The organism is Imperialibacter sp. (assembly GCF_040222385.1).
GTDB lineage: Bacteria > Bacteroidota > Bacteroidia > Cytophagales > Cyclobacteriaceae > Imperialibacter.
Genome location: NZ_JAVKDF010000017.1, coordinates 458,608 through 504,116 on the forward strand (window position 1 = coordinate 458,608; position 45,509 = coordinate 504,116).

Annotated in this window: 38 protein-coding genes and 2 tRNA genes (1 of these 40 running past the window's edge); 24 read left to right on the forward strand and 16 right to left on the reverse strand. The window is 47.3% G+C overall.

Annotation, left to right across the window (positions count from 1 at the left end; translation table 11 throughout):
* The 6 genes from RIG68_RS05690 to RIG68_RS05715 all read left to right on the forward strand — a co-directional run.
* Nucleotides 1–698 carry the 3' portion of an ABC transporter ATP-binding protein gene (locus tag RIG68_RS05690; protein ID WP_350119676.1) on the forward strand. 28 nt of this gene lie to the left of the window's left edge, so 698 of the gene's 726 nt are visible here — the last part of the coding sequence; its start codon lies beyond the left edge, outside the window; the stop codon is at nucleotides 696–698.
* Nucleotides 699–708: 10 nt separating this feature from the next.
* A complete protein-coding gene (locus tag RIG68_RS05695) occupies nucleotides 709–1,491 on the forward strand; it encodes an ABC transporter permease (protein ID WP_350119679.1) in 783 nt (260 codons plus the stop codon).
* A gap of 1 nt (nucleotide 1,492) precedes the next feature.
* Nucleotides 1,493–2,554: a DUF8744 domain-containing protein gene (locus RIG68_RS05700; RefSeq protein WP_350119682.1), complete on the forward strand. Its 1,062-nt coding sequence runs from the start codon at nucleotides 1,493–1,495 to the stop codon at nucleotides 2,552–2,554.
* Nucleotides 2,541–3,752: a hypothetical protein gene (locus tag RIG68_RS05705; RefSeq protein WP_350119684.1), complete on the forward strand. Its 1,212-nt coding sequence runs from the start codon at nucleotides 2,541–2,543 to the stop codon at nucleotides 3,750–3,752. Before RIG68_RS05700 ends, RIG68_RS05705 begins: the two co-directional genes overlap by 14 nt.
* 125 nt (nucleotides 3,753–3,877) lie before the next feature.
* Nucleotides 3,878–3,953, forward strand: a tRNA-Gly gene (locus RIG68_RS05710).
* Between the two features lie 49 nt (nucleotides 3,954–4,002).
* Nucleotides 4,003–4,088, forward strand: a tRNA-Leu gene (locus RIG68_RS05715).
* Nucleotides 4,089–4,156: 68 nt separating this feature from the next.
* On the opposite strand, the gene RIG68_RS05720 is transcribed toward RIG68_RS05715, so the two are convergent.
* Nucleotides 4,157–4,309: a hypothetical protein gene (locus tag RIG68_RS05720; protein WP_350119687.1), complete on the reverse strand. Its 153-nt coding sequence runs from the start codon at nucleotides 4,307–4,309 to the stop codon at nucleotides 4,157–4,159.
* Between the two features lie 45 nt (nucleotides 4,310–4,354).
* Between RIG68_RS05720 and RIG68_RS05725 the strand changes: the two genes are divergently transcribed.
* From RIG68_RS05725 to RIG68_RS05735, 3 genes are read left to right on the forward strand one after another with little or no spacing between them, the layout of a single operon-like run.
* Nucleotides 4,355–4,750: a type II toxin-antitoxin system RelE/ParE family toxin gene (locus RIG68_RS05725; protein WP_350119690.1), complete on the forward strand. Its 396-nt coding sequence runs from the start codon at nucleotides 4,355–4,357 to the stop codon at nucleotides 4,748–4,750.
* Entirely contained in the window at nucleotides 4,734–5,078 is a 345-nt protein-coding gene (locus RIG68_RS05730; RefSeq protein ID WP_350119692.1) for a helix-turn-helix domain-containing protein, read from the forward strand. Before RIG68_RS05725 ends, RIG68_RS05730 begins: the two co-directional genes overlap by 17 nt.
* A 14-nt stretch (nucleotides 5,079–5,092) precedes the next feature.
* The gene (locus RIG68_RS05735; protein ID WP_350119695.1) at nucleotides 5,093–5,272 is read left to right on the forward strand and encodes a hypothetical protein; all 180 of its coding nucleotides are present in this window, start codon (nucleotides 5,093–5,095) and stop codon (nucleotides 5,270–5,272) included.
* 110 nt (nucleotides 5,273–5,382) lie between these two features.
* Here the strand turns inward: RIG68_RS05735 and mutS are convergent, their stop codons facing one another.
* Nucleotides 5,383–8,001, reverse strand: coding sequence for a DNA mismatch repair protein MutS (gene mutS / locus RIG68_RS05740; protein WP_350119698.1), 2,619 nt, complete (start codon nucleotides 7,999–8,001; stop codon nucleotides 5,383–5,385).
* Nucleotides 8,002–8,073: 72 nt separating this feature from the next.
* Here mutS and RIG68_RS05745 point away from each other — a divergent pair, with 72 nt between their 5' ends.
* A complete protein-coding gene (locus tag RIG68_RS05745; RefSeq protein WP_350119701.1) occupies nucleotides 8,074–8,607 on the forward strand; it encodes an RNA methyltransferase in 534 nt (177 codons plus the stop codon).
* On the opposite strand, the gene RIG68_RS05750 is transcribed toward RIG68_RS05745, so the two are convergent.
* The 5 genes from RIG68_RS05750 to RIG68_RS05770 all read right to left on the reverse strand — a co-directional run bounded on the left by RIG68_RS05750 (nucleotide 8,597) and on the right by RIG68_RS05770 (nucleotide 15,828).
* Entirely contained in the window at nucleotides 8,597–11,041 is a 2,445-nt protein-coding gene (locus RIG68_RS05750) for a TonB-dependent receptor domain-containing protein (protein WP_350119704.1), read from the reverse strand. The genes RIG68_RS05745 and RIG68_RS05750 overlap by 11 nt on opposite strands.
* Nucleotides 11,038–12,384 carry an HTTM domain-containing protein gene (locus RIG68_RS05755; RefSeq protein WP_350119707.1) on the reverse strand — a complete coding sequence of 449 codons (1,347 nt, stop codon included), beginning with the start codon at nucleotides 12,382–12,384 and terminating at the stop codon, nucleotides 11,038–11,040. Before RIG68_RS05755 ends, RIG68_RS05750 begins: the two co-directional genes overlap by 4 nt.
* Before the next feature lie 3 nt (nucleotides 12,385–12,387).
* A complete protein-coding gene (locus tag RIG68_RS05760; protein ID WP_350119710.1) occupies nucleotides 12,388–13,524 on the reverse strand; it encodes an imelysin family protein in 1,137 nt (378 codons plus the stop codon).
* Between the two features lie 6 nt (nucleotides 13,525–13,530).
* Nucleotides 13,531–14,688 (reverse strand): DUF4856 domain-containing protein, encoded by a 1,158-nt coding sequence (locus tag RIG68_RS05765; RefSeq protein ID WP_350119713.1) that lies wholly within the window; start codon nucleotides 14,686–14,688, stop codon nucleotides 13,531–13,533.
* Nucleotides 14,689–14,802: 114 nt separating this feature from the next.
* Entirely contained in the window at nucleotides 14,803–15,828 is a 1,026-nt protein-coding gene (locus RIG68_RS05770; RefSeq protein ID WP_350119716.1) for an imelysin family protein, read from the reverse strand.
* Between the two features lie 300 nt (nucleotides 15,829–16,128).
* Between RIG68_RS05770 and fumC the strand changes: the two genes are divergently transcribed.
* The 3 genes from fumC (at nucleotide 16,129) to map (ending at nucleotide 19,164) form a co-directional block, all read left to right on the forward strand.
* The gene (gene fumC, locus RIG68_RS05775) at nucleotides 16,129–17,529 is read left to right on the forward strand and encodes a class II fumarate hydratase (protein ID WP_350119719.1); all 1,401 of its coding nucleotides are present in this window, start codon (nucleotides 16,129–16,131) and stop codon (nucleotides 17,527–17,529) included.
* Nucleotides 17,530–17,604: 75 nt separating this feature from the next.
* A complete protein-coding gene (locus RIG68_RS05780) occupies nucleotides 17,605–18,210 on the forward strand; it encodes an Ezrin/radixin/moesin family protein (protein ID WP_350119722.1) in 606 nt (201 codons plus the stop codon).
* A 168-nt stretch (nucleotides 18,211–18,378) separates the two neighbouring features.
* The gene (gene map, locus RIG68_RS05785; RefSeq protein WP_350119725.1) at nucleotides 18,379–19,164 is read left to right on the forward strand and encodes a type I methionyl aminopeptidase; all 786 of its coding nucleotides are present in this window, start codon (nucleotides 18,379–18,381) and stop codon (nucleotides 19,162–19,164) included.
* Between the two features lie 5 nt (nucleotides 19,165–19,169).
* Here the strand turns inward: map and RIG68_RS05790 are convergent, their stop codons facing one another.
* Complete coding sequence (locus RIG68_RS05790) at nucleotides 19,170–19,556, reverse strand: VOC family protein (RefSeq protein WP_350119728.1); 387 nt, start codon at nucleotides 19,554–19,556, stop codon at nucleotides 19,170–19,172.
* 569 nt (nucleotides 19,557–20,125) lie between these two features.
* Here RIG68_RS05790 and RIG68_RS05795 point away from each other — a divergent pair.
* From RIG68_RS05795 to RIG68_RS05810, 4 genes are all read left to right on the forward strand, one after another.
* Nucleotides 20,126–21,685: a hypothetical protein gene (locus tag RIG68_RS05795; protein WP_152001595.1), complete on the forward strand. Its 1,560-nt coding sequence runs from the start codon at nucleotides 20,126–20,128 to the stop codon at nucleotides 21,683–21,685.
* A gap of 49 nt (nucleotides 21,686–21,734) precedes the next feature.
* Nucleotides 21,735–23,516, forward strand: coding sequence for a chloride channel protein (locus RIG68_RS05800; protein ID WP_350119731.1), 1,782 nt, complete (start codon nucleotides 21,735–21,737; stop codon nucleotides 23,514–23,516).
* 201 nt (nucleotides 23,517–23,717) lie between these two features.
* Entirely contained in the window at nucleotides 23,718–24,200 is a 483-nt protein-coding gene (locus RIG68_RS05805) for a TlpA disulfide reductase family protein (protein ID WP_350119733.1), read from the forward strand.
* 12 nt (nucleotides 24,201–24,212) lie between these two features.
* Nucleotides 24,213–24,824, forward strand: a complete 612-nt coding sequence (locus RIG68_RS05810) for a thioredoxin family protein (RefSeq protein ID WP_350119736.1) — start codon at nucleotides 24,213–24,215, stop codon at nucleotides 24,822–24,824.
* 43 nt (nucleotides 24,825–24,867) lie between these two features.
* Here the strand turns inward: RIG68_RS05810 and RIG68_RS05815 are convergent, their stop codons facing one another.
* The 4 genes from RIG68_RS05815 to RIG68_RS05830 all read right to left on the reverse strand — a co-directional run bounded on the left by RIG68_RS05815 (nucleotide 24,868) and on the right by RIG68_RS05830 (nucleotide 27,421).
* Nucleotides 24,868–25,533 carry an energy transducer TonB gene (locus RIG68_RS05815; protein WP_350119739.1) on the reverse strand — a complete coding sequence of 222 codons (666 nt, stop codon included), beginning with the start codon at nucleotides 25,531–25,533 and terminating at the stop codon, nucleotides 24,868–24,870.
* Nucleotides 25,534–25,557: 24 nt separating this feature from the next.
* Complete coding sequence (locus tag RIG68_RS05820; RefSeq protein ID WP_317488765.1) at nucleotides 25,558–25,743, reverse strand: hypothetical protein; 186 nt, start codon at nucleotides 25,741–25,743, stop codon at nucleotides 25,558–25,560.
* Nucleotides 25,740–26,300 (reverse strand): RNA polymerase sigma factor, encoded by a 561-nt coding sequence (locus tag RIG68_RS05825; RefSeq protein WP_350119742.1) that lies wholly within the window; start codon nucleotides 26,298–26,300, stop codon nucleotides 25,740–25,742. The genes RIG68_RS05820 and RIG68_RS05825 overlap by 4 nt, the downstream gene beginning before the upstream one ends.
* Nucleotides 26,301–26,377: 77 nt before the next feature.
* Nucleotides 26,378–27,421, reverse strand: coding sequence for an RluA family pseudouridine synthase (locus RIG68_RS05830; protein ID WP_350119745.1), 1,044 nt, complete (start codon nucleotides 27,419–27,421; stop codon nucleotides 26,378–26,380).
* Nucleotides 27,422–27,460: 39 nt separating this feature from the next.
* Here RIG68_RS05830 and RIG68_RS05835 point away from each other — a divergent pair, with 39 nt between their 5' ends.
* The 3 genes from RIG68_RS05835 to RIG68_RS05845 all read left to right on the forward strand — a co-directional run bounded on the left by RIG68_RS05835 (nucleotide 27,461) and on the right by RIG68_RS05845 (nucleotide 31,565).
* A complete protein-coding gene (locus tag RIG68_RS05835) occupies nucleotides 27,461–28,366 on the forward strand; it encodes a 1-aminocyclopropane-1-carboxylate deaminase/D-cysteine desulfhydrase (protein WP_350119747.1) in 906 nt (301 codons plus the stop codon).
* Nucleotides 28,367–28,434: 68 nt separating this feature from the next.
* Nucleotides 28,435–30,063 (forward strand): hypothetical protein, encoded by a 1,629-nt coding sequence (locus RIG68_RS05840; RefSeq protein ID WP_350119750.1) that lies wholly within the window; start codon nucleotides 28,435–28,437, stop codon nucleotides 30,061–30,063.
* Nucleotides 30,060–31,565, forward strand: coding sequence for a DUF5723 family protein (locus RIG68_RS05845; RefSeq protein ID WP_350119753.1), 1,506 nt, complete (start codon nucleotides 30,060–30,062; stop codon nucleotides 31,563–31,565). Before RIG68_RS05840 ends, RIG68_RS05845 begins: the two co-directional genes overlap by 4 nt.
* A gap of 3 nt (nucleotides 31,566–31,568) precedes the next feature.
* On the opposite strand, the gene RIG68_RS05850 is transcribed toward RIG68_RS05845, so the two are convergent.
* From RIG68_RS05850 to RIG68_RS05860, 3 genes are read right to left on the reverse strand one after another with little or no spacing between them, the layout of a single operon-like run.
* Nucleotides 31,569–32,174 carry a DUF2179 domain-containing protein gene (locus RIG68_RS05850; RefSeq protein WP_152001585.1) on the reverse strand — a complete coding sequence of 202 codons (606 nt, stop codon included), beginning with the start codon at nucleotides 32,172–32,174 and terminating at the stop codon, nucleotides 31,569–31,571.
* A 12-nt stretch (nucleotides 32,175–32,186) separates the two neighbouring features.
* On the reverse strand, nucleotides 32,187–33,560 hold the full coding sequence (gene radA / locus RIG68_RS05855; RefSeq protein ID WP_350119756.1) for a DNA repair protein RadA: 1,374 nt from the start codon (nucleotides 33,558–33,560) through the stop codon (nucleotides 32,187–32,189).
* A 35-nt stretch (nucleotides 33,561–33,595) separates the two neighbouring features.
* On the reverse strand, nucleotides 33,596–34,036 hold the full coding sequence (locus RIG68_RS05860) for an SRPBCC family protein (protein WP_350119759.1): 441 nt from the start codon (nucleotides 34,034–34,036) through the stop codon (nucleotides 33,596–33,598).
* A gap of 138 nt (nucleotides 34,037–34,174) precedes the next feature.
* Here RIG68_RS05860 and RIG68_RS05865 point away from each other — a divergent pair, with 138 nt between their 5' ends.
* From RIG68_RS05865 to RIG68_RS05875, 3 genes are all read left to right on the forward strand, one after another.
* Nucleotides 34,175–34,558, forward strand: a complete 384-nt coding sequence (locus tag RIG68_RS05865) for a hypothetical protein (protein ID WP_350119762.1) — start codon at nucleotides 34,175–34,177, stop codon at nucleotides 34,556–34,558.
* 60 nt (nucleotides 34,559–34,618) lie between these two features.
* Complete coding sequence (locus RIG68_RS05870; protein ID WP_350119765.1) at nucleotides 34,619–38,971, forward strand: CusA/CzcA family heavy metal efflux RND transporter; 4,353 nt, start codon at nucleotides 34,619–34,621, stop codon at nucleotides 38,969–38,971.
* Between the two features lie 144 nt (nucleotides 38,972–39,115).
* Complete coding sequence (locus RIG68_RS05875; RefSeq protein ID WP_350119768.1) at nucleotides 39,116–40,267, forward strand: efflux RND transporter periplasmic adaptor subunit; 1,152 nt, start codon at nucleotides 39,116–39,118, stop codon at nucleotides 40,265–40,267.
* A gap of 73 nt (nucleotides 40,268–40,340) precedes the next feature.
* On the opposite strand, the gene RIG68_RS05880 is transcribed toward RIG68_RS05875, so the two are convergent.
* On the reverse strand, nucleotides 40,341–41,957 hold the full coding sequence (locus RIG68_RS05880; RefSeq protein ID WP_350119771.1) for an aminopeptidase P family protein: 1,617 nt from the start codon (nucleotides 41,955–41,957) through the stop codon (nucleotides 40,341–40,343).
* Between the two features lie 227 nt (nucleotides 41,958–42,184).
* Here RIG68_RS05880 and RIG68_RS05885 point away from each other — a divergent pair.
* The coding region (locus RIG68_RS05885; RefSeq protein WP_350119773.1) for a hypothetical protein at nucleotides 42,185–45,509 on the forward strand (3,325 nt) is incomplete at its 3' end.

The following is a 45,509-nucleotide window of genomic DNA, read 5'->3' on the forward strand; positions in this document are numbered from 1 at the left end:
CCTTTGGCAAACTGGAAGTGCTGAAGGACATCCAACTGGAAATTCTTCCCGGAAAGGTAACGGCTGTTTTAGGGCCCAATGGCTCCGGAAAAACCACCCTGATGAAAAGCATTCTGGGCATGACCCTACCTGATAAAGGAACTATCGAGGTAAGAGGTGAACCTACCCGCCATGCATGGAACTACAGGAAACACTTGAGCTATGTGCCACAAATTGCACAGTTTCCCTCCAACCTCACAGTGCAGGAGCTGCTACAGATGATCAAAGAAGTGCGGCAGGAGCCAGCAAACGAGGATCCGTTGGTCGACCGGCTTTCTCTTCAGCCGTTTCTCGACAAAAAGCTCGGGACGCTCAGTGGTGGCACCCGGCAAAAAGTGAACCTGGTACTGGCCCTCATGTTCGATGCGCCCATCGTGCTGATGGACGAGCCCACCGCCGGGCTCGACCCCGTGGCCTTGCTCGAACTGAAGAGGCTGATCCAGGACATGCGCAAGGCAGGAAAGTGCATCGTGGTCACCACGCATATCATGCCACTCGTGGAGGAACTGGCCGACGAAATCGTGTTCCTGCTAGATGGCAAGGTATACTTCCAGGGAAGCCTGAGCGAACTATTTTCACTTACTGAAAAGAACACACTGGAAGAAGCCATCGCTCATTTTCTCATTCAACGGAAGGACAAAACGTCCGTCAACGCCTAACAAAAACGCCATGTGGAAAATATTCAAATACAGCTTTTTTGACCTCCTCCGCAGCCGGTGGACCTATTTCTATTTCCTGTTTTTCATGATTGCTACTGCCGGTCTTCTGCATTTGAGCGGGCAGGTGGCAGCAGCCATCACGAGCTTGCTCAATATTGTGGTGGTGCTTATCCCACTCATCAGCACGCTTTACGGCATTGTGTACTTCTACAACTCCTCAGAGTTTACAGAGCTACTACTGGCCCAACCTGTGAGGCGGCGCTCGATTTTCCTGGGACAATACCTGGGCCTCTTCACGTCGCTCGCCGCCAGCTTCCTGCTTGGTATACTAATTCCAGCCATCTTTCTGGGCCACTTTGAGGTCAGGCTCTGGCTTGATTTGATCTACCTGCTTGGCATCGGCACGCTGCTCACAGCCATATTTACAGCCATCGCCTTTCTCATTGCCCTCAGGCAAACCAACCGCATGAAAGGATTTGCCATAGCCATCCTTACCTGGTTGTTCCTGGCTGTTTTGTACGACGGTCTGTTTATCATCTTTCTGCTCTTTTTTGAAGACTACCCACTGGAAAAATTCTCCCTGATCGCTACCGTGCTCAATCCTATCGATCTGTCACGCACATCCCTGCTGCTGAAATTGGATATGGCAGCGCTGATGGGGTACACTGGCGCAGTATTTAACAAATTCTTTGGAACCTCTTTAGGGATGTTTGTGTCCATCTCAGCGTTGGTTCTTTGGGTGGTAGGCCCCCTGCTTAGCTTTCTGAGGGTGGCTGCCCGCAAAGATTTTTAACATGAAATCAAAGCTCCCCTTCTTTGCGTTGGCGCTTGTCGGCCTGCTGTCGGGAATTTGGGCTGGCCTGATCAGAATTGGCTTCGACCTGCCTCCTGTTGACCTGGCCACACTACACGGGCCACTCATGGTGGGTGGTTTTGTGGGAACCTTAATTGGAGTAGAAAGAAGCATACTTTCAGGCAATGGTAAATGGTGGTTCATTCCAGCGCTCTCAGGTGCAGCCATCATAGCCTGGATCGCAGGTTTCCAACAGGTGGCTCCCTACTTTCTGATTGCCGCCTCAGCTCTGCTGGTTTTACTGCAGGCTATTCTCCTCCTGTCGTCCAGCCCCACATGGGTCACTTTTGTCCAGTTCTGCGGTGCCATGTGTTTTGTCGGCGGCAACATTCGCCTGTTGTTCAATCCGCTTATGCCGGCCATTGTCCCCTTCTGGATGGGCTTTGTACTTTGCTTTATTTTAGCAACCCGGCTCTCAGAAAATCCCGCCAAAAACGTCCTCATGGGGAGCCTGATAAAGGTGGGGCTGGTCGTTTTTCTTGTCAGCCTGATCGTTCCATTTCATCTGGGTGGCTACTACCTCACAGGCGGCGGCCTGGTGGCCATAGCGCTTGGCATGATTTACATAGAGGTGCAAACCGATCAGGGCATTGAGTGGAGCTACAAAAAGTATTCTTTCACCGCCATCATACTAGGCTGGTTTTGGCTACTCACGTCAGGCATTGGCATTATGCTGTGGAAAGAGCACATTTACGGCTACGACGCCACTACGCATTCGTTCTTTGTTGGCTTCCTTTTTTCCATGGTGTTCATTCACGCTTTAGCCAAGGCCTCCTACCTTGCAGGTCTCAGCAAGCCTCCTTTTCATCCTGTTCTTTTTACCTGGCTCATTCTTCTGTCTGTCTCATTGTTGCTACGGGTCTTCGCTGCCGACATTTTGCACATCATTTCACTAAAAAAGTGGAGCGGCCTCCTCAACGGCATCAGCATATTGGGTTTTATACTGAGCCTTATTAGCATTACATTGCTCAGCAAACATCGTTCTAATCATGAGTCGGTTTGATCCTGGCAAGCGGGCCCGTTTGCCTTTGTTGTATCTTGTGATCCTCTCTGCCCTGGGGCTGCTACTTCGCTGGCAAATGGTAAGTCCGCTGCCCATCACCTATAGGTATTTTGTGCATGCCCACTCCCACACTGCCTTCATGGGGTGGGTATACAATGCACTGTTCCTTCTCATTCTCCTACATTTTGTGGGCAAAGAAAATAATGGCAAGCTCTTCCGGGGCTACTTTATCGCCCTGCAAATTGGCGTGGTAGGCATGCTTTTCAGCTTCCCTTTTGAAGGCTATGGCCCCGTGGCAATTGCCTTCAGCACGCTGCACATGGCAGTGACCATCGCCATTGCCGTATCAATATTCAAACTCATCAAAGACGACAGCACTTTAGCGGCCACCTTCTTACACTGGGCCCTCATTTATCAACTCATTTCCGGTATCGGGCCACTGATGCTGGGCCCACTTTCGGCCATGGGGCTAAAAGACAGCCCTTTGTATTCGCTATCCATCTACTTTTTCATGCATTTCCAGTTCAATGGCTGGTTTGTGCTCGCCTGCCTGGCCATTCTCTTCAGGCTGCTGGAAAGAAGCGGCTGGAGCCTCGCTGACACTGAGAGGAAATGGCTGAAATACACCTTACTGTACTCTGTTGGGCCAGCTTATGTGATGAGTGCCTTGTGGACTGACATGGGCCAGTGGAAATATGTGCTGGCGATAGCTACGGGCGTCTTACAAATAGTCGGCGTCCTGCTTTTGCTAAGGTTTGTTTGGAAGCACATGAAGCAAAATTTACTATTGTCCTGGGCCAGGCAGTGCCTTCAGTTCGGCATTACACTACTAACCGTGAAATACTTTCTGCAACTGGCAGGCAGCGTTCCCGGCATCGATAGCTGGGTGATGGCAAACAATGGGATCATCATTGCCTTCATCCATTTAATTTTTATTGGCGTGGTTAGCTTTATGCTGCTGGGTTTCTACATTTTAGGGGGCTGGATGCGCCTCACTGCCATGTCAAAAACCGGAATATTGGTCTTCTTTAGTGGTTTTGCCATCACCGAGCTAGTACTTGTAGCGCTACCCTCTTTTTCTTTGTTGGGGCTTTCTTTTCAATTTCCCTATTTTGAAACACTGGTGGTGGCAGCAGCCATTCTGTTAATTGGCAGTGTGTTAATGGCATTGGAAGTCAAGCGGTTACAGGATCAGTAGGCAATATTTTAAAAGTCGCCTGATAGTAGCTGAATAAAATGTGTGAAAAATTTCACTCAGAATATTGCAGAATCATTCCCGCTCATTATTTTTGCAATCCGTTTCCGAAAGGAGCCGGGTTAAAAGCGAAAGTAGCTCAGTTGGTAGAGCACGACCTTGCCAAGGTCGGGGTCGCGGGTTCGAATCCCGTCTTTCGCTCCAAGTCTAAAGAGTGTGAGTGTCAACATAACGCTCACACTTTTTTGTTTACGCCGGGATGGTGGAACTGGTAGACACGCAGGACTTAAAATCCTGTGACCCTTAAAGGTCGTGCGGGTTCGATCCCCGCTCCTGGTACTTGACGCCGAGCTGCAAAGTTCGGCGTTTTTTTTTGTCTCCAAATCTTGATCCCTTAGGTTGAATGTTTAGCGTATGGCTAAATAAAAAAGCAAAACTGGTTCAATAAAATCAGCTTCTAGGTTGCTCTCTCTTAGATCATTCAGTCTTTCAATAACCACTCCCACCGGAGAGTTGATCACGGTAAACATCAATTTTTCCAGCGAATCATACTTTTTCATCAAAAATGATGTTTACTTTTGTAACATTACAATGTTACGGTATAGATGCCCGAAAAAGAATACATCGCCTATAAGGGACTGGAATTTCAGATTGAATGGTACTATTCCCCAAAAGGCGAAAGTCAGGCATTGGATTACTATTTGAAGCTGGCAGCGGATGATCGCCAGAATGTTTTGAAGCTGTTTCGAATGATGGGCGAAATTGGAGCAATCAGGGACAAAACAAAGTTCCGGTTCGAGGGCGATAAGGTCTATGCTTTTAAGCCGCAGCCACACCGGTTTTTGAGTTTCTTTGTGGAGGGCAGGAAAATCATTGTTACGAATGCCTTCTGGAAGAAGCAGCAAAAGTTACCGCCGGGCGAAAAGGACAGAGCATTAAGATGCATGAACTCTTACAAAACACGAGTCAAGGAAGGCACCTACTATGAAAAAGAAAAATGAGCCAATGAGTACCTATGAGCGGGAAATGCAGAGCCCTGAATTCAAGCAAGCCTTTGATCGGGAGTATCGGGAATTTGCCCTGCAGGAACTTCTACTGAGCATGTCTGAGGGCGATGAAAAATCTGTACGCAGTCTGGCCAGGGAAGCAGGCCTGCACCCTAATGCTATTCAAAACCTGAGATCGGGCAAAACAAACGATATAAAGCTGACTACCTTTTTAAAAATTGCAGAGGCTTACGGCTACTCCCTGGAGCTGGTTAAGGGCGAGGTACATATCCCTGTTGGGTCTAAATCCCCTGGCTCCGAAGAATACCAGCTAGCGCATTAAGTGTTCGGCTGCTAGTGGATGGCAACAAATGGACAGGCTTTATTACAGCTGTCGCTTTTCTTCTTTTGAACGGGTTTTACATCAATGCGTCAGAAGCCGATGTTGTGCTGGTGATTATGCAACTGGCTGACGGGAGCCTGGCAGCAGAAGCCCTGGCATTATGGTTTGAGAAGGTAGTTATTCGGCACGCCTAGTGCTGGCAGCTACGCAGGAAATAAAAGTCGTGTGGGTTCGATCCCCGCTTCTGGTACTTGACGCCGAGCTGCAAAGTTCGGCGTTTTGGTTTTAGGGAATCTAAAAACTCTCACTTCCCCTTCAGCGTCGTAATCACCTCATTCAATTTCAGCAAAGCCTCCACCGGCGAAATGGTGTTGATGTCGATCTTGCCAAGCAGCTCCCGTACTTTCTCAAACTTAGGGTCGGCTTCAAACAAGGCAAGTTGAAAATTGGACTTCGGCATCGACTCCAATATGTCGGCCGTTTCGTCTCTGATCTTGTCTTTCTCCAGGTTGTGCATGATCTCGTTGGAGCGGATCACCACGTTGTTGGGCATGCCGGCCATTTGCGCCACATGGATACCAAAGCTGTGGTGGCTACCGCCCTCCTGTAGCTTCCTCAGAAAGATCACCCGGTTGTCCAGCTCTTTAACGGACACATTGAAGTTCTTCACCCTGGGCAGGTCATTGGCTAGCTGGTTGAGCTCGTGGTAGTGCGTGGCAAACAGCGTTTTGGCCTTGAACTTGGGGTGGTTGTGCAAATACTCCACTATCGACCAGGCAATGGAAATACCGTCGTAAGTACTGGTGCCCCGGCCAATTTCGTCCATCAGTATCAGGCTGTCACCACTCAGGTTGTTCAGAATGCTGGCTGTTTCAGTCATCTCCACCATAAAGGTCGATTCGCCCCGGCTCAGGTTGTCAGAAGCACCCACCCTTGTAAAGACTTTGTCGACGAGGCCGACATGAGCGTAAGTTGCCGGCACAAAGCAGCCCATTTGCGCCATGAGCACCACCAGCGCTGTTTGCCTGAGCAGGGCCGACTTACCAGCCATGTTCGGCCCGGTAATCACCATCACCTGCTGCGACTGGTCGTCAAGGTACACGTCGTTCGGCACGTAGATTTCGCCGACAGGTAGCTGGCTCTCAATCACCGGGTGTCGGCCCTCTTTGATGTCGATGATCCGGTCGTCGCTGATGACCGGTTTGGCGTAGCGGTTCTTTTTTGAAATGGTGGCGAACGAAGCCAGGCAGTCGATGCGGGCAAGCACCCGTGCATTCTGCTGAATGGCCTCCACATAATCGCAGGCAAACTGCACCAGCTCCAGGTACAGCCGCTGCTCTATCACCGACATTTTTTCCTCGGCCGTCAGGATTTTGTCCTCGTATTCTTTGAGCTCTGGTGTGATGTACCGCTCAGCATTTACCAGCGTCTGCTTCCGAATCCATTCGGTAGGTACCTTGTCTTTATGCGCATGTGTCACCTCCAGGTAGTAACCAAACACCTTATTAAAGGCAATTTTCAGGGAGCTGATTCCGGTGTTTTCAATCTCCCGCTGCTGTATTTTAAGCAACACATCCTTTCCGTGAAAGGCTATGTTTCGCAGCTCGTCCAGTTCCTCGTGCACACCTTCCTTTATCACGTGCCCCTGAGTGATGGAAAGTGGCGGCTCGTCTTTTAACTCCTTTTCTATTTTTTCAAGCAGAAGTTCGCAGGGGTTAAGCACGTCGCCCAACCTTTTGAGTGAAGGCGATTCCGACTCCAGCAGCAGTTCCTTTAGCGGTGCAATATGATTCAGCGCTCTCTTGAGCTGCATAAACTCCCGTGGGTTCACCCGGCCAACGGCCACTTTGGAAATCAGCCTTTCCAGGTCTCCGATGTTCTTCAGTATGTCTCTCGTCTTCTGCTGTAGTTCCTCGTTTTCATACAACTCCTCCACCACCTGTAGCCTTGCCTCTATTTCGCTCTTGTCTTTCAATGGCAGCACGAGCCACTTTCGCAAAAGCCTGGCTCCCATGGGCGTCAGCGTTTGATCCATTACATGAAACAGCGCCACACCATCGGGCTGCTGTGGGTTGATCAGCTCCAGGTTGCGAATGGTGAACTTATCGAGCCACACAAACTTCTCATCTTCAATCCTACTGATAGAGGAAATATGACTGACTTCTCTGTGCTCGGTGTCCTCCAGATATTGCAGCACTGCTCCCGCAGCGGAAACAGCCAGCGCCAGGCCATCGATACCAAAGCCTTTCAGGTTTTTGGTTTTAAAGTGTTTGGTGAGCTTCTCGAAAGAATAGTCAGGCCCATACACCCATTCGTCGAGCGCAAAGGTGGTATTATAGTCTCTGTACTTTTCCTTGAAAACCGCTTTTTGGTTTTTGGGGTAAATCACCTCAGAGGGGTCGAATCCCTGCATCAGTTTCTCCACCTGCAGGTGCGTGCCCTCAGAGGCCATAAACTCACCAGTCGACAGGTCGAGAAACGCTACTCCCGCTTTCTCTTTATCAAAGTACAGTGAAGCCAGAAAGTTATTGCTGCGTCTGTCAAGCACATTGTCGTTAAAGGAAAGTCCGGGCGTTACCAGCTCAGTCACGCCCCGCTTCACGATGCCCTTCACCATTTTCGGGTCTTCCAGCTGGTCGCAAATGGCCACTCTGTGTCCTGCTCTTACCAGCTTGGGCAAATAGTTATCGAGGGAATGGTGAGGGAACCCGGCGAGCTCAATATGAGAGGCCGAGCCATTGGCCCGTTTGGTAAGCACAATGTCGAGAATTTGGCTGGCTGTTACGGCGTCTTCACGAAAGGTCTCGTAGAAATCGCCTACTCTGAAAAGTAAAAGTGCACCGGGGTATTTCGCTTTGATGGCATTGTATTGCTTCATCAGCGGAGTTTCCGCTACCTCATTTGTACTCGCTTTTTTGGCCATGCGCTCTTTCCTGAAAAAGTTTACTTTTGCCGATACGCCGGGGACATCTTTTCCCTGAAAAAATATTTCTTCATGAGAAAAATCAGTAACGACGAACTCAATCGGCTGTCAGTAGATGACTTCAAAACTACTAAAAAATTTCCGATAGCTGTGGTGCTCGACAACGTTAGAAGCATGCACAATGTAGGTGCTGCTTTCAGAACGGGAGATGCTTTCGCAGTCGAAAAAATACTGCTTTGTGGCATTACGGCAACACCCCCTCACAGAGAGATTCACAAGACGGCCCTGGGGTCGACTGATACCGTTGAATGGAAGTATTTCCCAACAACAACCGAAGCTATCCAATCGCTGAAAAAAGAGAAATATAAAGTTTTTGTGGTTGAGCAAACTGACGAAAAAATCTTTCTGCACGACTTCCAACCAGCCACTGACGAAAAATATGCCTTCGTTTTCGGGCACGAGGTGTTCGGCGTGTCAGACGAGGCAGTGGCTTTGGCGGATGCAGCTATTGAAATTCCTCAATTTGGCACCAAACACTCGCTCAATATCACGGTTAGCCTCGGCGTAGTTATTTGGGACGTGGTGAGCAAAATGCTCAAAGCTTAATGCCCACAGAAAAGTAAAAACTGCGACCATCGGAGGGGATAATCCCGGGACCCGGATACCCGGCGGCTCTGCGGGTAAAGTACATATTGTTAGTCAGGTTATTTATTCCTGATTCAAAGTAGATTTTGCTGAGGGCATATCTGGCTGAAAAATCGGCGACAAAGTAGGCTGGGATGATGCCTTCGACCGCCGTGGGCACAGGGGGGGTACTGTCGGCATTGGAAGCGTCGGAAAACTGCTGGGAAAGGTAGGTGTACTGCACCGACAACTGCAGGGGCCCGCCTCTGTAGGTAAGCCCCGTGCGGTAGCTCACTCTGGGAACCAGCTCCACCTGATTGCCTTCAATACCTGGCTCTCCACTTTGCAGATACTCCGAGCGGATAATCGCCAGGTTATTAAAGAAAGCAAGCTGCCATTTGTCCTGGGCGGGAGCTACCAGCTTATGAATATTCAACTCAACCAGTGACTCAAGCCCGACAATACCAGCATCTGCAATATTGGTCCGGTACCGAAAGGTTCTGTTGATCAGGTTATTGAAACGTGGGTCAGGTTCTGTGCGCAGCACCGTACCAATTCTATTATTGTAGCCCAGGTAGAAGCCACTTATGTCGTAGCTCATCAGCTGCCCCCACACCCCTCTGGCTCCGATATCTACGTTGTACCCCGTTTCATCCGTCAGGTTTTCGTCGACCGAGAGCGAGGGATTATTGACCCTGATATCATTGAAGTTAATTGCCCGGTAGTTTTGAGAAAAGTTGCCATAAAGCTCAAGTTGTGGCGAAGGCTTAAGGCTCAGGCCAATCCCGCCAAAGAGGAAAGTTCTTTCGTTGGTCTTATCTTCATACACGGTCGAATCATAAATCACATTGCCTGCAAGATCTGTTCTTGTGTCCCTGTAATAGCCGTTTGCACCTGTCCTGATGTGTTCGAGCCGCAAGCCCGGTGTGACGCTGAATTTATCCGTGAGGGTAAAAATATTTTCTGCAAATGCAGCGGTGTTGAAGCTGGGCAGGTCAAAATCCGATCCCTCCAGTTGCTCGGGGTTCAGGTAGGTGAAATCTGCTTCTTTTCCCGACGGCCCCCAACCCTGCTGCCGTACGGTAAATCCATTGTATATTCTTCCCCCCACGAGTAGCGCCGAGTACTGTCTGCCTACTTTATAATTCCAGATCAGGCGGGTTTCGTTGCCGAAATTTCGAAAAGCATCGCTTAAAAAGTCCCTGTTTTGGGTCTCGTCATCTGGTCGGTCGATCCGGCCCAGGTTACCCAGAGCCTCCCTGCCTGCCACAAGTCCGAAAAACCTGGAGTTGAGCCGCAGGGTCGACGTAAATGAATGATTGAGCTGTGCAGACATGAGGTTCCAGTTCACCTTGAACCAGTTGCGCTCTCTCTTCGATTGTCTCGGGTCGGAATAAAATTCATTGTCGGTGAGACCACCCGGCTGTTGGGCAAGGTAGTACAAATGCGTGTAGTCCACTTCCAGCGAGGTGCTGGCCGACAGCTGGTAGGTCATCCTTCCGTAGGTAGTAGTAGAATTGAAATCAGAATTGCAGCGCCAGCATTGACCCGAGGCGGTTCGGTTATAGGCATAGTAATTGAGCTTGCCAACCTGCCCGCCAGCCGACAAAAAGCTGTTGTAAAAGCCCAGGCTGTTGTATGTCTGTTCCGTTTCGACGGCAAGCTTGCGATCTGTTGGCCCCTTTTTCATCACGAAATTGACCAGTCCACCGAATTGGGTTCCATATTGCAGCGACGCTGCGCCTCTCACAATCTCTATACGATCCACAGCCTGAATAGCTGGCGAATAGTAGCTTTCGGGGTAGCCGAGCGCATCTGCCGCTATGTCGTATCCATTCTGTCGGGTATTAAAATTCGAGTTCCGGTTTGGGCTAAGGCCCCTCGTGGCTACCCCTATTTGCAACCCGGCACAATCGCTTTCCCACACATTTGCCCCGGGGATCCGGCTAAATATTTGCCGGGCATTGTTAGCCGCTTTATTTGCCACTATCTCTCCCAGCTGGATAATCTCTGTTTTCTTGGCTTCGTAGATGCTGGTCCCTTCTACACCCCTCAGCGTCTTCATACTGAACATTTCCTCTGACGATCCATCAATCACCAACTCATTCAGTTCCTTCTCGAGCTCATTCAGCCGCAGCAAAATGGGCGACACCACCGGTTCTTTTAATCTGTACCTCAGCGTTTCATAGCCATAGAGGTAGGCAGTCAGCTCCCGGGTTCCCGATGGCACCCCTGACAACGAAAAATACCCATTGATGTCGGAAAGGGTAAAAAGTGGTGAACCCTCCACAAAAACCCTGACACCAGGCAGCGACGAACCTGCTATGTCCTCTATCCGGCCTTGCACGGTCTGTTGCGCCACAACGCTTGCCGTCGGGAGCAATGCTATCAACAAAATGATGAGGCTATTTTTCATTCGGCGGGAAGTATCCAGGTTTTTGGAAGAAACGATTCTTGTTGATGCACCAGGTTAACAGTTGGGTCAATAAATGGACGGCTGCGTCGTCCGTTGAGTGTCACCCACGACTCAGCCCGGATTTCGGGGTCGGTCAGGCCCTGGTTCTTCAGCTCACCGGCCAGGAAATGGGCAAATTGCAGGATCATATCCGGCTGAGTGGCCACCATTTTTTCCTGCTGCGGGGTCAGGTAGTCGTGGTTGGCTATCTGACCCATGCGACCAGTGGCGGGGTCATTAACGTGAAAGGAGACATACCCCGCCTTTTCCATCAGCATCACCCGCCAGCTAAAGCGATAGCCCTCTTCTCTCCAAAAGAGCGGTGCAGGGTACAACAAATACCTCCAGGGCATAAGAAGTTGCCAGCAAACAAAGGTTACCATAAGCCACTTGTAAACTGGCGCCAAACGGTAATTGTCCTGTCTTTCACTTCCTTCGGAGGGCCATTTTATGCGGAATATCCGGGAAATCTTGTTCAGCAGGTTTTCATGAAATGCAGGTGGAAAGAAGATCAGCGTGCTCAGAATCATAATAAACGGAAACATGCCAATGGCCGGAAACAGCAGGGCCGTAAGGGCATGAAAAAAGATCACAAAAAAATAGGCAACAGGCCGGGTGCGTGAGTTAAGCAGAAAAAAAACAATGAAAAGATCGTAAGCCGCACCGCCCCAGCTCATGGCATAGGCCACCCATTCTTTACCAAGCAAGGGGCCAATGAGCGGAAGGTGAGATTTGGCAGGCAGCCATATCTTCAATGGCATGGCCCGCAAAAGCCAGTCACCGTTGAGTTTGGCAATGCCTGCAAACACATATACTACTGCCAGCTGGAATTTCAGCAGGTTAACAGACCATGCCGGAATATATTGCTTTGCTGATGAGGGCTTGAGCCAGGCATCAACAGAGAAGCGCCGACCCGCCGGCATAAAAATCATGAGAAAGCTGACAAGGCTGACAAAGTAGTAGTGATTCAGGTAGTTGGTTTTGTCGATCAGCTCTATGTAAGTAAACGACAGAAAAAAAAGCGCCGCTGCCAACCGGTAGCGCCAGCCCACCATCACCATCAGGGAAGAAACAAGTACAAGTCCGAAGACGAGGTACATGCCAATACCCGAAAGTGGTTTTACCCACTCAAAACCATAAAAGGGAAAAAAGACCCTGGGTTGGATATACAATTCGGCCACCCACCCTTTTAGCATAAACCTTATGGTGCTGATGGCCATCATGCCACCAAACACTATTCGGAAAACCACCAAGGGGGCTATCGGTACTTTGCCTGAAAAAATATGCCCAACCCAGGGTTTCATATGTCAGTCTCCATCGTTGTCCTGATAGGAAATCACCACGCCAAGGGCCGACGCCATGTCTGTCTTGAGAAGTACGGCTAGCTGCTGCATTTGTGCAAAAACCTGCTGCACACGACTGTTATCCGTTCTAATCTGCTCATCCAGCGGGTTTTCAATCTGATCTATGAACCCAAGCACCGCATCAAACTGCGCATTGATGGCTTCGTCGAGTGGCAGCTCCGATCCCGAGGTTGTCGCCGCCTTTCTTGCCTTCAGGTAATCGTCGAAACCCAGCCCTTTCACGCCCTCTCTTGTTTGCCCCAGGAACAACTTTTTGTAAGCGTCCACATTTGCGAGGGCCAGCTCCAGCGAATAGCCGGCATAATATGCTTCAGTTGCTTCGGGAATGGTAATACCCAGCGACCTAATACCAGCCGGAATGCCAATCTTGGCATCTCTCGTATTTCTCTCAAAGCTCAAATTGAGCGCATTCACCAGCTTGCCCAGTGAACTGCCCGCATCGGCACCCAGGGCACCGTCGCTGGTAAACTCCCCCAGGTAATTACCACCGTCAGGTGACCAGGCAGTATACACTTCGGCGGCGGTAGCAATAATCAGCTCAGCCACGTTCTGTAGGTAGGTTGCCCGTTGTGGTTGATCTGCAAAGCCCTGAATCACTTCCCCAGACGTGACGTCCTTCCCATAAAGCAAATACTCCAAGGCAGCAAAGCCCTTGGCATCGTTATTAGCCAAAGTGCCAAGGTTGTAGCTGCCGTTTTCTATGTTCCGCTCAATTTTTGACCTATCTGCCGGAAAAATATTCAGGTTTGAAACCAGCCCACTCTCCTCGGCGGGCCCAAATTGATAAGGGCTACAATATTGCCAGGCTATTCTCGCTTCAAACAATGCTGTTTTAGCCTCCTCAAGTGTGCTGCTTTCAGGCGATGCGATGAAGGACGAGATCTTGTCACGAAGTATACCGCTCTTCTGCTCCAACTCCTGGTAGGCAGGCACTATTAAGGAGTTTCCCACATGCTCCAGGAACCCTTTCTGGTCAAAATTATCTCCGGCATTCGGGCCGTTGTCATCTTCTCCGCAGGATGTAACCATCATGCCAGCCAGCATCAGAACAACAGGCGCCCATTTTTTATATTCTCCCAATCTCACTTAGAGTTGATCCTTTACAGGTTCGAGTTCTTGATAAGTAGTGACCAGCGTATTCCTGGCTTCGTTCAGCCCTGCCACTGTGGCCTTCCAGAAATCCCCTCCTTCACCCAAGTTGGATGTGAGTATGTCGTTAATCTGTGCCTGTGTTAGCTTCTTTTTTGGACTGTACTGGATCGCCTTTACAAACTGGTATGCTTCAGAAAGATGATGGAAGGCGTTGCCGATGTCTCCATCATTGAAATTTCCAATAGCTTGGTTGATGTAGTGAACTGTAACGGCGGCAGTTACCAGCTCATGGCCAGCATAAATAATTTCACGTTGTTGATCCCTTGTAACATAATCTTTGTTTACAATAGCGGTTCGTCCCTTCAGGTAGGCATTCATCAGCAAAGCGTTAGTGCCCAGCAGCGCATCCATATTGTTGGTGTAATGGCCCCAAAATCTCCTTTCACTGGCTTCCAGAACAGGTTCACCTGCAGGAAAGTCGACGGGCACGCCGAAATAACCAAAGGCTTCGTCCCAATGGTGCTCCATAGCAGTGTAGTTTTTCCCATCTACCAGCGCCTCATTGTCAACACCATCGCCCACTTTGGCATCGGTGAGGTAAGCGTTAAATATCTGGTTATAAAAAGTGGAGCCCATAAGTCCCTTTTCTACAAACTGAGTGAATTCCCACCCCTGCTCATTTACTAGAATATAGCTGTCTGTGGTGCCTCTTTGCAGTCTGCCAGCAATTCCCTCGCCGGCCACTGTGCCGTTGGCTGCCACATCGGCGCTTGCCACTTCTGTCGCTTCAAAAAGCTCTTTTATATTTTGCACCTCCGAAACAAATGTTTTGTCCTCCAGCTTCTTGGATGACGCATTCAGCTCAGCTGACAGGAAAGGTGAATTTGTGTTAGCAAACATATCATTCAGTAGGCTTGCCTCAACCGCCTCACCCTTGTCGCCTTTTGTAATATATGCCTTTATCTCAGCCACCATGTTCAACCTGTCGGTCTGCCCGCTATAATCTACCGTGCTGAGCCCGTTCCGCTCAAATGTATATGCTGTCGGCACCTCAGCGATTGGTGCCTCCGCATCATCGTCGTTTCCGCATCCACTCAGCAATCCAAATGACCCCAGCAGCAACAGTACCCTGAATCTTTCGTGCAATCTCATTGTTTTGAATTATTTAGATTAATTATAAACAATGGCAAAATTATCTTTATTTAGATTTAATACAAATAAAGAAATAGGAAAATATACAGAAAAACTGCTGTCTTTGGATGGCGGTCAGTAAGTAATCTCCACTCTTAACGCAGGAGCCATTTCTTTCTTGATCAGATAAGACAACCCGATCAACTGATTGTTGAGTTGTTGCACAGTCGGCAGGTTGCTCTCTATTTGATTTGAGAGTGGGTCAGTCATTGACTGTAGAGTGGAAGAAACAGAGCCAAGACCTGAAGCCACAGCCTCGGACAGCGGCTGGTCGGAGGCAGAAAGCTTAGCCCCTTTGATGTTGAGGTATTCATCAAAGCCCAATCCATCTACTCCATTTCTCGAAGTTCCGGTAAAAATCAATCGATATGCCTCGATGTTTGCTTTGAGCAGCTCAAGAGAATAGCCCCCGTAGTAGGCCTCTGTTGCTTCAGGGGAAGCCAAGCCACCGCTATAGTCGCCCATTGGAATACCTACTTTGGCTTTGGTCACTGTCAGCTCAAGGCTTTTAGCAAGACCGTTGACGAGATCAGAAACAGAACTTCCTTCTTTCACTCCCAGGGCGTCGTCGTCAGCAAAAAAGACGTAGTAAACACCCCCTATGGCCGGATCCCAGGAGCGATAAACTAAATTTGATGCCAGCGAAATCTGACCGGCAACACCAAGCAGATAGCCGTTTAAAGTCGTTTTGCTTGCAATCGTTGAAAGCAATTTTTCATCTGTAACGGACTTATTATTGAGCAGGTAGTCAAGGGCAGGAAATCCCTTGGCATGGCTGTTTTCCGGAAGATTTAAGTCGATATTCGAGCTATCCAGGTTAGCTTCAATTTGGGAAATATCAGCGGGAAATGAGTTTATATCTGCACCCAGGTCACGCAGTTCTGAAGGGCCAAACTCAAACGGCAGGCAATACTGCCACGATAGCCACGCTTCTTTGAGGCTTTGCCTTGCCATAAGCAAGTTGTTCTTGCTGGGCTGTTTGATCAAGCGATCCAGGGCCGTGTCGAGGGCCATGCTCTTTTCAGTCAGGTCCTTGTAAGACGGAATGATCAAATTCCTCCCAATATTTTCAACAAATCCTTTTTGGTCAAAAAATCTCACCAGTGATGGATCAGGGCCCTTTTCAAAGCACGAAACACAGGAGATTAAAAAAAACGCTCCCAAAAAACAGTTCCTCATTTTACTCTTCATTGCCTGCTCATTATATGCTGTTGACCCTATTCCGAGAGAGAACGTTGCAAGTTATTTTACTCTTGCCAAAAATCTATTCACAAAGCGTAAAAACCTGAAAGCGATTCTCTTTGTATCTCCTGCCTCATATAATAGCGTAGCTATAAGAAAATAGGTGTCAATTCGGCTTGGTTTTTACTAATTTAGCCCGCAGAATTAACTAACAGTACAATGAGTATAAGAATAGAGAAAGATACAATGGGCCCGGTGGAGGTGCCTGCTGAAAAATATTGGGGCGCTCAGACACAACGATCAAGAGACAATTTCAAAATCGGCGGAGACAGTGCCCGTATGCCTATTGAAATAATCAGGGCGTTTGCCGTACTCAAAAAAGCGGCTGCTCAGGCCAACAATGAACTTGGCGTATTGCCAAAAGACAAGCTCGACCTCATTTCCAGGGCTTGTGACGAGGTGCTGGAAGGGAAATTAGATGATCAGTTTCCGCTGGTAATCTGGCAAACCGGCTCAGGCACCCAGTCGAACATGAATGTGAATGAAGTAGTGGCCAACAGGGCGCACGTTATTAACGGTGGCAAGCTGCTCGACGAAAAGAAAATCATCCACCCCAACGACGACGTCAATAAGTCGCAGTCGTCCAACGACACCTTCCCCACCGCCATGCACATTGCCGGCTACAAAATGGTGGTTGAGGTCACGATTCCCAAAGTTCAGAAGCTTCGTGATACACTCGCTGCCAAGGCAGCCACCTTTAAAGATGTGGTAAAAATTGGCCGGACGCATTTTATGGACGCTACCCCGCTTACGCTTGGTCAGGAGTTTTCTGGTTATGTGTCGCAGCTAGATCATGCGCTCAAGGCACTGAAAAACACCCTTCCTCATTTATCGGAGCTGGCACTTGGGGGCACTGCTGTAGGCACAGGCCTCAATACCCCAAAAGGATACGACGTGCTGGTGGCGAAAAAAATCGCTGCTATATCAGGCCATCCTTTTGTAACAGCCGAAAACAAGTTTGAGTCACTGGCTGCTCACGATGCCATCGTTGAATCGTCGGGCGCTCTGAAGCAGCTCGCCGTGAGTCTGATGAAAATTGCCAACGACATCCGGATGCTTTCCTCAGGCCCCCGCAGTGGTATCGGGGAAATCCTCATCCCTGAAAACGAACCCGGCTCGTCTATCATGCCTGGCAAGGTGAATCCTACTCAGTGTGAAGCACTGACGATGGTATGCGCTCAAGCCATTGGCAATGACGCAGCCATTACCGTAGGAGGCATGAACGGCCATTTTGAACTGAATGTATTCAAGCCGGTTATGATTGCGAATTTTCTTCAATCAGCCCGCCTTTTAGGCGACGCCTGCGAGTCTTTCAACGACCATTGCGCCATTGGCATCGAGCCTAATCATCCCGAAATAAAAGACAAGCTGGAAAAGTCATTAATGCTCGTAACAGCGCTGAATACGCATATTGGGTATGAAAATGCAGCTAAAATCGCCAAGAAGGCGCACAAGGAAGGAACCACCCTCCGGCAGGCCGCTATTGAGCTAGGACTTCTTACCAATGAACAATTCGATGAGTGGGTAGTGCCTAAAAATATGGTTGGCAGCTTGAAATAGTGCAAATTGAAATTTGACATTATCAAACATATTTTTGTACATTGCTAACGAGTTATATTAAAATTTCAATTTAAGATGAAAAAACTCTTCAAATTTTTACCAATTATCTTTGGTCTTGCTGTAGCCCTGCCTACTCAGGCACAGATGTCGAAGAAAGAAAAAAAGGAATGGAAGAAAAGGACTAAGTCCCTGGAGCCAGAACAATATAAAACGCTATTAGAGGAAAACCAGTCGCTGAAGAGCCAGGTAAGTACATTAAAGAATCAAACAGCCGACTTTGACAGCAAACTGGCCGACAAAGATTCTCAGATTAGCGAGTATCAGGAAACCATCAGCTCTCTTCGCTCCGACTTGTCAGCAACCAGAAAGCAACTTCAGGATGCCAATGCTGCACCTGCGACGCCTGCCGGTATCAACGCCAATGTTGGTGTTGTCTTCAAAGTGCAGGTGGGCGCCTTCAAAAACAAGGATCTCACCAAGTTTGCCCAAGACAATGAGAACTTCAGTGCGGAAACAGATGGTGACGTGAACAAGTACACACTGGGCGTTTTCAAAGACTACTATGAAGCCGATGCTTTCAAAAAGTATTTGAGAGAAATGGGCGTGAAGGATGCCTGGATTGTGTCTTTCAAAGATGGACAAAGAGTGCCTATCAAAGATGTGCTGGAAGGCATCATATAAAAAATTCTATTTAACTGAAAAGGCGGCCACAAGGTCGCCTTTTTTGTTTTGCCCTGGCACAACGAGTTGAGCTACCTTTTGAGGATTATTTAGCTTATCTTTGTGGTCTTTTTGAAAGGTGGGGCCTATATCCGACCCCATATTGATTACTGAGAGATTCTGATTTATATGATTCAATACAAGACCGCAGAGGAAATTGAGCTAATGAGGATAAGTGCCCAGCTGGTTTCACGCACACTGGGTATGCTGGCAAAAGAAGTACAACCGGGCGTCACGCCTCTGCATCTCGACAAACTTGCTGAAGAATTTATCAGAGATCATGGAGCTATTCCGGGGTTTCTTGGATTATATGATTTCCCCAACTCCTTGTGCATGTCGCTCAACGAGCAGGTTGTGCATGGCATTCCCTCGGGCAAGCCGCTTGCAGAGGGCGATATCATCTCAATTGACTGCGGAGTGCTGAAAAATGGCTACTACGGAGACCAGGCCTATACCTTTATGGTGGGAGAGGTGTCAGACGAAATTAAAAAGCTTCTTAGAGTGACCAAAGAATGTCTCAAGTTGGGCATTGAGCAGGCCACCTCCTCCAACAGAATTGGTGACATTAGTTTTGCTATTCAAGCGCATGCTGAAGCCAATGGTTATGGCGTGGTAAGGGAGCTTGTAGGGCATGGCCTCGGCAAGAAAATGCATGAGTCTCCCGAAGTGCCCAATTACGGAAGAAGAGGCAGTGGCCCAAAAATCAAAGAAGGTCTCGTAATAGCCATCGAACCCATGATCAACATGGGAACAAGAAGGGTAAAGCAGCTAAGAGACGGCTGGACAATTATTACTGCCGACAATAGGCCTTCGGCCCATTACGAGCATGATGTAGCCATTGTTGATGGCAAGCCAGATGTTCTTACCACGTTCGATTTTGTAGAAGAAGCCCTGGGCGTGCTTCAGAGCAGCTAGTGCCTCTACCAAAGCCCCGGGGGCACAATCTCTATCACATGCCCGTCGGGGTCTTCAAAATAGAAAGAGTGAATTCCTTCTTTCCACTTTTGCTCATGCGTTATTTCGATACCCTTTTTTAGCAGTTCTGCCTTCCACCTGTCGTAGGTCGTCGCCGGCACTTCAAATGCCATGTGTTGCTTGCCCTCCGCATAATGTGGAGGCAGCACCTTTTCATTCCGTGTAACTGACGCATCGAAACAAAGCAACACTGTGTCGCCGACCTCAAAAAAAACATGGCGGCCAGGCACCATGGCAATAACCGGCAGGCTCAGGCATTCGTGATAAAACTTCCGGGTAGCCTCAAGGTCAGACACATAAAGGCACGTTTCTTTTATCCTTGTTATCTTCATTGACATCTATCTCCTGAAAAAACTCACTAAAGAGTTTACGTTCAATAAGTTTGGTCTGTTCGCCGTTTCCCCATTTCACGGAAATTTCGTACATTCCATTATACTTTCTTCCCTGGTAAACCGAGCCCTGCTCATATCCGTTTAAACCAACAAATGGTTTTGGCGCCTTAACGCACTCAAATCTAATTTTAAATTTATCAGTCAACACCGTGCTATTTATTTGGGGGGCAAATATAGCCTTATCTCAAGTTTTGCTGTTACATTTCTGACAATAATTGTTAACATTTATTTTTTGTACTTTTCCAATATGCTGTTTCTCTATTCCATGTGTTCAGGTCATCCGATAGTTGGCAGAAAACCATGTTGGGATATCCATTCTCCCATTTACCAAACCCCCTGTAAATTAATTCTTAGCATAAAACCCTTGAATCCGTTATAATTTATTTAATTTAATCTCTAGAAGGGTTTGTCCTATGGCTATTTAGCTGCTTTGGGGTAAAATTCGACACTTGAATCAGTATACTCTATTGTTTTCACAAATTGTACTCTTTACGTATTAGCACATTATAATGGAAGAACTAGTTAAGCTCATTGAAATTGCAAAAAAGAAAGGTCAGCGAAGCATACAGCTCGTTAACCAGAATTTTCGAAAGAAGGAAATCTCAAAAGACAATCAACTTTATGAGGGGATTATAACAGGAGAGTTTCTCAACGATGATGATGCAGCCACCAAAATGTTTGACACTGATCCTGGCAACAGAAATTACAGAAACGCCAAGACAAAGTTAAAACAGCGGCTTCTCAATCATCTTTACTTTCTCGACTACGACAAGGACATCTACACGTTGCACAACAAGATGTCCTACGAATGTCTTCATACGCTGCATCAAACGAAGATTCTTTTCATGGAAGGATCTTCAGAAATTGGCATTCGGCTTATCCCTCAATTAGTAAGGGCCACTACCGAGTTTGAATTCCACGAGATAAAAATCGAAGCGCTCATTATTCTGAGGAACGAATATGCGCACATGGGAAAGCTTACGCCCTACCTTGAAACTCAGGCCGAAATTGATGTGGTTACCAACACACTCAAAATAACCCGGCAGTGCGAGGAGCTCTACTTTAGTACGCTGGTTAACATCAATAAGTCGGTAAGTGCCCAGCAGCGGGTTATTGATGCTATTCCGAAGACTATCAAGCAAATAGAAGAGGCTGCCAAGCAGCTTAAAAGCAATCGACTTGACGTGCTGTCGTACAAGCTAAAGTTGCTGTACAACCAGCTTACCTGGAAGTTCAAAGAGAACCTCACCATTTGTACCGAAATAGAGAAAAAGTACCTCAACAAGCACAACCATGAGGTGGAGGTTGATTTGAGCAAAAATCAAATTTCTCTGATAAAAATCTATTGCTTCTACAACACGGGGGATGTTGAGAACGGAAAGGCGTATGCCACCAAGGCGCTCAGCCTCTTCAAAAACGGCAGCCCTGAGTGGTTTGATTTCATGGAGTACTACTTCCTGCTGCTAATGAAGGGGGAGATGTACAAAGACGCTGGAAAAGCATTCAGAGCCATCAGAACCAACAAGAACTACGTGCATCTTGACGAGGTGGACAAAAATCGCTGGCTGATCTACAGAGCCTTCCTTGTTTTCGTCAACGACGAAAAGCTACTCAAATGGGGCTTTGACCTCGAGGAGTTCCTTAACAAAGTGCCTGACTACTCCAAAGACATGAATAACTACGCCGTGGGCACATTGGTTATTCAATTCCTATATCTGTTGAGGGATGCGGAAGTAATCAAGCTCAAGGCAGTGCTTCAAGAGCTTGAGAAATACAACTCTGAGCATTTGGACAAGAGAACAAACTACAGGAACAGCATCTTCATCAGGTTGATTTCTATGGTAACTGAAAATGAGTTTAGTCACGATGCCATCAAAGACAGAGGCAAGGTATACTTCTCGAAACTGAAGAGGACAAAAATCCCTTGTGAGATCAAGGTTGACCTGGAAGTGATTCCTTATGAAATCCTATGGAGTTATATCCTGAAGATTTTGTCGAGCAATAAGTTTTATGTTCACTATCGTTTCTACGACATTCACTTCAAGCAGATGGCCGAACAAGCGAAGTAAGTGATATCGAAGGTCAACATCTCTTATATTTTGTAGTACATTTGACGATATGAGAGGAAATGATGTGCTTCTGAAATTTCTCATTTGGAGGCTCAGAAACATCAGCGACAAGAACTTCATTCTGATCCTGGCGGGGATTGTCGGGGCCATTGCAGGGATTGCTGCGGTGGTGTTGAAGAGCAGCGTTCATTTCATTCAACGACTGCTTGAGAGAAATTTTTATCTGTATGATATCAATTTCTCTTATCTGGTGTATCCGTTGATTGGAATTGTTATCACGCTGGTCATTTCCAAATACGTCCTCAAAGAGAAGCTCGGCCACGGTATTACCCACGTCCTCTACTCGATATCCAAAAATTCGAGTATCATCAAAAGGTCGAAAATGTACTCCCGCATGATCACCAGTGCCATTACTGTTGGCTTTGGTGGTTCTGTGGGGCTGGAGGCTCCTATAGTGGTCACAGGCTCGGCCATCGGCTCCAATATTGCCCAGCTTGTCCATCTCAACTACAAAAAGAGGACGCTTTTAATAGGCTGCGGAACAGCTGGTGCCATCTCGGCTATATTCAACTCGCCTGTTGCTGGTGTTATATTCGCCATTGAGGTAATCCTGGCCGATGTTACCATTTCGTTGTTCATTCCGATTTTGATTGCCTCGGTAACCGGCTCTCTCGTGTCAAAAACGCTGTTGGGAAACGACATTCTTTTCTCATTTCAGTTAAAAGACTCCTTTACGGCGGCCGATACCCCCTACTACATTTTGCTTGGTGTCGCATGCGGTTTAGTCTCCTTATACTTTACCCGACTCACCTATTTTGTTGAGGGCAAGTTGTCCGGCATTAACAATGACTTTAACAGGGCCCTTATGGGTGGTGCCGCCCTTGCGCTTATCATTCTGATTCTTCCTCCAATATATGGTGAGGGTTATGAAACCATTAAGTCGCTTCTCAACGGAAATGAAGATGAAGTGCTCCAGAGAAGCTTATTTTATGGCCTCAGAGAGAATGGGCTTATCATCATCATCTTCTTGTTTGCGGTCATGCTCCTCAAGCCAATTGCATCAGCCACCACTATTGGCGCTGGCGGCAGCGGTGGTATCTTCGCTCCTTCCCTCTTTCTGGGTGGGGTTACTGGCTACTTTTACGCCCGCACCATTACGCAGGTATTTCCATTTACCAACCTCAGCCTGAGCAATTTTACACTAGTGGGCATGTGCGGCGTTATGAGCGGCGTGTTACATGCGCCCCTTACTGCCATCTTCCTTATCGCCGAAATCACAAGCGGGTATACATTGTTCGTTCCATTGATGCTGGTCTCCGCTATATCATACAGCACTATTTCCTACTTCGAAAAGTATTCCATTTACACCAAGCACCTTGTGGAGAAGGGCGACCTGATACCCAACGACAAGGACAGGCTGGTACTTAGCCAGATACTGCTTGAGAAAATAGTGGAAACTGACCTTTTAACCATTCACCCAAATGCCACGCTGGATGACCTCGTGAAGTTAGTCAGGAAGTCGAGACGCAATATTTTCCCTGTGGTAAATGATCTTGGTGAGCTTGAGGGAATCATCACTTTGGACGATGTGAGAGAGATCATGTTCAACGAAGAAGCCCGAAAAAGCATTATTGTGAGAACCTGGATGACAGCGCCACCGGCATTTGTCTCTTCCAATGAAAAAATGCAAAGCGTGATGAACAAGTTTGAAATTTCGCAGGCCTGGAATCTTCCTGTGATCGATGACGGAAAGTACATTGGCTTCGTCTCGAAGTCCAGCATTTTCAGCGCCTACCGCAGCAAGCTCATCCGTCAAAACCAGGAGGAGTAACCACATTTGTGGAAAACGGGCGGACTTATCCACGGGGTTTCCATTTGGTGTATTTCTATAATGTATTGGTAATCAACCTCTTGCTGTAAAGGCAGCGAGCGGGTGTGGATAACTCCTGCTAAATGTGGATATCTGTGGGATTTACACCCTAATCGCCTCGTTGACAAAAACATTACTGACGTATAATTCGTAAATTGGGGTATGCGACGCACAGTAGTTTTGTTATTTTTTCTATTCGGTGCCGGTGCAACCATTGCTCAAGAAGTAGAGGTAATAAAGTATCCGCAGTTGGACGCCATTATAAATGCGAAAGAGGATGGAGTCAAAGTCATTAACTTTTGGGCTACCTGGTGTAAACCTTGTGTAGAAGAAATAGGCTATTTTGAAGCTGCTAACAAGCAATTCAGAGACAAAGGAGTTTCCGTTACTCTGGTCAGCTTTGACTTTGGCAAGGATGTTGAAAAGAAGGTACAAAAGTTCATTGATAAAAATGACCTTCGCTCAAGAGTGCTAGTGCTGGACGAAACTGACTATAATTCGTTTATAGATAAAGTCTCTCCTTCGTGGTCGGGGGCCATTCCGGCGACACTCATTGTGAACTCAAAAACCGGCAAAAAGCAGTTCTATGAAAAGACGTTTAAAGAAGGGGAACTGTCTGAGGTTATTGAAGCTTTTATAAACTAAACCCTACTTACAATGAAAAAGACAATCAGTTTGATAGTGTTGCTGGCCATTGTTCAGGTCAGTGCCGCACCTTTTGATGGGGGATACGAGGTAGGAGATATAGCCAGGGACTTTCAGCTTAAAAATGTGGATGGTGCCTCAGTAAGCCTGTCCGACTACAAAGAGGCTAAAGGCTTTATTGTAGTTTTTACTTGTAACACCTGCCCTTATGCCAAGCTGTATGAGCAAAGGATCATTGCTCTTGACAAAAAATACAAGGGGGCTGGCTATCCTGTCATTGCCATTCAACCCAACGACGGCTCGCTGTCACCCGGCGATTCGTTTGAAGCGATGCAGGCCAATAGCAAAAAGAAAGGTTTCAGCTTCCCTTACCTGCTTGATGAAACCCAGGAAATTGCCCGTGCCTATGGAGCTGCCCGAACACCTCATGTTTTCCTACTGAACAAAGAAAGTGGCAAGCTGAGGGTCGCTTATATCGGCGCTATCGACAACAACCACCAAGATTCTAATAAGGCGGACAAAAAGTATGTAGAAGATGCGGTAGATGCGCTGATAGCCGCCAAGAAGGTTCCGGTAACCTTCACCAAGGCCATTGGCTGTACGATTAAGTGGAGCGGCACCTGACCGTAATAAGAAAGGCTGGGGTTTCCAGCCTTTCTTATGTTCTTTAATGAAGCTTGTAAATAATCGGCAGCACCATCCTTACTTTGACGGGCCGCCCGCCTTGCCTGCCGGGCTTCCACGCAGGTGCTTTAGAAAGCACCCTCAGCGACTCGCTGTCGAAGTCTTCGTTGATGCCCTTAATCACCTTTAAGTCCGTCAGGTTGCCCTGCTCATCTACAATGAACTGAACATAGACCTTCCCCTGAATATCGTTTCTGATGCCGCTTTTTGGGTACCTGATATTCTTGCCAAGGAATGCCATGAAGTCAGCCATTCCGCCCATTGGTTCTGGCATTTTTTCAACATATTCGTAAAACTTATCGACCTCCTCATCGGGAAGTTCCTCAGTCAAAAAAGGAATGTCTTCAACTTTCTCAGCCTCTTCGCTATCAAAAATCACTGGCTCCTCCTCAAGTATCTCCTCATCAGGAACAGGAACAACTTCCGGCATGATAACTTTTGGCTTCGGAGGTTCAGGTATATCCGTAGCAATTACCTCATCAAGCAAGGGTATCGGGTCATCAATATCTTCAAAGGTAATCGGCGGCTCATACGCCGTGCGCCACTCAAAAGCCGTGACTACCAGCGCCAGGGCCACCATGAATCCAATGGACAGGTGCAGGCCGTAGCGGCGCTGTACATCTGCCCGGGGGTTTTTCTTTGCTTCCATTTTTTTAGTGTTTAAAGTTTACGGTTATCGAAATAGAAAAAAGAGTGCTACGCTTACTGCCACCAGAAATAGTAAATAGAACAATCTGGTCATCACCTGTTTTATCCGTTCCTTCTTGTACCGACGGCTCAGCTGGTCGAAGTTTTTGTACCTCGACGTCCGCTTTTCCTGAAAAGCCCCCCTCCGTATCCGTATATCGTACTTCTTCATTGCCCCGACACCTTTTCTTTTAACTTTTGCAACGCCCTGTAATACCTCATCTTCACTGTGCTCTCATTCTTTTCGAGGATGAAAGCGATCTCATAAAATGCCTTCCCTTCAAAGAACTTGAGCTCCAGAATGGCCACTTCGTCCTCATCGAGCAGGTCGATAAGGCTGATCACTTTTTCAGCCTCCATTTTCACCTCCACCTCGCTCTCCAGAATCTCCCTCAGGTTGGTCTCATCAATGCTGATCACCATCCGCTTCTTGGTACGGTGATAATGAGCCAGCACTTCATTTCTGGCGATCTTCATCAGGTAGGCCTGATACGGCACACCATTGTACTGAAACCTTTTTATCGCCAGCATGGCCTTGAGAAACACTTCAGAAACAAGGTCGGCTGCCAATTCATCGTCGTCCGTTTTACGCAAAACAAACCGGAAAATCGAGTCATATTGTTTGTTATAAATCTTGCCGAAATGGTCAATATTTTTCTTCGAAAGAAGGAGGAGCTCTTCTTCGTTGTAGTCCGACTGTGCGTTTTCTATGTGAGTCTCCTCTTTCAAAAGAACCAACTTTCCTATTAAAATCAGGAGATCAGCAGAAAAGTCACAATAGAAGCAGAAAAAGTTTTTGTGAGCTGCTAATTATACTGCAGGTAGTGCTCCCATTTGTCTATTACAGAAGTGAAATCTTCCGGAAGTTCGGACTCAAATTGCACAAACTCTTTGGTGGCGGGATGTATAAACCCAAGCGACTTGGCATGGAGGGCCTGCCTGGGTATCAACTTGAAGCAATTGTCGACAAATTGTTTGTACTTGGTAAAAATGGTGCCCTTTACCACCCTATCACCCCCGTAGGTAGCGTCGTTGAAAATCGGATGCCCGATGTACTTCATGTGTGCCCTGATCTGGTGAGTGCGGCCCGTTTCCAGGTTGCACTTGATCAGCGCTACATACCTCAAATCCTTCAGCATTTCATAATGCGTGACAGCATTTCTGCCGAAGTCACCATCCGGGAAGGCTGTAGTAACCCGGCGATCCTTCAGGCTTCTTCCGAGAAAGACATCAACAGTACCTTTTTCCTGCTCAGGCACACCCCACACCAGGGCATAGTAGGTTCGCTCAATGGAGTGGTCGAAAAACTGTTTAGCCAGTGAGTTCATGGCCAGCTCCGTCTTTGCTATTACCAGCAGGCCACTGGTGTCTTTATCGATCCTATGCACTAAACCTGGGCGGCCTTCATTGCCTTTCATTTCAGGCAGCTGCTGAAAATGGTAGGTAAGGGCATTGACCAGTGTGCCCGACCAATTATTAAATGCCGGATGAACCACCATGCCAGCGGGCTTATTCACCACAAGCAGGTGCTCATCTTCGTAGACAATATTAAGCGGAATGTTTTCGGGCACCACCTCAGTGTCTCTGGGCGGCTCAGGCAATGAAACCGTGATCACGTCGTCCGGATGAATCTTATAGTTCGGCTTTACAGCCTTGTCATTAACCTGAACAAACTCATCCCTGATCGCATCTTGTACCCTGTTGCGGGTGGTATTGGGAAGCCTGTCGGTTAAGAACTTGTCTATTCGCACAGGGCTCTGCTTTTTATCCACCACAATCCGGTGGTGTTCAAAAAGCGCCCCTTCTTCTTCGTCCAAAAAATCTTCTCCCAAATCAATTTCTTCGCTCATGGTGCAAAAATACACAGAAGTTCTGCCAATTTTGAATCAATGATTTATCCCGCAGCGCAGCCTGTTCCAGAGATTGAAGTGAAGGCCCCTTTTATTGAAAAGGCTGGCGTGAGACTTATTGTACGAAGAGAAGATTTAAACCATCCTCACATTTCGGGAAATAAGTACTGGAAACTAAAATATAACCTCCTGGAAGCCGACAAACTCGGCCATCACACGGTGCTGACCTTCGGTGGAGCGTTCTCTAACCACATTGCCGCCACTGCCGCCGCTTGCAAGACCGTTGGGCTGAAGTCGATTGGTGTCATCAGAGGCGAGGATGCCGACCTGAGCAACCCCACCCTGGCACAAGCTGTTAAGAACGGAATGGTCTTGCACCGGATATCAAGAACCAAATACCGAGAGAAGGAATTGCCTTCATTTGCTGATGAAATGAGGACGCTATTCGGTGATTTTTTTCTCATTCCCGAGGGTGGCACCAACCACCTGGCCATTCAAGGAGCCTCAGAGATGGTCAATCGAATAGACACTCCGTATGACTATCTGGCTTTGCCGGTGGGAACCGGTGGCACGATGGCCGGATGCATAGACTGCCTGAAGGGAAAGGGGCAAATACTCGGCTTCTCAGCCTTAAAAGGCAACTTTCTTACTGAAGAAATAATAGCGCTTCAAAGGCAACACAGCCTAAGCGCTTTTGGCAATTGGGACATGATAAACAATTACCATTTTGGTGGATATGGAAAGGTTAAAGATGATTTGATTGTATTTGTAGAGGCCTTCGAAGATGAATTTGCCATTCCTTTGGAGCCTGTCTACACAGGGAAAATGATGTTTGGCCTGCTTGAGATGATTAAAAATGCTTACTTTCGTAAAGGCTCGGTCATTTATACAATACATACCGGAGGGCTACAAGGCAGGGCCGGCTTTAGGAGAATACTTGCATAACGGAAAAAATCGGTGTTTTTGCGTGACGACTTCTCCAGACTATTATTTTTTTTATACTATCGACCTTAATGACTTTTTTGGAGAAAAGTCCATTGTCCTGTTTAATAAAAGGAGCATTGGCCATTCTTATTTCTGGCTGCGGGATAAATGACCTGGAATTTGGCAATCTGGACATCCCCGACTACGAGCCAACGCTTGCCGTTCCGTTGGGAGTGTCGAGGTACACCATGCGGGAGCTGGTAGGCGACCTTCAGGACAATGCGTTGACCATTGAAGAGGGTGAGGATCTGTTCATGACCATCGTGTATATGGACACCTCCTACAACGACGAACGGGAAGCTTTTCTCTATTTTCCACCCATCAATAAAAGTGATATAGTGTTTCCTTTTGTGTCTTCGTCTCCTGCCGGACAGACCGAGGTGATCGAATTTGAAAAGGTGATCACCTTCTCTTTCGATGCCTTTTTTGGCGAAAAGGTCGATTCCATTTTCTTTAACAGCGGGAATCTGGCGCTGGAAATCAACTCCCGCTTCCGGAGTGACGTCATGCTGGAATTCGGCTTTCCTTCTATGTTTGAAACTGTCGGCAATTCATCGGTTAGCATTTCGGATACTTTAAGCTTTGGCACAACGGTGCCGGTAACATCGATAACAAGAATGCCGCTGGGAGGCAAAAAGTTTCTTTTCCGAAGACGGGAAGAGGCCAACGATTTTGACGTTATCATCAAAGGAAAAGTAGTGGTGAAGCCAGGTCAATCGGTCGATTTTTCAGATTTCTTTCGCTTTTCAATTGACTTCTCAGAAGCAACTTACTCTCATGTGCATGGCTACTTCGACCGAAAAGAGGGCCTCTTGCAGGACAGAACGATAGAGCTTAAGTTTTTTGAAACGTTTGGAGATTATGGGCTCGACTTTAAAGATCCCAAAATCATCCTAAAGGTTGATAACTCATTTGGGTTTCCATCGGGCCTTTTGATGAACAACCTTTCCGCAAGTAATAATGACAGCACTTCAGTTGCACTGACCGGGTCAATAACCGAGTCGCTGCAATTTGTGAATTACCCAAAGCTAGATTCCATTGGAAAAACCAGCCACTCAGAGTTTGTCATCAACGCTCAAAACTCGAACATCAGGGAGCTTTTCGGCATCACGCCGGTCAAATTCAACTTGCCTTTAACGGTGATCTCCAACCCTGATGTTTTTGAAAGAGACTACCTGAACTTCATGACAGACAGCAGCAGGTTCAGAACCATCACTGTGGTGGAGCTGCCCTTCGAAGTGAGGATGCAGGAGTTCACCACCAACCTTAAGTTTGGAACCGACGAAATCAATCTGAAAAACCTTCAGGAAGCAGTTTTGAGGTTTTACACCGAAAACGAAATGCCCTTTGAAGGGCGGCTTGCTGTCAACTTTGCCGACGAAAATGACTCCATACTTTTCACCGTGCCCGAAGAACTGGTGCTGACGGCGCCGCAAGTTGACGCATCGGGGCGCACCTTGGAGTCAAAAAAGCTGCTGTCAGAAATTGACCTGGGAATAGAGGGCACCGAGGCACTAAAGAACGCCGACCATCTCAATGTGGCCATTATCATCAATACGTTTAATGCTGCTGAAGAGGAGTACGTCAGGCTGTATGCCGACTATGCACTTGATATCAATATCTCCGTTTTGGGCCGCTTGAAAATAAAAACCCAATGAGGCGCTGGCTGACAACCATATCGATCATCCTAGGCAGCCTAGTTGCGGCCAAGGGGCAAAATGGGTTGGGGCTGTATACGCTCGGAGACGCAGTGCCTCAAAACAGCAGCTTAAATCCGGCGAATGAGATTCAGGGAAAACTGGTCTTGGGCTTGCCGGTCATTTCTGAAATAGGGCTACATGTTAACAACAGCTTCAGTTACAACCAGGCATTCACCAAACTGGAAAATGACTCTGTGAAACTGGACGTTGACAAGGTCATCTCTCACCTAAAAAAGAGGAATGCCCTGCTATTTGAAACAAGTATCCCCCTGCTCTATGTGGGCATCAAGCCTGAAAAGTCTTCTTTTGGCTACAGCTTCTTTGTCAACGAACGAATTAATCTGCGGGGCCAGTACACCAAAAATTTGGTGAGGGCAGCCTGGGAAGGCACCAACTCACTTGTAGGCCAGCCGCTCGATATAGGCAAGTCGGCGTTCAGCGCTTCATACTTCAGAGAGTATGGAGTTGGAGTGAATACTTCCCTGATGAATGATGACTTGAAAATTGGTGCCAGAATAAAGCTGATCCAGGGAATATACAATGTAAAAACCCTTTGGGGAATGGATGCCAGAGTGAATCTTGAGCCGGAAACCTACAGCTACGGTTTTCTATTTAAAAGGGCTGGACTAAATGCCGCTGGAGTAAATGAAGATCCCTCCGTTGGCTACCTGCTTTCAAACCCAAACAAAGGAGCGGCCATTGACCTCGGTGCCACGTGGAATCATCAAAACCTGTATAGTGTGTCGGCATCCATCACCGACCTCGGTTATGTGCGCTGGAAGGAGTTTAGCCAGAATTTCATTCTTAGCGATACCTCATTCGCTTTCCAGGGTGTCAATTTCACTTCAGATGGTGATATAGAAAGCACCATTGACTCACTAAAGAATGCCTTCACACCAAAGGAAACGGCCAATCCATATTCGGCGATGTTAAGTGCCAAATCAATAGTAAGCGGATCGCTGCTGCTTGGCCCTGTTGACAGAGTTACTGTTACAATGATGAATCAACTTCTTGTGGGCAAAGTAAAATCGGCCTTCGCTGTGTCTTATGTGAAGCAGCTAACGCCAGGTATTGTAGCTTCTGGCAGCGTGGTAAAGCTTCCGCAGCAATGGCCTCGGCCAGGGCTTGCTTTGTCGATGGCTGGCGGGCCAGTTCAGTATTACATCGCCTCAGATAATCTTATTGGGTTTGCCAACGTAGGCAACATGAACACACTGGACTTTAAAATGGGGGTTAACCTTATTCTCGGAAGTGGCAGAGCGAAGAATGAAACTGATTTACCGCCAGCGTATCGATCCAAGCCAAAGTTCTCAAGCAACGATGAGGGGGTGGACTACCCCACCGACCCAAGACTGAAACCGCCTACGGTGATTCGCAAAAAGGATATCTATACCATCATTACCAAAAAGAAGCAGCCTAAAGGTTGGAAGAACTGGTTCAAAAAGAAATCGGACAATTGAAGCCTAGCTCCTGTTGATCCCTCTGAGCCGCCCCAGCACCCCCTGGTAGGCAGCAGGCTGATCGAACACGTCATCGTCGCTTACTTTTTTCACACTCTCCACAGTGTAGTAAGCCTGGGGATTGTATTTTTTGATGATGTTGATATAGGTTGGCAGCTCGTCCCTTTTCACAACGGTAAAAAGCACATTGACCTTGCCATCATTGCTTTCCGCATCGAGGTTAGAGTAGCGGTAGCCCTTCTCCTTTAAAAAGGCTGTGAGCTGCTCAGCCGGATTTTGGGTAATTACCCTTACTACTACCCTGCCAAGGGCAAGCTTTTCTTCGATGACCATGCCCAGGAAGGTTCCCGTGGCAAAACCTCCTGCATAGGCAAAATAAGAATAGAAGGCGTCGATATTGGTGATGATTTGCCGGATGGCAAGCAACCAGATAAAGGCTTCAAAAAAACCAAGAAGTGGCGCAAGCAACTTCTTACCATGCATGACAAAGATAATCCGCACTGTGTTAATGGACACATCGCACACTCTGGCGAGAAATATCAGCGCAGGGATAACTACGTAGGTGAACACCGACTCACTGATCCCCAAACCTTCGAAAAACTCTTTCATTGCCTGTTTTAGTTAGCCAAACAAATCGGATATCACCTCGTGGATTCTTCCAAACTGCCTGACAGCTATTTTAAACTTTTTTCCTTCTATTGCCCGCTGAGCAAATTTAGAAACATAAATGGCCTCAAAGCCCAGTTTTTCGGCCTCCATGATCCTCCCATCAATCCTGTTCACTGCCCTGATCTCACCCCCCAATCCCACTTCTGCAGCAAAGCAAACTTTTGAGGACACAGGAATTTCCTCCAGAGATGAGATCATGGCCATGCAGATGGCAAGGTCGGCGGCAGGATCATCCAGTTTCAAACCTCCGGCTACATTCAGGAAAACGTCTTGCGTCCCCAGCCGAAAGCCTCCTCTTTTTTCGAGCACCGCCAGCAGCATGCTTAACCTCTTGTTGTCGAAACCGGTAGACGTTCTTTGCGGATTGCCGTAGGTGGCCGGGCTTACCAAACTCTGAATCTCGATCAGCAAAGGGCGGTTGCCTTCCAGCGTAGCGGCTATTGCCACGCCACTCACGTCACCATCTTTTTGCGAAATAAGAATTTCCGATGGGTTTTTCACTTCTCTGAGGCCTTCGCCCTGCATTTCGTAAATACCGAGCTCGGAGGCAGCACCGAACCGGTTTTTCGTTGTGCGCAAAATGCGGTAAACCAGGTGTCTGTCTCCTTCGAACTGCAGCACCGTGTCAACCATGTGCTCCAGCACCTTAGGCCCTGCGATAGCGCCCTCCTTGTTGATGTGGCCAATGAGAAACACAGGCGTGTTGGTTTCCTTGGCGAACTTCATCAGTTCTGCTGTGCATTCCCTTATCTGAGAAATACTGCCGGCAGCTGATTCTACCTTATCGGAGTAGAGTGTTTGGATGGAGTCGATGACCAAAAGCTGGGGTTCCAGTTCTTCAATTTGCCGGAACACATTGGCAATGCCTACCTCAGACAGCACAAAGCAGTTGTTGTTTTTGATGCCTATTCTCTCCGCCCGCATTTTGATCTGCTGCTCACTTTCTTCTCCCGATACGTACAGCACCTTGAGGTTGGGTAACTGTAGCGCTATTTGCAGCAGCAGTGTCGACTTGCCGATGCCTGGCTCTCCGCCAATCAGCACCAGACTGCCGGGAACAATACCGCCCCCAAGCACCCTGTTAAGCTCTTCGTCGGCAGTTTTAATCCGCTGCAGGGCCACGGACTCCACCTGATCAATCGCCTGAGGCTTAGACGCACGGGCAGGGCCACTGGCTTTTTTCCAGGAGGGAGCGGAAGCGTGTTCCTTTTCTATTACTTCTTCAACGTAGGTGTTCCACTCACCGCAAGAGGGGCATTTACCCGTCCATTTTGGCGACTGGGCTCCACAATTCTGACAGAAAAAAGCTGATTTGACTTTGGCCACGATGGGCCAAAATTAGAATAAAAATAAGAGAAGACTTACTTACCAAATACTTTTCGGTAAACAGGCTTGCGATACAAGAATTGGAGATAAAGAACAGGATAAAAAAGCAGGTTAGTTAACAAAGTCGGCGTAGTGAATTCTATTTCGTCAGTGATGCTTGCGCCTCCGTTCTCAATGGCCTCATTAATGTGGTGGTGCTTCCAGCTTTTCAGAAAAAAAGGCAGCCGAACACCTTCGTCAATAAAAGAAAACACAGCACCATTTGTGAGATCATGTGTAATGAGGCTTTCCCAGGTCTGTTTGAAAAAGATAAAGTTTAGCTCAAGCTCCACTTTATCTCCCTTTTTGCAACCATCGAAGCGCAGGAGCTTCACAGGCGGAAAAGGCGGATTTAACTTTAAAAAAAGCTTGTCGGTAAATCCTTCTCTTACTGTCTGCAAATCAGCTTTTACCCGGGTCCTGATTTTTATTTTCATTTCTATTAATAAAACTACCTGTTTAGTAAATCAAAAAGAGAGGTATTTTGTTTTAGAATAGTGGAAACCAACTCTTTAGATACATTCCAAATTGACGAGTGGCCATTGTAAGAGTTTATCAAATTGTACATTTGAATTGTGAAAAGTCTGCTTTCATTGGTTTTTGTGGGGTACTTCATCGTTGGAAGTGTTTTGCCCCGATCCAATTTCAAAGAATTGGAGAAGGTGCCCTCTATGATTGCACACTATGAGCACCACAAAAAAGCTTTCGACAAAGATCTTACCTTTCCTGAGTTCCTGGTGCTTCACTTTAGTTTGAGTTCCGACCACAGCGAGCCTTCTCACGAAACAGAGCTGCCTCTACACAATGGGGTGGTGGCGTCTTTTCTCTTCACTATCCCCCAAGCACCCGATTTGCAAGCTTCAGTGCAGGAGTATGCGGTAAAACACTTCAAGCCTTTTTCTATCAATTACCAGTTTCAATACACCTCCAACTGGTTTCAGCCTCCCCAAAGCGCCTGATAATCTTATTGGTTATCTGATTTCTCATGCCCCCACAGGGCGCTTTAAATCTATTTATAAATGGTCGATTCAATCATTCGATTCAGCATACGCAATAAGCTGATCGTTGTGCTGTTTTCATTAGCCATTATAGGCGTTGGCCTGTTTTCGCTAAGTCAAATTCCCCTCGGGGCCGTGCCTGACATCACGAACAATCAGGTGCAGGTAATTACGGTTTCGAGAAACCTCGCCACCCAGGACGTGGAGCAATTCATTACGTACCCGGTAGAGCTGGAAATGGCCAATCTTCCGGGTGTGCAGGAAATCCGCTCGATTTCCAAGTTTGGGCTTTCCGTCGTCACCATTGTGTTCGACGAAGACCTGGGCACCTATTTGCCTCGTCAGCTTATTGCGGAAAAAATCAAGAAGGCCCAGGAGTCCATCCCAGCGGGGTTCGGCACTCCGGAAATGGGCCCTATTACTACCGGCCTTGGCGAAATTTACCAGTATATACTGGATGTGAAGCCCGGTTATGAAGGCAAATACTCCACCACCGAACTTCGCACCATACAGGACTGGATCGTCAAACGCTATTTGTCGGGGATACCGGGCGTGGTGGAAGTAAACACCTGGGGTGGCTTTCTTAAACAATACGAAGTCGCCGTGGATCCTACATTGCTGAATGCAACGGGCGTTACCATCACAGAAGTATTTGATGCGCTAGAGGCAAGCAACGACGTAACAGGTGGCGCATATATAGAGAAGGCCTCCCAGAGTTACTTCATTAGAGGAGAGGGTCAGATCAAGTCTCTGGAGGAGCTTGGCAGTGTGGTGATTGGCAACAGAGATGGCATTCCCATCCTCATCAGGCAAATTGGGGAAGTCAGGTTTGGTACCGCCGTTCGCTTTGGTGCCATTACCGCCAACGGGCAGGGTGAAAAAGTAATGGGCCAGGTGATGATGCTCAAGGGGGCCAATAGTAGCCAGGTAATCAATGCTGTGAAGGATCGGGTAAGTGAAATAGGAGAGTTTCTACCCGAAGGTGTGTACATCAACCCTTTTCTGGAAAGAACAGAATTGATAGAAAAGACCACCAGCACAGTAGCTGAAAACCTTATTTTGGGAGCGCTCATCGTCATCTTCGTGCTGGTTCTTCTGCTTGGCAACTTCCGCTCGGGCATGATAGTCGCCTCGGTTATTCCATTGAGCCTTTTGTTCGGCATCACCCTTATGAACTACTTCGGAGTATCGGCCAACCTCATGAGTTTGGGCGCCATCGACTTCGGTATTATCATCGATGGGGCGGTCATCATTGTAGAATATACGGTGCACCAGATCTCTGCCAGGGCAAACGGGCTTCTCAAGCTATCAGACGAAGAACGAACAGCCGAAATGGATGCTCTCACTGCGACAAGTGCTTCCACGATGATGCGATCCGCCATTTTCGGTCAGGTCATCATCCTGATTGTTTTCATACCTATCCTTTCGCTTTCAGGTATTGAAGGAAAAATGTTTAAGCCAATGGCCTTGTCATTCAGCTTTGCGCTCATAGGTGCCATGATCCTTTGCCTGACCTATGTGCCAGCCATGTCGGCTTACTTTCTTAAGCCCAAAAAAGCAAAGACCTCAAAAAGCGGATTTTCTGACGCTTTGATTGGAAAAATACAAAACCTGTATCTGCCTACCATCCGCTTCGCTTTGAGGTTCAAAGCGTTGGTTATTGGTGCTGCAATCACCATGCTGGCAGCTAGCGTATTCCTATTCACTCAGCTTGGTGGCGAGTTCATTCCAACACTCGATGAAGGTGATTATGTGATCCAGCCTATTCTCAAGCCAGGCACCTCTTTGTCGGAAACGGTGGACATCAGCACTAAGCTCGAAAGGATTCTGCTGCAGAATTTTCCAGAGGTGAGTCAGGTGATCACCCGAATTGGGGCAGCGGAAGTTCCTACCGATCCGATGTCGATGGAAATGACGGATGTGATTGTGCGACTGAAGCCTAAGTCAGAATGGGTCTCTGCTGCCTCAAAAGATGAGCTTGCCGATAAAATGAAAGTGGCAATGTCCGCTCTCCCTGGTATTGGTTTTGAGTTTACTCAGCCTATCGAAATGAGGTTCAACGAGCTTGTTACTGGTGTAAGAGCAGATGTAGCCATCAAAATCTTCGGCGAAAACCTCGATACACTCTTCAACATGGGCAACAGAGTAAAGTCGCTTATTCAGCATGTGGAAGGAGCGGCTGATGTAAGTGTGGAGCAAATAGCCGGCTTGCCTCAAATGTCGGTAACGTACGACCGACACAAGTTGGCGTCTTATGGACTTATGGTAAAAGACGTGAATAGGGTGATCAGAATGGCTTTTGCCGGAGAGGCCACCGGTGTTGTTTTTGAAGGAGAGAAGCGCTTCGACCTGGTAGTGAGAACCTTGCTGAAGAATAGAAGCGATATTCAGGATCTCAGCAATCTGTTCATTGCCCTTCCGGGCGGAGGCCAGGTTCCTTTACGGGAAGTGGCCAGCATCACCTACGAAGCAGGCCCAGCCCAAATTTCAAGAGATGATACCCGGCGAAGGATCGTGGTTAGCATCAACGTGCGAAACAGAGACATGGAGTCGTTGGTGCAAGAAATGCAACAGATTATCAACACCAGCCTCAAAGTGCCTGTCGGCTACTATATCACCTATGGGGGGCAGTTTGAAAACCTTCAAAATGCGAAAAAAAGGCTGATGGTGGCTGTGCCAGTAGCATTGTTCCTGATCTTCATCATGCTCTATTTTACCTTTGGGGCCGTCAGTGAGGCATTACTTGTTTTCTCAGCCATTCCATTGGCCGCTATAGGTGGCGTCATCGCTTTAACTATCCGAGGCATGCCCTTCAGTATCTCTGCTGGCGTTGGGTTTATTGCGCTTTTTGGTATCGCCGTGTTAAATGGCATCGTACTGATTGAATTCTTCAATGAATTAAAGCACAAAGGAATTAACGACATTCACAAAAGAGTGATTATGGGCACGAAAATGAGATTGCGGCCAGTGTTGCTCACCGCCTCTGCCGCAGCACTAGGCTTCTTCCCTATGGCCTTTTCAGGATCAGCTGGGGCAGAAGTACAGCGGCCATTGGCGACCGTTGTTATCGGGGGTCTGGTGTCGGCCACGTTCCTCACGCTGGTGGTGCTGCCAGTACTGTACACATTGCTGGAAACTGGCTTTTTTAAATGGCCGGGTAAAAAGGCGACAATGCTGATGCTGTTGTTGGGCAGTAGCCTTGCTATCAACGCTCAAAATGCTCCATCTACTTTGACACTTGACAAAGCCATTGAGATCGCAATGGAAAATAACCGGGGCATTAATGCGGCGCAAACAACCTTGCAAGGTGTGGAGAAGCTGGAGAAGACTGCTTTCGATCCTGGCCCCACTCACGTCTATTACGGCTACGACCAAAACAATATAGCGCCTAACGGTTTTCCGCTAAAAGTGCTTGGTGTGCAGCAGCAAATCGCCTGGCCTGGTCTTTACACAGCCTCCAAAAAGGTGCTGGACAATCAAACAGACATTGCTGTCTCTCAACTGAACATTACCAAACGGCGGCTAAGCAAAGAGGTAGCCATTCTCTACCTGGGCATGGCTCAGGCGCAGGAAAACCTGGAGCAATGGCAGGTGCTGGATAGCTTATACAGCGCCATGAACCACGTAGTAGTTCGCAGGGCAGAGGTAGGTGACGCCACCAAACTTGAACTGATACAGTCCAAATCGAAAGTCAGCCAAGTCAAAGCAGCGCTGGCACAGTCGCAATTAGAAGTAGCTCATTACAGAGAACGGTTAAAAGGTACCCTCCAAAGTGAGGACTCAATTGTCCTTCCTGCCAGGGCCCTCAGCAACACCGAGGTTCTGGCAAGTAACGCCAGCCTCGAGTCCTCTCAGGAAGATCCCAGGTATCAAGAACTTGTTATGAAAGAAGCGGCCGGTTTTTCCCTCAAAAAGGTGGAGGAATCAAAGTTGGCACCTACCTTTCAAGCCCAATATTTCAAAGGGTTTGGGCAGGGAGAAAACGCTGCGAATTTTGATGGTTATCAGTTTGGAATTGGCATTCCATTGCTGGGGCTTTCACAAGTGAGGCGAGTGCAGGCAAGTAAGCTCTATGCCGAGGCAGCCAGCGAGCAGCTTGACAATTATGATTTGAGACGGCAAGCTGAATGGGCGGGCCTTCAGGCCAACAGGCTTAAGTTTGAAGAAATGGTAAGCTACTATCAAACTGAAGGGCTGAAAATGGCTGACGAGCTCATATCGGTGGCCAACAGGTCATACGTTGAAGGGGAAATAGATCTCTATCAGCTCCTTCAAAACTTCGAAAACGCCCGACAAATCAGGCTAAGCTATATCAATCAACTGTACCAGCTAAAGCTGGCAGAAGTCAACGTTGCTTTCTTTCTAATCGATTAATCTAAAAACATGAAATAGCCATAAGGAATACCATACCCAACGGATCGGCGTGGAACGATGAATAAAGTCGGAGAACAGTCGGCTATCGCTTCCAAAAGGTTTTTGGCTATTCCATCTGGCCGATAAAAACTAAATTTTATACAGATGAAAACTTATCAAATATATATTTTAAGTCTGGCTTTGCTCGTCATGTTGCAGGGCTGCAAAGACCATACAGAACCTGCCGCTGAGGCCGTGCAAGCAGAAAAAGCTGGTGAGAGCCTCAGGCTTTCAGCCCAGCAAATGACAAAAATGGGCATGGAGTCTCAAAAAATTGAGGAACGAACCGCCACCACCTCGATAGCGGCTAATGGGCTACTTGATGTACCCACTCAGCATATGGCCTCCGTCACTACATTTCTGGGCAGCTACGTGAAATCGGCTGACAAGCATATAGGGGAACGGGTGAAAAAAGGAGAAGTGCTGACCGTGATGGAAGGGCCTGAGTTCGTTGACCTTCAGCAGCAGTACGTCGAACATAAAAGCCAGCTGGCAGTGCTAAAATCAGACTTCGAAAGGCAAACGAACCTGGCAGCGGACTCCATCACCTCAGGGAAAAGCCTCCAGAGTGCCCGGGCTATTTACGAACAAACTGCTTCCATGGTAGAGGCACTAAAGCAGAAACTCGGCTTCCTGAACGTAAATATGGCAGCGCTGAATGATGGAAATATTGCAAAATCATTTACCGTGCGGGCACCAATCGATGGTTACCTCACAAAGGTTTCGGCCAAAATAGGAAGTTACACTACTCCTGGTCAATCGCTGATGGAAATTGTTGACTTGAGCCACCTGCATGTAGAGCTAAGCGTGTATGAATCAGAGGCACTGAACATAAAAGAGGGTCAAAAAATGGAAATCATGCTGCCATCAATGCCTGGCAAAGTAATGGAAGCAGATATATACCTGATAGACAAGGCCTTCGACGACAATACCAGGGCTGTGAAGGTTCATGGGCACTTTGAAGACGAGAATGTACCTTTTATCATGGGTATGTACGTGGAAGGGAAAATTATTACAGGCGAAGTTACTGGTCACGTAGTTCCAGCCATAGCAGCGGTATTCGCTGACAACAACAGGTATGTGTTCGTTGAAAAACAATCCGCCAATGGAACAGAGTTCACGCCAATTGACGTCACCGAAGCCACCGAAATGGATGGATGGATTTTGCTTCCGGAAAGTAAAATACCCGAAGGCTTTGACAAGGTAGTCACCAAGGGAGCAGGCTACCTGCTTTCACAATGGATGATGGCTGAGTAAACAGTCACTTTCAATAATTTTCTCTGAGTCCTTACCTATTATTTCGTGACTCAGAGAAAACATATTGGAGAATCTATTTGTTCAAATCAGGTAGTTTATAATTGGAGAAAATACTCTCCTCCGCCATCAGCTTTTCTATCTCATCAGGTGTCCTTGGAGCACGGGTACTCAGCAGCTCGTAACCATCTTTTGTGATCAAAATATCGTCTTCAATACGGACAGCAATCCCCCACCACTTTTTGTCGCAGGGGCTGCCCTCCGGAATGTAGATGCCGGGCTCAACTGTTAGCACCATATTCTCCTTGAACTCCTGGTAGTTCCCCCTGTCGTGCACATCCAAACCAATGTGGTGCGACACCCCATGCGGGAAGTAGTTGTGCGGCGTATCCACTGACGCAATAATGCCCAGCTCCGCCAGCCCCTGGTTAATCACTTGCCTGCAAACGAGGGTGTTGTCTGAAATCTTATTGCCCGGCTTAGACCTGGCAAAAGCCGCTTCCTGCGCCTTCAACACCAATTCATAGATCGCCCGCTGCTCCTTGGTGAATTTCCCGCTGGCCGGAATAGTGCGGGTAATGTCGGCTGTGTAGCCCCGGTACTGAGCACCAAGATCCATCAGCACCAAATCGCTTTTGATGTCCATCTTGTTATTGCTTATATAATGGAGCGTACAGCCATTGTTCCCAGCCCCAACAATCGACGGATAGCCCAGGTCTTCGGCACCATATTTCTTGAAAACGAACTCATGGATGCCCTGCACCTCCGATTCGGACATGCCAGGCCGCATAGCCTTGTACACTTCTGCCTGCGCCACACAACTTACATCAATGGCCATGCGGAGGAGAGCGATCTCTTCAGCAGATTTTACCTCCCTCAGGTCAGTCAAGTATTTCTCCAGAGAGGAGCCATCCAGCTTTTGCTTCGGCTCAGGCAGCTTCTCAATCATCAGCTTCCTCTGCTCAGGCGACTTGGCTTCCAAAACAGCCCTTATTTGCTCATTTGAATCGAAATCAGGGAAACTGTTGACCAACTGCCTCAAAATTTGAGCCGCCTGCGGATTCTTCAGAAACTCCTCCGACTTAATATAGTCGTACATTTTGTACTTGTCGGCATTGAAGTCGACCGGGTAATCGACCTTGTTTTTGAACTGTAGCAGAAGGTTGTAAAGATCGGCCTCATCGCCGGTAGCATCCCTTACATCGGAGGGTAAATTGAGGAACATGATCTTGTCAAACACGGAGAAGTCCATGTTGAAATTTTTGAACTCAGTGGCGTCGTAAGCAGCCTCAAAACCAAGCTCCTTTTTTGCGCCCTCCACGCCAAGGCGGGCGCCGTTATACATCTCCTTTCGGGCCTGTCTTTGTTGGGTAAATAGTACTTCTGAGAATGTATTTCCCTGGCTATCTTTCTGCTTTTCATTAAATATAAGCACCAGTGAATGTGGTTCCTGGTACCCAGTTAAATAGTAAAAATCAGGGTCCTGGTGATAAACATACTCCACATCGTTGGCCCGATTTCGAACGGGGTTGGCAAACATGACGGCCACTGAATTCGGTGGCATCTTTTCACGCAGCGCCTGCCGGCGTTGTTTGTGAAAATCCTTGCCGAGGTAGTCGGTGGGGTATTGGGCCAGCAGCTGGCCTGAAAAAATGGCCAGAAAGAAAAACAAGCAAATCGAAAGCTTTTTCATGGAGTTGAATTTTACGAGGAAGCACAAAGTAAGCAGAGGATTGATGTGGTGAAATGAATATTTGAGGAAGAGAGGAAAATGTACAGGGAGGAGTGATGTTATTTTAATAAGATTATCTTTTACTCATGGCAGCAAATGTTTATACTTCGTGACTCGTTGAAAAAAGAATTATGAAACATCGCCCAATTTTAAGCCGCAAATTACCAAACAAGAAATTTTTTGTAGCTATGTTTCTTTTGTTGGTAGGTATATCGAAAGCATTTTCCCAGCCCGAACTGACGAGGATCGAAACGGAAGTGCCAAGCACGGGAAATGGGCCGTATCTGCGTTCGCTTACTGACCTTGATGGTAAAGTATACTTCCCTTACAATAACAAAATGATCGAAGTTAACGACGACTATCAAACTCGGGAGATTACTCTGAGCAATTCAATTGGATCACCTCAAAACATCAATAGTATTGTTGCTTTAGGTGATAAGTTGTTGATTAACAACTACCATTTTAACTTATACCACTATGAGCCAGGCCTTTTGAACCCAATGACCGGAGAAGTTGAACTTCTGAAAGACATTAATCCTTCCGGCCATTCTTACCCAAACCAACTTTACAGTACTGGAGAAAAAGCCTACTTCCAGGCTTATGATGGAACCGAGTATGCCATATGGTCTACTGACGGAAATGAGGAAAATACAAAAAAAATTATTTCACTGGACTCCGATTGCAACCCAAGATACTTTCAGTACAATGGAGTTTTGTACATCTCCATCAATGGCACTTCTAGCAGCAATGCCTTTTGGGTGACCGATGGAACAAAGGAAGGCACAAAAAAACTCACTGATAATAGCAATTATGATTACGGCTATGCAACTACGGCTTCGGACAACTACTTCTATTTTGTGGTAAGAGGATCCGATTCATTCTATCAACTATTTCAGTCGGACGGTACAACGGCAGGTACAAAAATGGTCATAGAAAGTACGTCTACATATTATTATAGCCAAATGTTTGTTTTTAAGATTGATGAGAAAATTTTTTACTCTTTTTACGGTTATGATGGGCTAACAAGAATATTTCATCTTGACGAAAACACCCTTCAAGCTAATGAAGTGATACAATTGTCATATAGTATTTCAAACCTAAATTCAGATGGTAATCAAGCTTACTTTATTAAAAATGGAGATGAGCGTGGTATATGGAGAACCAATGGGACTCAGGCAGGCACTTTTCTAGTCAAAGCGTTTGAAGAGTATGAAACCCTATACACAAACCTCAGCACTACATTCAATAATAAATTTTTTGTGTCGATGTACTCCCCCGACACCGGAGGTGAGCCCTGGATAAGCGACGGGACAATTGCCGGAACAAAACAACTAAAAGACATCTATCCGGGCCCTTTCCCCTCAATGGCATCCACATATTCAGTATTCTTTAGTGAAGCCCTCGATGTTCTTTTTTTTAATGCAAGTACCCCGACTACTGGAAATGAGGTTTGGATAACCGACGGAACGGAGTCAGGAACATTTTTACTCAAGGACTTCAACACACTTCGCCAAAACTTATCAATGTTTAAAATTGTAGCAACTGAAAAAAAGCTCTACGCACAAACCAGCTATTTTAATTACGAAAGTCCTAACCTTTTTGAACTGAGTTTGGGGGGAAATCAATTGAAGAGTTCTCTGGAACAGGAACGGGCCACGTTCGCCACACAAACAGCAATGGCTGGCTTTAAAAATGACATATACTTCAATGGATACCCTATAAATGATGATGGGACTTACCCATATGCGCTGTATAGATTAAGTAGCGACGAATCTATCGAGCCTGTGAAAGGCTATTTGTATTCCTATGGATTAACTGAGATTGATAATAAGCTTTTCTTTGCTGGTTCTGCCGGGCAAGGCTACGAGCTATGGGTATCTGAAGATGGCTCATCTGAGGGCACATATCAGGTGGCTGATATTGCTCCAGGCAGTTACAGCAGTATGGAAACAAGCCCAACAAACGAGTTGCCGATCGTCTATTTTGGTGGAAAGTATTTTTTCGCTGCCAATAACAATATTAGCGGAAGAGAGTTGTGGGTGACGGACTTGACGGAGGCAGGCACTGAATTGTTTTTTGATTTGGAGCCTGGCAACGATTGGTCGGAACCAAGAAATTTCTTCGTCGCCGGAGACAAACTTTATTTCACAGCCAACTCCGATGGAAACGCCAAATTATGGGTTACAGACGGTACTTCCGAAAACACAGCGATTGTGGCTGATATTGAGACAGATTTGTTGTTCTACGTGGGTAGCCAGGTCTACTTTCTTGAGGAATATAACTATCGATACTACAAACTTTGGAAAACCGACGGGACAGTTGAGGGAACAGAAGAAATTCGTGATTTGGGGTATTTTTACAACACTGTACCAGCCATTCAGTTTGATGAAGGGTTTGTGTATTGCGACTATAATGGCTCCAGCTACGACTACTATTTGATCGACAACGAAGGAGCGGATACTAAATTCAAGAGTAGTACCGGGCAGATTATCGGGTTAACCACCAAGGACAATTATGTATATTATACAGTGGGTAGTGAGATGAGAATCACAAATGGATCGGATATAGATGATAAGGTCATTGACCTGTATGATGCAGCCTACTTACAAACCAATAGCAGTAACAAGTTCTACACTATCTTTGGTGAAGACTTGATTTTCTACAGCTATGATTATGAAGAATATGCCTATAGTCTATGGAAGCTGAACCTCTTCAAGCCTGTCGCAAGCATAATTTACGATTCGGACCCGCTTGAATCTGGAGAAACCATCAACTTTGGCACCCTTTCTGAAGGAAACCAGTCTGGCATTGAGACCGTCACCATAGAAAACGGGGGCTTTGTGGACTGGTCATTTCCTCAAGGAAGTACGTTGGCTGTGATGGGAGATGCTGCTAAAGATTTCATCATCGTGTCGGGCAGCCTACCGTCTATGCTCAGGCCCGGTGAAAGCTTTGATATCGATATCCGGTTTAAACCGACGACCGGTGATGTAAGGGAAGCCTATATAGAACTGCCAGCCCTGGCTGGTTCTGGTTCGCCGGGTATTGTCAACCTGGAAGGGGTGGGTACAAATTTTGAACAGACTATCAAGCTACAAGTCCCTTCAAAAATACTGTATAAGAACACTCCGATCGCCTTAGACATCGAAGCGACATCCGGGCTTCCTGTCACTCTCTCCTCGTCTGACAAAACAGTGGCTGAATTTGTAGATGGAAACCTAGTTACTAAGAAGTTTGGCACCATTACAATCACCGCTACGCAGGGCGGCAATGCATACTTCCATGCCGCCGACCCTGCTACAAAAGAAGTAGATATTGTCGTTGGTGGGCAAAGCATTGCCTTCAACAGCGCTAACACGTATCGCATTGATGATGACCCCTTTGAGTTAAGCGCCACCAGCACCTCGGGAAACCCGGTGACATTTGCCAGTGGAGATGCTACGGTTCTTTCTATATCCGGAACCACAGCCACTATCCTTAAGGCTGGTGTAGTGTCGGTTACCGCATCAGTAG

Excerpts from the sequence above, each read along its gene's own strand:
- RIG68_RS05805 (WP_350119733.1), top strand. The coding sequence starts at position 23,718 with ATGCGACGCACAGTAGTTTTGTTATTTTTTCTATTCGGTGCCGGTGCA.
- RIG68_RS05765 (WP_350119713.1), bottom strand. The coding sequence starts at position 14,688 with ATGAGATTGCACGAAAGATTCAGGGTACTGTTGCTGCTGGGGTCATTT.
- RIG68_RS05730 (WP_350119692.1), top strand. The coding sequence starts at position 4,734 with ATGAAAAAGAAAAATGAGCCAATGAGTACCTATGAGCGGGAAATGCAG.
- RIG68_RS05800 (WP_350119731.1), top strand. The coding sequence starts at position 21,735 with ATGAGAGGAAATGATGTGCTTCTGAAATTTCTCATTTGGAGGCTCAGA.
- RIG68_RS05850 (WP_152001585.1), bottom strand. The coding sequence starts at position 32,174 with ATGAAAGAGTTTTTCGAAGGTTTGGGGATCAGTGAGTCGGTGTTCACC.
- RIG68_RS05835 (WP_350119747.1), top strand. The coding sequence starts at position 27,461 with ATGATTTATCCCGCAGCGCAGCCTGTTCCAGAGATTGAAGTGAAGGCC.
- RIG68_RS05780 (WP_350119722.1), top strand. The coding sequence starts at position 17,605 with ATGAAAAAACTCTTCAAATTTTTACCAATTATCTTTGGTCTTGCTGTA.
- RIG68_RS05725 (WP_350119690.1), top strand. The coding sequence starts at position 4,355 with ATGCCCGAAAAAGAATACATCGCCTATAAGGGACTGGAATTTCAGATT.
- RIG68_RS05755 (WP_350119707.1), bottom strand. The coding sequence starts at position 12,384 with ATGAAACCCTGGGTTGGGCATATTTTTTCAGGCAAAGTACCGATAGCC.
- RIG68_RS05750 (WP_350119704.1), bottom strand. The coding sequence starts at position 11,041 with ATGAAAAATAGCCTCATCATTTTGTTGATAGCATTGCTCCCGACGGCA.
- RIG68_RS05875 (WP_350119768.1), top strand. The coding sequence starts at position 39,116 with ATGAAAACTTATCAAATATATATTTTAAGTCTGGCTTTGCTCGTCATG.
- RIG68_RS05810 (WP_350119736.1), top strand. The coding sequence starts at position 24,213 with ATGAAAAAGACAATCAGTTTGATAGTGTTGCTGGCCATTGTTCAGGTC.
- RIG68_RS05790 (WP_350119728.1), bottom strand. The coding sequence starts at position 19,556 with ATGAAGATAACAAGGATAAAAGAAACGTGCCTTTATGTGTCTGACCTT.
- RIG68_RS05830 (WP_350119745.1), bottom strand. The coding sequence starts at position 27,421 with ATGAGCGAAGAAATTGATTTGGGAGAAGATTTTTTGGACGAAGAAGAA.
- RIG68_RS05745 (WP_350119701.1), top strand. The coding sequence starts at position 8,074 with ATGAGAAAAATCAGTAACGACGAACTCAATCGGCTGTCAGTAGATGAC.
- RIG68_RS05845 (WP_350119753.1), top strand. The coding sequence starts at position 30,060 with ATGAGGCGCTGGCTGACAACCATATCGATCATCCTAGGCAGCCTAGTT.
- fumC (WP_350119719.1), top strand. The coding sequence starts at position 16,129 with ATGAGTATAAGAATAGAGAAAGATACAATGGGCCCGGTGGAGGTGCCT.
- RIG68_RS05880 (WP_350119771.1), bottom strand. The coding sequence starts at position 41,957 with ATGAAAAAGCTTTCGATTTGCTTGTTTTTCTTTCTGGCCATTTTTTCA.
- RIG68_RS05840 (WP_350119750.1), top strand. The coding sequence starts at position 28,435 with ATGACTTTTTTGGAGAAAAGTCCATTGTCCTGTTTAATAAAAGGAGCA.
- RIG68_RS05815 (WP_350119739.1), bottom strand. The coding sequence starts at position 25,533 with ATGGAAGCAAAGAAAAACCCCCGGGCAGATGTACAGCGCCGCTACGGC.
- RIG68_RS05700 (WP_350119682.1), top strand. The coding sequence starts at position 1,493 with ATGAAATCAAAGCTCCCCTTCTTTGCGTTGGCGCTTGTCGGCCTGCTG.
- RIG68_RS05860 (WP_350119759.1), bottom strand. The coding sequence starts at position 34,036 with ATGAAAATAAAAATCAGGACCCGGGTAAAAGCTGATTTGCAGACAGTA.
- RIG68_RS05870 (WP_350119765.1), top strand. The coding sequence starts at position 34,619 with ATGGTCGATTCAATCATTCGATTCAGCATACGCAATAAGCTGATCGTT.
- RIG68_RS05820 (WP_317488765.1), bottom strand. The coding sequence starts at position 25,743 with ATGAAGAAGTACGATATACGGATACGGAGGGGGGCTTTTCAGGAAAAG.
- mutS (WP_350119698.1), bottom strand. The coding sequence starts at position 8,001 with ATGGCCAAAAAAGCGAGTACAAATGAGGTAGCGGAAACTCCGCTGATG.
- RIG68_RS05720 (WP_350119687.1), bottom strand. The coding sequence starts at position 4,309 with ATGAAAAAGTATGATTCGCTGGAAAAATTGATGTTTACCGTGATCAAC.
- RIG68_RS05695 (WP_350119679.1), top strand. The coding sequence starts at position 709 with ATGTGGAAAATATTCAAATACAGCTTTTTTGACCTCCTCCGCAGCCGG.
- RIG68_RS05795 (WP_152001595.1), top strand. The coding sequence starts at position 20,126 with ATGGAAGAACTAGTTAAGCTCATTGAAATTGCAAAAAAGAAAGGTCAG.
- RIG68_RS05705 (WP_350119684.1), top strand. The coding sequence starts at position 2,541 with ATGAGTCGGTTTGATCCTGGCAAGCGGGCCCGTTTGCCTTTGTTGTAT.
- map (WP_350119725.1), top strand. The coding sequence starts at position 18,379 with ATGATTCAATACAAGACCGCAGAGGAAATTGAGCTAATGAGGATAAGT.